The 57,671-nt window shown below is 72.5% G+C and carries 50 protein-coding genes, 1 tRNA gene and 1 other RNA gene (1 of these 52 running past the window's edge); 38 read left to right on the top strand and 14 right to left on the bottom strand.

Translation table 11 applies throughout. The annotated features are described in order from the left end of the window. Nucleotides 1-259, bottom strand: partial view of a hypothetical protein gene (locus AC067A_RS31325; RefSeq protein WP_479246167.1) — the 5' portion only. It extends 629 nt beyond the left edge of the window; only the first 259 of its 888 coding nucleotides appear in the window; its start codon is at nucleotides 257-259; its stop codon lies off the left edge, out of view. A gap of 31 nt (nucleotides 260-290) precedes the next feature. Between AC067A_RS31325 and AC067A_RS31320 the strand changes: the two genes are divergently transcribed. After that, nucleotides 291-491: an LPXTG cell wall anchor domain-containing protein gene (locus AC067A_RS31320; RefSeq protein ID WP_017237018.1), complete on the top strand. Its 201-nt coding sequence runs from the start codon at nucleotides 291-293 to the stop codon at nucleotides 489-491. A gap of 109 nt (nucleotides 492-600) precedes the next feature. On the opposite strand, the gene AC067A_RS31315 is transcribed toward AC067A_RS31320, so the two are convergent. Beyond that, nucleotides 601-783: a hypothetical protein gene (locus AC067A_RS31315; RefSeq protein WP_366304856.1), complete on the bottom strand. Its 183-nt coding sequence runs from the start codon at nucleotides 781-783 to the stop codon at nucleotides 601-603. A 234-nt stretch (nucleotides 784-1,017) separates the two neighbouring features. Here AC067A_RS31315 and ftsE point away from each other — a divergent pair, with 234 nt between their 5' ends. From ftsE to AC067A_RS31285, 6 genes are all read left to right on the top strand, one after another. Then, nucleotides 1,018-1,707: a cell division ATP-binding protein FtsE gene (gene ftsE, locus AC067A_RS31310; protein ID WP_030692056.1), complete on the top strand. Its 690-nt coding sequence runs from the start codon at nucleotides 1,018-1,020 to the stop codon at nucleotides 1,705-1,707. Nucleotides 1,708-1,736: 29 nt separating this feature from the next. After that, complete coding sequence (gene ftsX, locus AC067A_RS31305) at nucleotides 1,737-2,654, top strand: permease-like cell division protein FtsX (RefSeq protein ID WP_479246166.1); 918 nt, start codon at nucleotides 1,737-1,739, stop codon at nucleotides 2,652-2,654. A 78-nt stretch (nucleotides 2,655-2,732) separates the two neighbouring features. After that, nucleotides 2,733-3,917, top strand: a complete 1,185-nt coding sequence (locus AC067A_RS31300) for a S41 family peptidase (RefSeq protein ID WP_479246165.1) — start codon at nucleotides 2,733-2,735, stop codon at nucleotides 3,915-3,917. Nucleotides 3,918-3,935: 18 nt separating this feature from the next. Then, nucleotides 3,936-4,475, top strand: a complete 540-nt coding sequence (gene smpB, locus AC067A_RS31295) for an SsrA-binding protein SmpB (protein ID WP_479246164.1) — start codon at nucleotides 3,936-3,938, stop codon at nucleotides 4,473-4,475. Between the two features lie 88 nt (nucleotides 4,476-4,563). Further along, nucleotides 4,564-4,957: a transfer-messenger RNA gene (gene ssrA, locus AC067A_RS31290) on the top strand. A 191-nt stretch (nucleotides 4,958-5,148) separates the two neighbouring features. After that, a complete protein-coding gene (locus tag AC067A_RS31285; protein ID WP_479246162.1) occupies nucleotides 5,149-6,225 on the top strand; it encodes a glycoside hydrolase family 18 protein in 1,077 nt (358 codons plus the stop codon). Nucleotides 6,226-6,317: 92 nt separating this feature from the next. On the opposite strand, the gene AC067A_RS31280 is transcribed toward AC067A_RS31285, so the two are convergent. Next, complete coding sequence (locus AC067A_RS31280) at nucleotides 6,318-7,592, bottom strand: MFS transporter (RefSeq protein WP_479246160.1); 1,275 nt, start codon at nucleotides 7,590-7,592, stop codon at nucleotides 6,318-6,320. An 83-nt stretch (nucleotides 7,593-7,675) separates the two neighbouring features. On the opposite strand from AC067A_RS31280, the gene AC067A_RS31275 reads away from it, so the two are divergent. The 7 genes from AC067A_RS31275 to AC067A_RS31245 all read left to right on the top strand — a co-directional run bounded on the left by AC067A_RS31275 (nucleotide 7,676) and on the right by AC067A_RS31245 (nucleotide 16,943). Continuing rightward, complete coding sequence (locus AC067A_RS31275; RefSeq protein ID WP_479246158.1) at nucleotides 7,676-8,650, top strand: LysR family transcriptional regulator; 975 nt, start codon at nucleotides 7,676-7,678, stop codon at nucleotides 8,648-8,650. A 196-nt stretch (nucleotides 8,651-8,846) separates the two neighbouring features. Next, entirely contained in the window at nucleotides 8,847-10,202 is a 1,356-nt protein-coding gene (locus tag AC067A_RS31270; protein ID WP_479246156.1) for a nitrate/nitrite transporter, read from the top strand. An 84-nt stretch (nucleotides 10,203-10,286) separates the two neighbouring features. Continuing rightward, a complete protein-coding gene (locus tag AC067A_RS31265) occupies nucleotides 10,287-11,423 on the top strand; it encodes a uroporphyrinogen-III synthase (RefSeq protein ID WP_479246154.1) in 1,137 nt (378 codons plus the stop codon). A 96-nt stretch (nucleotides 11,424-11,519) separates the two neighbouring features. Then, nucleotides 11,520-12,074, top strand: a complete 555-nt coding sequence (locus AC067A_RS31260; RefSeq protein WP_479246152.1) for a GNAT family N-acetyltransferase — start codon at nucleotides 11,520-11,522, stop codon at nucleotides 12,072-12,074. A 63-nt stretch (nucleotides 12,075-12,137) separates the two neighbouring features. Continuing rightward, complete coding sequence (locus AC067A_RS31255) at nucleotides 12,138-14,468, top strand: HelD family protein (protein ID WP_479246150.1); 2,331 nt, start codon at nucleotides 12,138-12,140, stop codon at nucleotides 14,466-14,468. A 441-nt stretch (nucleotides 14,469-14,909) separates the two neighbouring features. Then, nucleotides 14,910-16,340: an NAD-dependent malic enzyme gene (locus AC067A_RS31250; RefSeq protein WP_479246148.1), complete on the top strand. Its 1,431-nt coding sequence runs from the start codon at nucleotides 14,910-14,912 to the stop codon at nucleotides 16,338-16,340. A 321-nt stretch (nucleotides 16,341-16,661) separates the two neighbouring features. Next, a complete protein-coding gene (locus AC067A_RS31245) occupies nucleotides 16,662-16,943 on the top strand; it encodes an HU family DNA-binding protein (protein ID WP_017237029.1) in 282 nt (93 codons plus the stop codon). A gap of 341 nt (nucleotides 16,944-17,284) precedes the next feature. Here AC067A_RS31245 and murA read toward each other — a convergent pair whose 3' ends face one another. After that, nucleotides 17,285-18,625 (bottom strand): UDP-N-acetylglucosamine 1-carboxyvinyltransferase, encoded by a 1,341-nt coding sequence (gene murA, locus AC067A_RS31240; protein ID WP_017237030.1) that lies wholly within the window; start codon nucleotides 18,623-18,625, stop codon nucleotides 17,285-17,287. A 290-nt stretch (nucleotides 18,626-18,915) separates the two neighbouring features. Between murA and AC067A_RS31235 the strand changes: the two genes are divergently transcribed. The 13 genes from AC067A_RS31235 (at nucleotide 18,916) to AC067A_RS31175 (ending at nucleotide 34,424) form a co-directional block, all read left to right on the top strand. Continuing rightward, nucleotides 18,916-19,476, top strand: coding sequence for a YqgE/AlgH family protein (locus tag AC067A_RS31235; RefSeq protein ID WP_479246146.1), 561 nt, complete (start codon nucleotides 18,916-18,918; stop codon nucleotides 19,474-19,476). A 29-nt stretch (nucleotides 19,477-19,505) separates the two neighbouring features. Next, nucleotides 19,506-19,790, top strand: a complete 285-nt coding sequence (locus tag AC067A_RS31230; protein ID WP_056558193.1) for a DUF3039 domain-containing protein — start codon at nucleotides 19,506-19,508, stop codon at nucleotides 19,788-19,790. A 392-nt stretch (nucleotides 19,791-20,182) separates the two neighbouring features. Then, nucleotides 20,183-21,487, top strand: a complete 1,305-nt coding sequence (locus AC067A_RS31225) for an extracellular solute-binding protein (protein WP_479246145.1) — start codon at nucleotides 20,183-20,185, stop codon at nucleotides 21,485-21,487. Nucleotides 21,488-21,492: 5 nt separating this feature from the next. Then, a complete protein-coding gene (locus AC067A_RS31220; RefSeq protein WP_479246143.1) occupies nucleotides 21,493-22,458 on the top strand; it encodes a carbohydrate ABC transporter permease in 966 nt (321 codons plus the stop codon). After that, nucleotides 22,455-23,294, top strand: a complete 840-nt coding sequence (locus AC067A_RS31215; RefSeq protein ID WP_479246141.1) for a carbohydrate ABC transporter permease — start codon at nucleotides 22,455-22,457, stop codon at nucleotides 23,292-23,294. Before AC067A_RS31220 ends, AC067A_RS31215 begins: the two co-directional genes overlap by 4 nt. 4 nt (nucleotides 23,295-23,298) lie before the next feature. Continuing rightward, on the top strand, nucleotides 23,299-24,945 hold the full coding sequence (locus AC067A_RS31210) for a beta-N-acetylhexosaminidase (protein ID WP_479246139.1): 1,647 nt from the start codon (nucleotides 23,299-23,301) through the stop codon (nucleotides 24,943-24,945). A gap of 340 nt (nucleotides 24,946-25,285) precedes the next feature. Then, a complete protein-coding gene (locus tag AC067A_RS31205) occupies nucleotides 25,286-26,161 on the top strand; it encodes an FAD binding domain-containing protein (RefSeq protein ID WP_479246137.1) in 876 nt (291 codons plus the stop codon). Continuing rightward, the gene (locus AC067A_RS31200) at nucleotides 26,158-27,987 is read left to right on the top strand and encodes a 2Fe-2S iron-sulfur cluster-binding protein (protein ID WP_479246135.1); all 1,830 of its coding nucleotides are present in this window, start codon (nucleotides 26,158-26,160) and stop codon (nucleotides 27,985-27,987) included. The genes AC067A_RS31205 and AC067A_RS31200 overlap by 4 nt, the downstream gene beginning before the upstream one ends. Then, complete coding sequence (locus AC067A_RS31195) at nucleotides 27,984-30,311, top strand: xanthine dehydrogenase family protein molybdopterin-binding subunit (RefSeq protein WP_479246134.1); 2,328 nt, start codon at nucleotides 27,984-27,986, stop codon at nucleotides 30,309-30,311. The genes AC067A_RS31200 and AC067A_RS31195 overlap by 4 nt, the downstream gene beginning before the upstream one ends. A 120-nt stretch (nucleotides 30,312-30,431) precedes the next feature. Continuing rightward, entirely contained in the window at nucleotides 30,432-30,911 is a 480-nt protein-coding gene (locus AC067A_RS31190) for a hypothetical protein (RefSeq protein WP_479246132.1), read from the top strand. Between the two features lie 109 nt (nucleotides 30,912-31,020). Continuing rightward, nucleotides 31,021-32,478: a hypothetical protein gene (locus AC067A_RS31185; protein ID WP_479246130.1), complete on the top strand. Its 1,458-nt coding sequence runs from the start codon at nucleotides 31,021-31,023 to the stop codon at nucleotides 32,476-32,478. A 17-nt stretch (nucleotides 32,479-32,495) separates the two neighbouring features. Next, nucleotides 32,496-33,746, top strand: coding sequence for a type VII secretion-associated serine protease mycosin (gene mycP, locus AC067A_RS31180; protein WP_479246128.1), 1,251 nt, complete (start codon nucleotides 32,496-32,498; stop codon nucleotides 33,744-33,746). 24 nt (nucleotides 33,747-33,770) lie between these two features. After that, entirely contained in the window at nucleotides 33,771-34,424 is a 654-nt protein-coding gene (locus tag AC067A_RS31175; RefSeq protein WP_479246127.1) for a hypothetical protein, read from the top strand. Between the two features lie 106 nt (nucleotides 34,425-34,530). Here AC067A_RS31175 and AC067A_RS31170 read toward each other — a convergent pair whose 3' ends face one another. The 3 genes from AC067A_RS31170 to AC067A_RS31160 form a co-directional block, all read right to left on the bottom strand. Beyond that, nucleotides 34,531-36,630 carry a protein kinase domain-containing protein gene (locus AC067A_RS31170; protein ID WP_479246125.1) on the bottom strand — a complete coding sequence of 700 codons (2,100 nt, stop codon included), beginning with the start codon at nucleotides 36,628-36,630 and terminating at the stop codon, nucleotides 34,531-34,533. A 50-nt stretch (nucleotides 36,631-36,680) separates the two neighbouring features. Beyond that, the gene (locus AC067A_RS31165; protein WP_479246123.1) at nucleotides 36,681-38,870 is read right to left on the bottom strand and encodes a protein kinase domain-containing protein; all 2,190 of its coding nucleotides are present in this window, start codon (nucleotides 38,868-38,870) and stop codon (nucleotides 36,681-36,683) included. A 106-nt stretch (nucleotides 38,871-38,976) separates the two neighbouring features. Further along, nucleotides 38,977-39,891, bottom strand: coding sequence for a protein kinase family protein (locus tag AC067A_RS31160; protein WP_479246121.1), 915 nt, complete (start codon nucleotides 39,889-39,891; stop codon nucleotides 38,977-38,979). Nucleotides 39,892-40,299: 408 nt separating this feature from the next. Between AC067A_RS31160 and AC067A_RS31155 the strand changes: the two genes are divergently transcribed. The 3 genes from AC067A_RS31155 to AC067A_RS31145 are packed head-to-tail and all read left to right on the top strand — an operon-like array spanning nucleotide 40,300 to nucleotide 43,800. Next, the gene (locus AC067A_RS31155; protein ID WP_479246119.1) at nucleotides 40,300-40,728 is read left to right on the top strand and encodes a hypothetical protein; all 429 of its coding nucleotides are present in this window, start codon (nucleotides 40,300-40,302) and stop codon (nucleotides 40,726-40,728) included. A 14-nt stretch (nucleotides 40,729-40,742) separates the two neighbouring features. Then, entirely contained in the window at nucleotides 40,743-43,079 is a 2,337-nt protein-coding gene (locus tag AC067A_RS31150; RefSeq protein WP_479246118.1) for a hypothetical protein, read from the top strand. Between the two features lie 40 nt (nucleotides 43,080-43,119). Next, nucleotides 43,120-43,800, top strand: coding sequence for a hypothetical protein (locus tag AC067A_RS31145; protein WP_479246117.1), 681 nt, complete (start codon nucleotides 43,120-43,122; stop codon nucleotides 43,798-43,800). A 165-nt stretch (nucleotides 43,801-43,965) separates the two neighbouring features. On the opposite strand, the gene AC067A_RS31140 is transcribed toward AC067A_RS31145, so the two are convergent. Continuing rightward, nucleotides 43,966-44,349, bottom strand: coding sequence for a phage holin family protein (locus AC067A_RS31140; RefSeq protein ID WP_479246115.1), 384 nt, complete (start codon nucleotides 44,347-44,349; stop codon nucleotides 43,966-43,968). Between the two features lie 61 nt (nucleotides 44,350-44,410). After that, nucleotides 44,411-44,482: transfer RNA gene (locus AC067A_RS31135), tRNA-Cys, on the bottom strand. A 180-nt stretch (nucleotides 44,483-44,662) separates the two neighbouring features. Here AC067A_RS31135 and AC067A_RS31130 point away from each other — a divergent pair. The 5 genes from AC067A_RS31130 (at nucleotide 44,663) to AC067A_RS31110 (ending at nucleotide 49,939) form a co-directional block, all read left to right on the top strand. Next, on the top strand, nucleotides 44,663-46,243 hold the full coding sequence (locus tag AC067A_RS31130; RefSeq protein WP_479246113.1) for an MFS transporter: 1,581 nt from the start codon (nucleotides 44,663-44,665) through the stop codon (nucleotides 46,241-46,243). A gap of 42 nt (nucleotides 46,244-46,285) precedes the next feature. Continuing rightward, entirely contained in the window at nucleotides 46,286-46,486 is a 201-nt protein-coding gene (locus tag AC067A_RS31125) for a ribbon-helix-helix protein, CopG family (protein WP_017237051.1), read from the top strand. Next, the gene (locus AC067A_RS31120; protein ID WP_479246111.1) at nucleotides 46,483-46,875 is read left to right on the top strand and encodes a type II toxin-antitoxin system death-on-curing family toxin; all 393 of its coding nucleotides are present in this window, start codon (nucleotides 46,483-46,485) and stop codon (nucleotides 46,873-46,875) included. The genes AC067A_RS31125 and AC067A_RS31120 overlap by 4 nt, the downstream gene beginning before the upstream one ends. 123 nt (nucleotides 46,876-46,998) lie before the next feature. Beyond that, entirely contained in the window at nucleotides 46,999-48,795 is a 1,797-nt protein-coding gene (locus tag AC067A_RS31115; protein WP_479246219.1) for a DEAD/DEAH box helicase, read from the top strand. 502 nt (nucleotides 48,796-49,297) lie between these two features. Beyond that, nucleotides 49,298-49,939, top strand: a complete 642-nt coding sequence (locus AC067A_RS31110; RefSeq protein ID WP_017237054.1) for an IclR family transcriptional regulator — start codon at nucleotides 49,298-49,300, stop codon at nucleotides 49,937-49,939. Between the two features lie 30 nt (nucleotides 49,940-49,969). On the opposite strand, the gene AC067A_RS31105 is transcribed toward AC067A_RS31110, so the two are convergent. After that, on the bottom strand, nucleotides 49,970-50,932 hold the full coding sequence (locus AC067A_RS31105; protein ID WP_479246109.1) for an ArsR/SmtB family transcription factor: 963 nt from the start codon (nucleotides 50,930-50,932) through the stop codon (nucleotides 49,970-49,972). 500 nt (nucleotides 50,933-51,432) lie between these two features. On the opposite strand from AC067A_RS31105, the gene AC067A_RS31100 reads away from it, so the two are divergent. Then, the gene (locus AC067A_RS31100) at nucleotides 51,433-52,146 is read left to right on the top strand and encodes an alpha/beta hydrolase (RefSeq protein ID WP_479246107.1); all 714 of its coding nucleotides are present in this window, start codon (nucleotides 51,433-51,435) and stop codon (nucleotides 52,144-52,146) included. 9 nt (nucleotides 52,147-52,155) lie between these two features. Next, nucleotides 52,156-52,950, top strand: a complete 795-nt coding sequence (locus AC067A_RS31095; RefSeq protein ID WP_479246106.1) for a S16 family serine protease — start codon at nucleotides 52,156-52,158, stop codon at nucleotides 52,948-52,950. Here AC067A_RS31095 and AC067A_RS31090 read toward each other — a convergent pair. The 4 genes from AC067A_RS31090 to AC067A_RS31075 form a co-directional block, all read right to left on the bottom strand. Beyond that, nucleotides 52,883-54,202 (bottom strand): MFS transporter, encoded by a 1,320-nt coding sequence (locus AC067A_RS31090; RefSeq protein WP_479246104.1) that lies wholly within the window; start codon nucleotides 54,200-54,202, stop codon nucleotides 52,883-52,885. The genes AC067A_RS31095 and AC067A_RS31090 overlap by 68 nt on opposite strands. 29 nt (nucleotides 54,203-54,231) lie before the next feature. Continuing rightward, nucleotides 54,232-54,429, bottom strand: coding sequence for a hypothetical protein (locus AC067A_RS31085; protein WP_479246102.1), 198 nt, complete (start codon nucleotides 54,427-54,429; stop codon nucleotides 54,232-54,234). A gap of 67 nt (nucleotides 54,430-54,496) precedes the next feature. Then, nucleotides 54,497-55,078, bottom strand: a complete 582-nt coding sequence (locus tag AC067A_RS31080; RefSeq protein WP_479246101.1) for an ArsR/SmtB family transcription factor — start codon at nucleotides 55,076-55,078, stop codon at nucleotides 54,497-54,499. Between the two features lie 94 nt (nucleotides 55,079-55,172). Beyond that, complete coding sequence (locus AC067A_RS31075; protein WP_479246100.1) at nucleotides 55,173-55,649, bottom strand: Lrp/AsnC family transcriptional regulator; 477 nt, start codon at nucleotides 55,647-55,649, stop codon at nucleotides 55,173-55,175. A 121-nt stretch (nucleotides 55,650-55,770) separates the two neighbouring features. On the opposite strand from AC067A_RS31075, the gene hppD reads away from it, so the two are divergent. Further along, the gene (gene hppD, locus AC067A_RS31070; protein ID WP_479246098.1) at nucleotides 55,771-56,916 is read left to right on the top strand and encodes a 4-hydroxyphenylpyruvate dioxygenase; all 1,146 of its coding nucleotides are present in this window, start codon (nucleotides 55,771-55,773) and stop codon (nucleotides 56,914-56,916) included. Nucleotides 56,917-57,671: the final 755 nt, after the last annotated feature.

Below are 57,671 nucleotides of genomic sequence, written 5' to 3'. Positions count from 1 at the left end.
CGACGTCCACGACCTCGGGCGACCCGTCCTCCTCGTCCTCGACGTCCACGACCTCGGGTGACCCGTCGTCCTCGTCCTCGACGTCGGGCGACCCGTCCTCGTCCTCCTCGTCCTCCTCGTCCTCCTCGTCGACGTCGTCGACGTCGGGCGACCCGTCCTCCTCGACGTCGACCTCGAGCAACTCCTCGTCGTCGTCGACCTCCACCAGCGGGTCCACCAGCACCACCGGTGGCGCGTCCACCGACGGTGGCGCCGGCACCTGCACCGTCGACCTCGACGGCGCCGAGTGCGTGGAGACGGACAACAACAACCCGAACACCAACAACGAGGGCTCGCAGCCCGTGCAGCAGGGCCAGGCGAAGGAGGAGCTCGCCGAGACCGGCGCGGCGGAGACCTCGTTCCTGGTCATCGGCGCGGCGACCATGATCGCCGGTGGCATCGGCTTCCGCATGCTGCCGCGCCTCGTCGGCGGCGGCCGTACCGCCGTCTGACGTACGGCGGCACCGCGCATCCGCGTGGGCGCATGACGAAGGGCCGGGGAGTTCGCTCCCCGGCCCTCTCGCGTGGTTCCGGCTCGTACGGGCTCCGAGCGCCCTCCGCTCAGACCGTCCGGACGGCCGCGAGCAGCGCGATCGCCGCCAGCAGGGCGATCGCCAGCGTCAGCAGCATCGCCGGTGACGGACCCTGAGGGGTCAGACGCTCCCGGTTCGCGCGGCAGACGGGGCAGCGGCCCTCGGCGACCGGGGCCGCGCAGTTGGCGCACACCAGTCGGTCGTAGGTCATGCGCTCTCCTCCTCCCGCACTGGGGTACACAACGGGACAACGTCCGGTGGGTCCCGGACGTTCCCCCTACCACTGTGCCAGCTCCGCGGCGTTTCGGCGCGCCCCGTCGGATCGTCCCCGTTCGACCAGGAGGGCGAAAAGGATAAAGCACGCAAGCCAGGAGCGCGACTGCGCGGGCCTTCCCCGTTCGCGTAAGGTCACGCACACCTACTCCCGGCCGACCGTGGTGCATCCGTGATCCGATTCGACAACGTCTCCAAGTCCTATCCGAAGCAGAGCCGCCCCGCGCTCCGGGATGTATCCCTGGAGATCGAGAAGGGGGAGTTCGTCTTCCTCGTCGGTTCCTCCGGCTCCGGAAAGTCGACTTTCCTGCGACTGCTCCTGCGTGAGGAGCGCGCCAGCCAGGGCCAGGTGCACGTCCTCGGCAAGGACCTGGCCCGGCTCTCCAACTGGAAGGTGCCGCAGATGCGGCGCCAGCTGGGCACCGTCTTCCAGGACTTCCGCCTGCTGCCCAACAAGACCGTCGCCGAGAACGTGGCCTTCGCGCAGGAGGTCATCGGCAAGCCGCGCGGCGAGATCCGCAAGGCCGTGCCCCAGGTGCTCGACCTCGTGGGTCTCGGTGGCAAGGAGGACCGCATGCCGGGCGAGCTCTCGGGTGGTGAGCAGCAGCGCGTGGCCATCGCACGCGCCTTCGTCAACCGCCCGATGCTGCTGATCGCCGACGAGCCCACCGGCAACCTCGACCCGCAGACCTCCGTCGGCATCATGAAGCTGCTCGACCGGATCAACAGGACAGGGACCACCGTCGTCATGGCGACCCACGACCAGAACATCGTCGACCAGATGCGCAAGCGCGTCATCGAGCTCGAGAAGGGCCGCCTCGTCCGCGACCAGGCGCGCGGCGTCTACGGATACCAGCACTGAGCCTGTAGCGAGTAGGAGAAAGCAGACCCATGCGCGCTCAGTTCGTGCTTTCCGAGATCGGCGTCGGCCTCCGGCGCAACCTCACGATGACCTTCGCGGTCATCATCTCCGTGGCCCTCTCGCTCGCCCTCTTCGGCGGCGCGCTGCTCATGCGCGAGCAGGTCAGCACGATGAAGGACTACTGGTACGACAAGGTCAACGTCTCCATCTACCTCTGCACCAAGGCGGACGCGGCCGGCGGGCTCAAGTGCCCCAAGGGTGCGGTCACGGCGCAGCAGAAGGATCAGATCAAGGCCGATCTGAAGAAGATGGACATCGTCGAGACCGTCTACTACGAGTCGGCCGACGAGGCGTACAAGCACTACAAGGAGGAGTACGGCGACACGGCCATCGCCTCCGTCATCACGCCGGACCAGATGCCGGAGTCGTTCCGGGTCAAGCTCAAGGACCCGGAGAAGTACAAGGTGGTCGCCACCGCCTTCGCGGGCCGCGAAGGCGTCGAGTCGGTACAGGACCAGCGGGACATCCTGCAGAACCTGTTCGACCTGATGAACGGCATGAACATCGCCGCTCTCGGCGTCATGGGTCTGATGCTCGTCATCGCGCTGATGCTGATCGTCAACACGGTCCGCGTCTCGGCGTTCAGCCGGCGCCGCGAGACCGGCATCATGCGGCTCGTCGGCGCGTCCAGCTTCTACATCCAGATGCCGTTCATCATGGAGGCCGCCTTCGCCGGACTCCTCGGCGGCGCCGTCGCCTGCGTGCTGCTGCTGGTCGGCCGCTACTTCCTCATCGACCACGGCATCGCCCTCGCCGACAAGATGCAACTGGTCAACTTCATCGGCTGGGACGCCGTCCTCGCCAAGCTCCCGCTCGTCATCGCCATCGGCCTCCTCATGCCCGCCGTGGCCGCCTTCATCGCGCTGCGCAAGTACCTGAAGGTGTGAGAAGGCACCCCTGACAGCGGACGGCGCCGCACGGGCAAAGCCCGTGCGGCGCCGTCGTCTTGTCCTAGAGTGGGCGGCATGCCTGCCGGCGGTGATCTGTTCTGTATCCGGCCCCGCGGAGTGGTCCGTGGGGCCGTTCTGACGTTGGTGTTCGCGGGTGTGCTGGCCACGGCGGCGGCCACGGGGGCGCTGCCGCGGCAGGAGACCGGCGCGAGGCCGGCGGGGCCGGTGCCGCGGGAGCGGGCCGCGGGGGAGCCGGCGGCGGTCGACAGTGCCGAACTGCGCCGGGCCGCGGCGGCCGCCATGGCCGACGGGAAGTCGGGGAAGCAGGCGGCGGAGGAGTTCGTCAGCCGCAGCGGGGACCGCTGGGGGGCGGTGTACGACAAGAGGGAGTACGCCGAGTTCGAGCAGGCCCTCGACGGCGCGTACACCGGCGTCGGGCTCTCCGCGGGCAGGGCCGGGGCCACCGGCGTACGCGTGACGCGGGTGCGGGCCGGAGGGCCGGCGGCCCGTGCGGGGCTGCGCGTCGGGGACCGGCTCGTGGCGGTCGACGGGCGTGCGGTCGAGGGCCTGTCGGTCTCCGAGGTCGTGTCCCTGCTCCGCGGCGACGGGGTGCCGGGCTCGGCCGTCGTCCTCCGGGTCGGGCGGGGGCGTGCCGCCTGGACGCTGACCCTGCGCCGGGCGCGGCTGGAGACCGACCCGGTGACCGTCCGCCGGCTCGACGACGGGACCCTGCTGATCCGGGTCGCCGCCTTCACGAAGGGCGCGGGCACGCGCGTGCGTGACGCGGTACGGGCCGCCCCGGCCGGCGCGGGCGTCCTGCTCGACCTGCGGGGCAACGCGGGCGGCCTGGTCGCGGAGGCGGCCGTCGCGGCCTCCGCCTTCCTCGACGGCGGCCTGGTCGCCACGTACGACGTGGAGGGCGAGCAGCGCGCGGTGTACGCGGAGGGCGGCGGGGACACCGGCCGGCCCCTGGTGGCGCTGATCGACGGCGGGACGATGAGCGCGGCGGAGCTGCTCACCGGCGCCCTGCAGGACCGGGGCCGCGCCGTGACGGTCGGCTCACGGACCTTCGGCAAGGGCTCGGTCCAGATGCCGAGCACGCTGCCGGACGGCTCGGTCGCCGAGCTCACCGTCGGCCACTACCGCACCCCGGCCGGTCACGCCGTGGACGGCAACGGCATCACGCCGGACCTGACGGCGGGGGACCGGGCCGAGGAGCGGGCCCGGACGGTATTGAGTGGCCTCGGAGGGGGCTCGTAGTGCGAAAATGACCGCACTATGGCAAAGGGACTCGTGAACGTGCAGGGCAAGCCTGCGAAGAAGACGACGGACAAGGCGCCCGAGCGCAAGCTGATCGCGCAGAACAAGAAGGCGCGCCACGACTACCACATCATCGACACCTACGAGTGCGGTGTCGTGCTCATGGGCACCGAGGTGAAGTCGCTGCGGATGGGCCGGGCCTCGCTGGTCGACGGCTTCGTCCAGATCGACGACCACGAGGCGTGGCTGCACAACATCCACGTCCCGGAGTACATGCAGGGCAGCTGGACGAACCACTCGGCGAAGCGGAAGCGCAAGCTGCTCCTGCACCGCGCCGAGATCGACAAGCTGGAGTCGAAGGCGCAGGAGACCGGTCACACGATCGTGCCCCTCGCGCTGTACTTCCTGGGCGGCCGGGTCAAGTGCGAGATCGCGCTCGCCAAGGGCAAGAAGGAGTACGACAAGCGCCAGACCCTGCGGGAGAAGCAGGACACGCGCGAGACCAACCGCGCCATCGCGGCGGCGAAGCGGAAGCAGCGGGCGGCCGCGGCCTCGTAGCGGGGGTAATGCGCTGGCGACAGCGCCCGTCGGTCACGTACGATGGGTCGTGCACCCCGCGAGGGTGCGACCTTTGAAAAAACAACATGGGGATGATCGGTTTCGACAGCGGATGTCGAAGCAGTGGGAAGCGTGTCGAGGAAGCGGCAATGATCTCGTAAACCATATGTCGCAACCAATAATCGCCAACTCCAAGAGCGATAACTCCCGCTTCGCCCTCGCTGCCTAATTTTAGGTAACGAACAGAAGCCTCTGTGAGGAGCGTCAGCCCGGGGAAGGTCCCGACCCGGATCCTGGCGTCATTTAGGGATCTAAACCTCCAGCCCCGGTCACGGGGGCCGGAGGGAAATCAAACAGTGGCTGAGCCCGTTCCGGACTTGTCTGGGTGATCCGGAGGGCTGAGAAACTCGTACCAGACTGCACACGGAGAAGCCCTGATTCCGCACCGTTGGACGCGGGTTCGATTCCCGCCATCTCCACTCATCCCATGTGGGCCAAGGCCCGGTGGCCGCGCAAGCGACCACCGGGCCTTCGTCATGTCCGTCCACCGGAGTCATGTCCGTCCACCAGAGTCGTGTCCGTCCCCCGGACGTGTCCGCCCTCTTGTCGACTTGGTCTGTACCTGCCACTCTGCCGGGGCCGCCCCCACGCCACGGCACTCCCGGAGGTACGTATGCGTCACAGACCCCTCGCGGTCCTGCTCATGCTCTTCGCCCTCCTGATCCCCACCGCCACCCCGGCCACCGCGGCCGCGCCCGTGCAGGTCTACGGGACATGGCACTGCGGCGACGACTACTGCACCTGGGGCACCGTCCGCGACCTCGCCGAGTTCGACGCCAAGAACCACTGGCTGGTCGACCGCGGCGACGGACGCCCCTCCGTCAACCTCGTCGTCCTCAGCTTCGTCGAACCGCTCAAGCTGCTGCGCCGCACCACCGACGCCACCACGGCGAACGGCGTCCCCGTCGGCATGAGCCGCGAGATCGTCCAGTACTTCACCTCGCGCGGAATCCGCGTGATGCTCTCGATCGGCGGGATCACGTACACCGACGAGTGGGACGCCGCCCTCGCCGAGGACGCCACCCGGCTCGGCCTGAACGCGGCCGCCGTCGCGGCGGACCTCGGGGTCGGCATCGAGATCGACTACGAGCAGAACACCGACCCGGACCTCACCGGGCTCCAGGCCTTCATCGACGCCTACCGGTCCGTCCACCCCTACGACGCCACCGGTACGCGCCCGGCCGCGCGGCTCACCATCGACACCGCCGCCGGCGACCGCTGGCTCATCGACATCAACCGCAAGGCCACCGCCGACTGGCTGCGCACCGACAACCCGGTGCTCGACTACGCCAACGCGATGGTGACCGCCCGACCCACCTCGGCGAGCTCGCACATCGCGAACTGGCAGGAGCACCTCGACGGCAAGTCCCAGTTCTCGCCGCCGGTCGCGCCCCTCGCACCCGCCAAGTTCACCGCCGGGCTCTACCTCGCCTACGGGCGCGGCCCGCTGCCCGAGTGCACCGACTTCGCGAACTCGCTGCAGAAGGCCACCGGCGACTGGGTGCGGAACGCCGCACCGAACGGGGCCGGGACCACCTCGGGCCTGCTCGGGTACATGTTCTGGGCCGCCGAGAAGCCGTCGACGCGCGGGCTCGGCACCCAGGAGCCCAACGGTTGCGCGGGCGGCGCCGGCGCGGGCGCCACCGCCTTCGGGGTCCAGGTGCCGATGCCGCCGCTGCGGCAGAGCTGATCCGACGAACGGGCCGTGGCCGCGCCACGGGCCACGGCGTCGGTGCGGGCCGGCGGCCGTGGCCCGCGGGGCGGGGCCACGGCGCCGATCCGTCAGGGCCGGGCGCGGCCGCCGACGCCGGTCGCCGCGCAGAGGACGAGGGCGAGGAGGGCGGCGGCCGTCGGGATGAGGAAGCCGAAGGCGGGGAAGGGGGAGTGGTCGGCCGCCCAGCCGCCGACGGCCGAACCGGCGGAGACCCCGGCGAGGATCGCGGTGACGGCGAGCGTCATGCCCTCGTTGAGCTGGGACTCCGGGATGATCCGCTGGACCAGGCCCATGCCCGTGAGCATCGTCGGGGCCGTGGCCATGCCCGCCACGAGGAGGCCGGCGGCGAGGGCGAGGAGGGAACCGGTCGTGGCCGCGAGCAGCGGCATCGACATGAGGACGGTCATCGCGGCCAGGCAGGTCCGGAGGCGGGCGGTGCGGCGGACCCGGCCGTACAGGAGCCCCGCGGCGCAGGAGCCGGCGGCCTGGAGGGCCAGGACGGGGCCGGCGGCGGGGCCGTCCACGAACGCGAGGGCCACCACTTCGAGGGACCCGAAGATCGACCCGGTGGCGAGGAAGACCGCGAGCAGCGGCGCCATGCCGGGGGCACGCAGCGGCGAGCCGTGCGAGGTGCGCGGGGCGACCGGCGGCTCGGTGGCGCGCTGGGCGGTGAAGAGCAGGATCCCGCCGAGATGGAGGGCGGCGGCGACGAGGGTGCCCGCCTCCGGGAAGAACGCCGAGCAGAGCAGCGCGGCGAGGACCGGGCCGAGCATGAAGCACAGCTCGTCACCGGCCTGTTCGAAGGCGTTGGCGGTGTGCAGGGAGTCCCGGTCGCCCCGCAGCAGGTGGGCCCAGCGCGCCCGGGACATCCCGCCGGTGTTCGGCAGGGTGGCGGTGAGCGCGGTGACGAGGAAGAGCGTCCAGGCCGGTGCCCGCTCGTGCACCAGGACGAGCAGGAGCAGACGGCCGAGGACCGCGTGGACGGAGGCCGGGACCGCGACCCGGGCCTGGCCGTACCGGTCGATGAGCCGGGCGATCCAGGGGCCGCTCAGGGCCCCGGCGCCCAGGGCGGTGGCGGTGACCGCGCCGGCCAGGGCGTACGAGTCGTAGCGCGCCGCGATCATGATCACGGCACTGATGCCGAACATCCCGACGGGCAGCCGGGCGACCATGTTCCCCACGGTGAAGGCGCGGGCGCCGGGGACCGCGAACAGGCGGAGGTAGGGGTTGCGGGGCGCGGGGGCCGGGTGCCCGCCGCGGTGCGGCGGCCCGGCCGGACGGGCGCGGTAGCGGGGGGCGAGGGCCGGGCCCGCCGGGGTGAGGGTGAGGTCCGGTCGAGACATGGACCAAGGTTCGCGGCGGCGGGCCCGAGCGGTCCAACACCTGATCAGTGGCCATTCACGCACCTGTGTTGTTGAATGCGGCGATGGCCCCCTCGCACGACATCGACCCCCGGCTGCTGCGCGCGTTCACCGCCGTCGCCGAGGAGCTCCACTTCACCCGCGCCGCCGCCCGCCTCTACGTCGCCCAGCAGGCGCTGAGCCGGGACATCAGGCGCCTGGAACGCGAGTTGGGCGCCGAACTGTTCGTACGCACCACCCGGCACGTCGCCCTCACCTCCGACGGCGAACGCCTCCTCCCCTACGCGCGGCGGGTGGCGGCCGCCCACGACGAGCTCCTCGACGCCTTCCGGAGCAGCCCCAGACCGCTGCTCGTCGACCTCAACACCCCCGGCCTCGTCCAGGACCGCATCCTGCGCCGGGCCCGCGAACTCGCCCCCGACCACGAGCTGATGGCCCGCTTCGAGAGCGGCCTCACCGGCGCCGTGCGGGAGATCCTCGCCGGACGGCTCGACACCTCCTTCGGCCGGTACGGAGGACTCGACGCCGGGCTCAGGACACGGCTCGACGCCCAGTTCGTACGGTACGAGCCGATGGCCGTCCTGCTCCACGACGACCACCCGCTCGCCGCCCTGCCCGAGGTGCCGCTCGCCGCCCTCGCCGGGGAACGGGTCTACGCGGGCGCGGGGAACGACCGCACGACCGAGTGGACCGACCTCGCCCACCGGCTCTTCGCCGGGCGCGGCATCGAGGTCGCCCCGCCCGCGCCGCTCGCCGTCGGCCACGAGGAGTTCCGCCGCGTCATGGCCAAGCACCGCCACCCGGTCCTCGTCGTCGTCGGCTTCCCCGACATGCCCGGCTGCGTCCTGCGCCCCCTCGTCGACCCCGTACCCCTGTCACCCGTGAGCCTGGTGTGGCGCAAGGGACTGCGTCACCCCGCCCTGGACGCCCTGCGGACCGCCGCCGCGGAGATCGGAGCCCGCGAGGGCGGCCGCACCCGCCCGTCCGGCTCCTGGCTCCCGGCGGACGAACCGGGGCTGCCCGGACCGAGCGGGGCGTGAGCGGAGGTCCAGCAGCACCCTAGGGGGGCGGGCGCAGAATGCGGGGGCGCTCACAGGGCCCCCGCGCACCGGGTGAGAGCAAGGTTCCGCACCCGTCACCTCGCGGCACCGGCCTGAAACGCGGCCTCCCTAGCGTCGTCAGACAAGAGGACCGGGGCTGTGGACGCCCCAGGACCCGACACCGCGGAGGTACGACATGGGCGGCCGTTGGATCGAACGGTGGGAGCCGGAGGACGAGACCTTCTGGCGAGAGAAGGGAGAGCGGATCGCACGGCGGAACCTGATCTTCTCCGTGCTCTCCGAGCACATCGGCTTCTCCATCTGGAGCCTCTGGTCGGTCATGGTGCTCTTCATGGGCCCGCAGTACGGGATCGACCCGGCCGGCAAGTTCTTCCTCATCGGCACCGCGACCTTCGTCGGCGCGCTGATCCGGATCCCGTACACCTTCGCCGTCGCCCGCTTCGGCGGCCGCAACTGGACGATCTTCAGCGCCCTGCTGCTCCTGCTGCCCACCGGCTTCGCGTTCGCGGTGATGGAGCCCGGCACCTCGTACACCACCTTCGTCCTGGTGGCGGCGCTCACCGGCGTCGGCGGCGGCAACTTCGCCTCCTCCATGACCAACATCAACGCCTTCTTCCCGCTGCGCAAGAAGGGCTGGGCTCTCGGCCTCAACGCGGGCGGCGGCAACATCGGCGTCCCCGTCGTCCAGCTCGTCGGCCTCCTCGTCATCGGCACCGCCGGCGCCCTGCACCCCAGGATCGTGCTCGGCGTCTACCTGCCGCTGATCGTGATCGCCGCCATCTGCTCGGCGCTCTTCATGGACAACCTCGCCCCCGTCAAGAACGACACCGGCGCCGTCAAGGAGGCCGTGACCGCCCGACACACCTGGATCATGGCCTTCCTGTACGTCGGCACCTTCGGCTCCTTCATCGGCTACAGCTTCGCCTTCGGCCTCGTGCTCCAGACCCAGTTCGGCCGCACCCCCCTCCAGGCCGCCTCCCTCACCTTCATCGGCCCCCTCCTCGGCTCCCTCATCCGGCCCGTCGGCGGCTCCCTCGCCGACCGGCACGGCGGCGCCCGCATCACCCTGGGGACCTTCGCCGCGATGGCCGTCGCGACCGGCGTGGTGATCTACGCCTCCGTCATCGAATCCCTCGCCGTCTTCCTCGTCGGCTTCATCGGACTCTTCGTCCTCAGCGGCCTCGGCAACGGCTCCACGTTCAAGATGGTCCCGGCGATCTTCCTCGCCCAGGGGCACCGCAAGGGACTCACGGGCGAGCCCGCGGAGGCCTACGGACGACGGCTCTCCGGTGCCTCCATGGGCCTCATCGGCGCCGTCGGCGCGCTCGGCGGACTCGGCATCAACCTCGCCTTCCGCCAGTCCTTCCAGACCGCCGGCACCGGCACCGGAGCCTTCGTCGCCTTCCTCGCCTTCTACGCGGCCTGCATGGTCGTCACCTGGGCGGTATACCTTCGCAACCCCTCGCCCGTCCCCGAGACCGCCGAGGCCGTCACGGACCCGGAGCCCCGGCCCGGCTACGCGAAGGTGTGATCCCCGGTGCCCGGCGCGGACCGTAACGACCAGGAAATACAGGCGAACCGCATCCGTCACGCGTCCCCGTCAGGCTCTGACCTCATGGACGAGCAAGAACACGGCCCCCTCGCCGGCTTCACGGTCGGCGTCACCGCGGCGCGGCGCGCGGACGAACTCATCGCGCTCCTGCGCCGGCGCGGCGCGGCCGTCGTCCACGGACCCGCGCTGCGGATCGTGCCCCTCGCGGACGACACGGAGCTCCTCGCCGCCACCAAGGAGATCATCGGCAACGCCCCGGACGTCGTCGTCGCCACCACGGCGATCGGCTTCCGGGGCTGGGTCGAGGCCGCCGAGGGCTGGGGGCACGGCCAAGAACTCCTCGCCGTCCTGCGGGACGTCGAACTCCTCGCCCGCGGCCCCAAGGTCAAGGGGGCCGTACGGGCCGCCGGACTCACCGAGTCCTGGTCGCCCTCCTCGGAATCCATGGCCGAGGTCCTCGACCGGCTCCTCGCCGAAGGCGTGGAGGGCCGCCGCATCGCCCTCCAGCTGCACGGGGAGCCGCTGCCCGGCTTCGTGGAGGCGCTCCACGCCGGCGGCGCGGAGGTCGTCGGCGTCCCCGTCTACCGCTGGATGGCCCCCGAGGACATCGGCCCCCTCGACCGGCTCCTCGACGCCACCCTCGCCCGCACCCTCGACGCCGTCACCTTCACCAGCGCCCCGGCCGCCGTCTCGCTGCTCTCCCGCGCCGAGGACAAGGGCGTACGGCAGGAACTCGTCGAGGCGCTCCGGCACGACGTGCTCGCCGTGTGCGTCGGGCCCGTCACCGCGCTTCCGCTCCAGGCCGAGGCCATCGACACCTACCAGCCCGAGCGGTTCCGGCTCGGACCCCTCGTCCAGCTCCTCTGCCGCGAACTACCCGGCCGCTCCCGCGTCCTGCCCGTCGCCGGCCACCGCGTCGAGGTCCGCGGACACGCCGTCCTCGTCGACGGCTCCCTGCGCCCCGTCCCGCCCGCCGGCATGGCCCTCCTCGGCCTCCTGACCCGCCGGCCCGGCTGGGTCGTCTCCCGCGCCGACCTCCTCCGCGCCCTGCCCGGCTCCGGCCGCGACGAGCACGCCGTCGAGACGGCGATGGCCCGGCTCCGCACGTCCCTCGGCACGCCCAAGCTCATCCAGACGGTCGTCAAGCGCGGCTACCGGCTCGCCCTCGACGCCTCGGCCGACGAGAAGTACGACGACTGACCCCGCGCCCGCCTCCGCAGGCCGCGCCCGCCTCCGCGCTGCCCACCCGGCTGTGGACGCGGGCTCACGCGGCGGGGGGCGCGTTAGCGTAGGGGGATGGGTGCGGAGGGCGTGCGGGTTCGGGCGGCGGTGGCGGCGGACGCGGGGGAGCTGGCGGCGGCGCTGGTGAGGAACCGGCGGTACATGCGGCCGAGGGAGCCGTACCGGACCGAGGAGTACTACACGGCGCAGGCGCAGGCGGAGCGCCTGGCGGACGGCGGGGCACGGTGGTTCGCCGTGGACGGGGAACGGATCGTGGGGGCGGCGATCCTGTCGGGCATCGTGCTCGGCCCGCTCTGCAGCGCGTCGCTGGGCTACTGGGTGGCCGGGGAGTACGCGGGCCGGGGCATCGCGTCCGCGCTCGTCGCCGAGGCGTGCCGGGCGGCGCGCGAGGAGCTGGGGCTGCACCGGATCGAGGCGGGGACGATGCTCGACAACCACGCCTCCCAACGGGTCCTGGAGAAAAGCGGGTTCACGCGGATCGGCACCGCCCCGAAGTTCCTGCACATCGACGGGGACTGGCGTGACCACCACCTCTTCCAGCTGCTGCTGCACGACGACCCGCCCCCCGGCGTTCCGCGCGATCTTCCGACGGAAGGTGACCGCGCCTGACACGGCACCCCCCGGTGGCGTACGCTCGACGGCTGCCCAGTGCACGTGAGAAGGGGGCCTTAGGTGGCCGCGCAGGAAGCCGTGGACACGGTCAGGGACCGTGAGATCGGTGTCGAGCAGGAACATCTGGATCAGGTCTACCGCCGTCTCGAGGAGAAGATCCACGAGGCGGAGTTCCTGATGAACGACGCCGCCCAGCGAGGCCAGGTCGGCACGCCCGGCGCCCTCGCCGAGCGCGACGCCCAGGTGTTCCGCGCCGGCATCCATCTCAACCGGCTCAACAACGAGTTCGAGGACTTCCTCTTCGGCCGGATCGACCTGCTGTACGGCAAGGACGGGAAGAGGGGGCCCGACGGCGCCTACACCTCCGTCGAGCCCGCGGAGGACGCCGTACGCCCCGACAACACCGCCGACATCGGGGAGACCCTCCGCATCGGCCGGATCGGCGTCCTCGACTCCGACTACGCCCCCCTGGTGATCGACTGGCGCGCGCCCGCCGCCGCGCCCTTCTACCGGTCCACCCCGGTCGACCCGGGCCGTGTCGTGCGCCGCCGGGTCATCCGCTCCAAGGGGCGTCAGGTCCTCGGCGTCGAGGACGACCTGATGCGCCCGGAGCTCCGGGCCACCCTCGACGGGAACGAACTGCCCGTCATCGGCGACGGCGCCCTGATGGCCGCCCTCGGCCAGGCCCGCAGCCACACCATGCGGGACATCGTCTCGTCCATCCAGGCGGAGCAGGACCTCGTGATCCGCGCCCCCGCCGCCTCCGTCACGTACGTCGAGGGCGGACCGGGGACGGGGAAGACCGCGGTCGCGCTGCACCGGGCCGCGTACCTGCTCTACCAGGACCGCCGGCGGTACGCGGGCGGCATCCTGATCGTCTCTCCGACCCCGCTCCTCGTCTCGTACACCGAGGGCGTCCTGCCCTCGCTCGGCGAGGAGGGCCAGGTCGCGATCCGCGCCGTCGGGTCGCTCGTCGACGGGGCCGAGGCCACCGCGTACGACGAGCCGGCCGTCGCCCGGATCAAGGGTTCCTCCCGCATGCTCCACGTGCTGCGCAAGGCGGCCCGCGGCGCCCTGGAGACCCCGGCGCCGAGGAACCAGCTCGCGCTGGGCGAGGACGAGGCCGCGGTGCCCGCCGGCACCCCCACGCGGCTGCGGGTCGTCGCCTTCGGCCGCCGCATCGAGCTGGAGGCCGAGGACCTGCGGCGCATCCGCCACAACGTCCTGGGCGGCACCGCCCCCGTCAACCTGCTGCGGCCCCGCGCCCGCCGCCTGCTCCTCGACGCGCTGTACGCGAGGTCCGGCGCGTCGGGCCGGCACAGCGACCCCGAGCTAGCCGCCGAGCTGCGCTCCTCCTTCGACGAGGACGTCTCCACCGAGGACTCCTTCCTCGGCTTCCTCGACGCCTGGTGGCCGGAGCTCACCCCGCGCCAGGTCCTCGACGCGATGGCCGACGAGCGGCGGCTCGGCCGCTGGGCCCGGCGCATCCTCAACCCCGGCGAGGTGCGGCGGCTCGCCCGCTCGCTGCGCCGCCGGGAGCTGTCCGTGCACGACGTGGCCCTCCTCGACGAGCTGCAGACCCTCGTCGGCGCCCCGGCCCGGCCCCGCAAGAAGCGCGAGTACGACCCGCTGGACCAGCTCACGGGCCTGGAGGAGCTCATGCCCGTGCGCGAGGAGACGCAGCGCGAGCGGGCCGAGCGGCTGGCGGCGGAGCGCACCGAGTACGCGCACGTGATCGTCGACGAGGCCCAGGACCTGACGCCCATGCAGTGGCGGATGGTCGGCCGGCGCGGCCGGCACGCCACCTGGACGGTCGTCGGCGACCCGGCGCAGTCGTCCTGGTCGGACCCCGACGAGGCCGCCGAGGCCCGGGACGAGGCGCTCGGCAGCCGGCCGCGGCGCCGGTTCGAGCTGACCGTGAACTACCGCAACCCGGCCGAGATCGCCGAGCTCGCCGCCAAGGTCCTCGCCCTGGCCATGCCGGGCAAGGAGTCGCCGCGCGCGGTCCGCTCGACGGGCGTCGAGCCCCGCTTCGTAGCGGTCCCGGACAAGGCGGATCTGGCCGAAACCGTTCGGTCCGAGGCGCGGCTGCTCCTGGAGCGGGTGGAGGGCACGGTCGGCGTCGTCGTCGCCATGGACCGGCGCAAGGAGGCGGCCGGCTGGCTGGCCGAGCTGGGCGACCGGGTGGTGGCCCTCGGCTCGCTCGAGGCGAAGGGCCTGGAGTACGACGCCACGGTGGTCGTCTCGCCCGCGGAGATCGCGGACGAGTCCCCGGCCGGCCTGCGGGTCCTCTACGTGGCCCTCACCCGGTCCACGCAGGCCCTCACGGTGCTCTCGGGCGGCCGTGACATGCCGGACGAGGCCGGGGTCCCGGACCTGCTGCGGGACTGACCGGGGCGGGCGGCGGCCTCGCCTCCGACGCCCGTCCGGCCGTGGGCCCGCTTGCCCGTCAAGACCGCGGGGCTGATTTCAGGTCAACCTGTGGCGCTGGAATCACCGAGCAGGGTGGTTTGTTAGCCTTGTCGTGGCACCGGCTCGATCCAAGCCCCCGGGCCCAACCTTCGTCCCTCAGAGGGACCACTTGCCGCGAGGCGAGCATGGCGGGTCGGTGCCACTTGGACATACGTACGAAGTCGAGGCCCCCGTCACCCCAGGTGACGGGGGCCTCTTCTGTTTCTCCGGGGCTTCTCGTATGGTGGAAACTACTTTCCGAAAACAAAATGACCGCATTACCTGCTACCGGCAGGTAGGTGCGACCATCGGAGGGCGCCGCCAGGCAACCAGCCGGGGCGGCGTAGCAACGAAGCTCAGGGAAAGCAGAGGAACTCGGCCATGGCAACGGCGCCCAGCGTCTCGTATTCGATGACGGTCCGGCTGGAGGTTCCCGCCAGCGGAACCGCGGTCTCCCAGCTCACCACGGCGGTGGAGTCCCACGGCGGATCCGTCACCGGCCTCGACGTGACCGCCTCCGGCCACGAGAAGCTCCGCATCGACGTCACCATCGCCGCGACCTCCACCGCGCACGCCGACGAGATCGTCGAGCAGCTGCGCACCATCGAGGGCGTCGTCCTCGGCAAGGTCTCCGACCGTACGTTCCTGATGCACCTCGGCGGCAAGATCGAGATGGCGTCCAAGCACCCCATCCGCAACCGTGACGACCTCTCCATGATCTACACCCCGGGCGTCGCCCGCGTGTGCATGGCGATCGCCGAGAACCCCGAGGACGCCCGCCGCCTCACCATCAAGCGCAACTCCGTCGCGGTCGTCACCGACGGCTCCGCCGTCCTCGGCCTCGGCAACATCGGCCCGATGGCCTCGCTGCCCGTCATGGAGGGCAAGGCCGCCCTCTTCAAGCGCTTCGCCGGCATCGACGCCTGGCCGATCTGCCTCGACACCCAGGACACCGACGAGATCGTCGCGATCGTCAAGGCGATCGCCCCCGGCTTCGCGGGCATCAACCTGGAGGACATCTCCGCGCCCCGCTGCTTCGAGATCGAGGCCCGGCTGCGCGAGGCCCTCGACATCCCCGTCTTCCACGACGACCAGCACGGCACCGCCATCGTCGTCCTCGCCGCCCTCACCAACGCGCTGCGCGTGGTCGGCAAGGGCATCGGCGACGTACGGGTCGTCATGTCCGGCGCCGGCGCGGCCGGTACGGCCATCCTGAAGCTGCTGATCGCGGCGGGCGTCAAGCACGCCGTCGTCGCCGACATCCACGGCGTCGTGCACGCGGACCGCGAGGACCTGGTGGAGGCGCCGGCCGACTCCCCGCTGCGCTGGATCGCCGACAACACCAACCCCGAGGGCGTCACCGGCACCCTCAAGGAGGCCGTCGTCGGCGCGGACGTCTTCATCGGCGTCTCGGCCCCCAACCTGCTCGGCGCGGAGGACGTCGCCGCCATGGCGGAGGGCGCCATCGTGTTCGCGCTCGCGAACCCGGACCCGGAGGTCGACCCGGCCGCCGCGCGCCAGACGGCCGCCGTCGTCGCCACCGGCCGCTCGGACTTCCCGAACCAGATCAACAACGTGCTGGTCTTCCCCGGCGTCTTCCGAGGCCTGCTGGACGCCCAGTCCCGCACGGTCAACACCGAGATGATGCTGGCGGCCGCCTCGGCCCTCGCCGACGTCGTCTCCGAGGACGAGCTCAACCCGAACTACATCATCCCGTCGGTCTTCAACGACAAGGTCGCCGGCGCGGTCGCCGGTGCGGTGCGCAACGCGGCGAAGGCGGCCACCTCGGGCGGTGCGCCGAGCGGGCGCTGACGGCGCGTCGCGATTCGCGGAGCCGTAAACCCCCCTTTAGGGTTGCTTTTCGGCTCCGCGTGCCTTCGCGGAGTCGGCGGGAGTCGACAGAACGTCACCACGACGGGGCGCTGGCGCTTTTCGTGTGACCCCAGGGGGTGCCGGATTGGCGTTCCCGCCGCTGGTGGGGGCAGGATGCGTGTTTGGGCGCGAGGGTCTGGCATTAGACCCGGGTCCGGGGACTGTCCGAAGGCCCTGGCAGCATCGGCTTCGCTGTACCCAATCACGCGGCTTCCGCCGCGTGGCACGCCTCACAGGCAAGAAGAACACGGGAGTAACAACATGAACCGCAGTGAGCTGGTGGCCGCCCTGGCCGACCGCGCCGAGGTGACCCGCAAGGACGCCGACGCCGTGCTGGCCGCTCTCGCCGAGACCGTCGGTGAGGTCGTCGCCAAGGGCGACGAGAAGGTCACCATCCCCGGCTTCCTGACCTTCGAGCGCACCCACCGTGCCGCTCGCACCGCTCGGAACCCGCAGACCGGCGACCCGATCAACATCCCGGCCGGCTACAGCGTGAAGGTCTCCGCGGGCTCGAAGCTCAAGGAAGCCGCCAAGGGCAAGTAAGGCGGCCTAGAGGCGCAGAAAGGGCGGCCACCCTGTCAGGGGGTGGCCGCCCTTTCGTTCGCCCTTGTACGGGCCCGTGAGGGCCCTTGACGCCTTACAGGGGCCCGTGTGGGGCCCGTGACGCCGTCGAGAGCGGCGGGCCCGGTACGCCGTCCACCGGCGCGGGGCCCGTACGCCGCAGAGCGGCGCAGGGCCCCTGGGGGTGTCCTGAGGCGTCCGGTCAGACCAGGGCGCTGCCCGGGAGCTCGACCTTGGCGCCGAGCTCGACGAGCTTCTCCATGCTGTGCCTGCCCGGGGGACGACCCCCGGACCCCCGGCGAAGGGGGCCCTGGGGTGTCCGGTCAGACCAGGGCGCTGCCCGGGAGCTCGACCTTGGCGCCGAGCTCGACGAGCTTCTCCATGAAGTTCTCGTAGCCGCGGTTGATGAGGTCGATGCCGTGGACACGGGAGGTGCCCTGGGCGGCGAGGGCCGCGATGAGGTACGAGAAGCCGCCGCGGAGGTCGGGGATGACCAGGTCGGAGCCCTGGAGCCGGGTCGGGCCCGACACGACGGCCGAGTGCAGGAAGTTCCGCTGGCCGAAGCGGCAGTCGGAGCCGCCGAGGCACTCGCGGTACAGCTGGATGTGGGCGCCCATCTGGTTCAGCGCGGAGGTGAAGCCGAGCCGGGACTCGTACACCGTCTCGTGGACGATGGACAGGCCCGAGGCCTGGGTGAGGGCCACGACCAGCGGCTGCTGCCAGTCCGTCTGGAAGCCGGGGTGCACGTCCGTCTCCAGGTGGATCGCGTTGAGCGAGCCGCCCGGGTGCCAGAAGCGGATGCCCTCGTCGTCGATCTCGAAGGCGCCGCCGACCTTCCGGTACGTGTTGAGGAAGGTCATCATCGAGCGCTGCTGGGCGCCGCGCACGTAGATGTTGCCCTCGGTCGCGAGGGCGGCGGACGCCCAGGAGGCCGCCTCGAGGCGGTCCGACAGCGCCCGGTGGGTGTAACCGTCGAGACGGTCGACACCGGTGATCCGGATGGTCCGGTCGGTGTCCATGGAGATGATCGCGCCCATCTTCTGCAGCACGCAGATGAGGTCCTCGATCTCGGGCTCCACGGCCGCGTTCGACAGCTCGGTGACGCCCTCGGCGAGCACCGCCGTCAGCAGCACCTGCTCGGTCGAGCCGACCGACGGGTACGGCAGCCGGATCTTGCAACCGCGAAGACGCTGCGGCGCCTCCAGGTACTGTCCGCCCTCGCGCTTCTCGATGGTGGCGCCGAACTGGCGCAGCACGTCGAAGTGGAAGTCGATGGGCCGGCCGCCGATGTCGCAGCCGCCCAGGCCCGGGATGAAGGCGTGGCCGAGGCGGTGCAGCAGCGGGCCGCAGAAGAGGATCGGGATGCGGGACGAACCGGCGTGGGCATCGATGTCGGCGACGTTCGCGGACTCGACGTGCGTCGGGTCGAGGACGAGCTCGCCGGGCTCCTCGCCCGGGCGGACCGTCACTCCGTGCAGCTGGAGCAGCCCGCGGACGACGCGGACGTCACGGATGTCGGGCACGTTGCGCAGGCGGCTGGGGCCGCTGCCGAGCAGTGCCGCGACCATCGCCTTGGGCACGAGGTTCTTCGCGCCGCGGACGCGGATCTCGCCCTCCAGCGGGGTTCCGCCGTGGACAAGCAGGACATCGTCTGTGCCGGTCATGAATCTCGCGTTCCGGAGTGGGGTCGGTCGGGTGGCCAGTGAAAAGGGTAAGGGGCCATGAGACCCCGTTCGGGTGCCTCGGGGGGTCTGTCAGATGTAATGAATTCGGCACAACACCCTCTGTTCCCGTGATCTTGCGGAGTGTCACCGTCCGCTTGGCTCGGCGGCGCGGCCCGGAGGCTCCGCCGCCTCCCGCCCGACCTGCGACTCAGGCCGCGACGGTCGCCGCCTTCCCGGCATCCCGTCCGACAACACCCCGCGAACGCCGAACATGCGGGATCATGTGTCGCATGACCGAGGTGTCCTCGCTCACAGGACGGCTGCTCGTGGCCACCCCCGCGCTGGCGGACCCGAACTTCGACCGCGCGGTCGTCCTGCTGCTCGACCACGACGACGAGGGCTCGCTCGGCGTGGTCCTCAACCGGCCGACGCCGGTGACCGTCTCCGACATCCTCGCGCCCTGGGCCGGACTCGCCGGCGAACCGGGCGTCGTCTTCCAGGGCGGGCCCGTCTCCCTCGACGCGGCGCTCGGCGTCGCCGTCATCCCCGGCGACGAGGGCCCCCTCGGCTGGCGGCGGGTCTACGGGGCGATCGGCCTGGTCGACCTGGAGACCCCGCCCGAACTGCTCGGACCCGCGCTCGGCTCGCTCCGGATCTTCGCGGGGTACGCGGGCTGGGGACCCGGTCAGCTGGAGTCCGAGCTCGACGACGGCGCCTGGTACGTGGTCGAGTCCGAGCCGGGCGACGTCTCCTCGCCGCGCCCCGAGACCCTCTGGCGCCAGGTGCTGCGCCGCCAGCGCGGCGAGCTCGCGATGATCGCGACGTACCCGGACGACCCGTCCCTCAACTGAGCCCCCGGCTTTCAGTACCCTTGGCCTTTATGAGCACTCTCGAGCCCGAGCGCGGGGCAGGTACGGGGACCCTCGTCGAGCCGACGCCGCAGGTGTCCCACGGTGACGGCGACCACGAGCGCTACGCCCATTACGTCCAGAAGGACAAGATCATGGCGAGCGCCCTCGACGGCACCCCCGTCGTGGCGCTGTGCGGCAAGGTCTGGGTACCGGGGCGCGACCCCAAGAAGTACCCGGTCTGTCCCATGTGCAAGGAGATCTACGACTCCATGGGCGCCGGCGGCGACAAGGACAAGGGCGGCAAGGACAAGTAAGCGGGTCCTGACGTCGGGGACGGCCCCCCTCGTACGCACTTCGGTGCGTGCGACGGGGGCCGTTCCGTTTTTCCGGGTGCCGGGTGCCGGGTGCCGGGTGCCGGGTGCCGGGTGCGGGCTGTCGGGTGCCGGGTGCGGGCTGTCGGGTGCCGACTGCGGGCTGCGGGCTGCGGGCTGCGGGGGGTCGGGTGCGGCGTGCCGGGTTCGGGGTTCGGCGGTCCTTCCGTGCGTACGGGGCCGTTGCGCAGGGTGCTTTCGCCGGTCACGGAGTGGTTGAGGTGGTCGAGACCTCTTGTCGGGTCGCCGGAGCCGCGCCTAACCTCACGCGTGTTGTGCAGCACGAAACGCCCATTGCACATGCTGCAACGCGCACTTCCGGAGGGGATTCCGACATGAAGCTGCTCGCCCGCCTCGCCACCCCGGCCGCCCTGCTCCTGCTGGCCGGACTCACCGCCACCGCCTGCGCCCCCCAGACGTCCGACGGCAGGTCCACGGCGGACGACAGGACCGGCACCCTGCGCGTCTGGCTCTTCCGGGAGGTGAGCAACAAGCCCAAGGAACAGGTCGTCGACCAGGCCGTCGCCGCCTTCGAGAAGCGGCACCAGGGCGCGAAGGTCGAGGTCGAGTACATCCCCGTCGAGACCCGTGCCCAGCGCGTCAAGGCGGCCTTCAACGACCCCGCGTCGGCCCCCGACCTCATCGAGTACGGCAACACCGACACCGCCGGCTACGTGAAGGACGGCGGACTCGCCGACATCAGCGCCGAGTTCGACGCCTGGGCCGAGGCGAAGGACACCGACCCCACCGCCCGGCAGTCCGTCACCGTCGCCGGCAAGGTCTACGGCGCCCCGCTCTTCGTCGGCGTCCGCGCCCTCTACTACCGCACCGACGTCTTCCGGGAGCTCGGCCTCACCGCACCCAAGAGCCAGGCCGAACTCGTCTCCACCGCCAGGAAGATCCGCAAGGCCAGGCCCGACCTGTACGGCATCGCCGTCGGCGGCGCCTACACCTACGGCGCCATGCCCTTCGTCTGGTCCGCCGGCGGCGAACTCGCCACCACGAACGGCGACTCGTACAAGGCCGCCGTCAACAGCGAGGCCGCCCTCAAGGGCATCGCCACGTACACCTCGCTCTTCGGCGACGACAACTGCCCCGCCGCCAAGTGCGCCCAGATGGGCGGCAACGCCACCGTCACCGCCTTCGCCTCCGGCAAGGCCGGCATGGCCATCGGCGGCGACTTCAGCCACGCCGCCGTCGAAGCCGGCGCCGTCAAGGGCAGGTACGCCGTCGTCCCGCTGCCCGGCACCACCCCCGGCTCCATCGCCCCCGCCTTCGCCGGCGGCAACAACATCGGCGTCCTCAAGAGCACCTCGCACCGCACCCTCGCCGTCGACCTCCTCAAGTCCCTCACCGGCAAGGACACCCAGGGCAGGCTCTTCGACGCGATGGGCTTCCTGCCCACCTACACCGACGTCCGCGCCTCCGCCGCCCGGCGGCAGCCCTTCGTGAAGCCCTTCATCGACACCCTCGGCGCGGGCACCAGGTTCGTCCCGGCGTCCCCCGGCTGGGGACAGATCGACGCGGGCCTCGTCCTCCCCACGATGTTCCAGGAGATCGTCAGCGGCCGGAAGGACGCCAGGACCGCCGCCGACGCCGCCGCCGAGAAGATGGACGCGGCCTTCGCGCCGGCGGGCTGACCCGCATGACGACCCCGCTCACCGAGCGGCGCACCGCCGCACCGGCACCGAAGCCCGCCCCGGCCACCCCGGCCGCCCGGCGCACCCGCACCCGGGGCCACCGCCCCTGGACCCCCTGGCTCTACCTCCTGCCCGCCCTCGCCGTCCTCGGCGGACTCCTCGTCTACCCCGTCTACCAACTCGGCCTGATCTCCTTCCTGGAGTACACCCAGGCCCAGGTCAGCGGCGGCGAACCCACCTCCTTCCAGGGGTTCGGCAACTACACGGCCCTCTTCTCCGACCCCCAGTTCCGCCAGGTCCTCCTCACCACCGTCCTCTTCGCCGCCGTCTGCGTCGTCACCACGCTCGCCGTCGGATGCGCCCTCGCCGTCCTCCTCACACGCGTGCGTGCCCTGCCCCGGCTGGTCCTGCTGCTGGCCGCGCTCGGCGCCTGGGCGACCCCCGCCATCACCGGCTCCACCGTCTGGGTCTTCCTCTTCGACCCCGACTTCGGCCCCGTCAACCGGATCCTCGGACTCGGCGACCACTCCTGGACCTACGGGCGGTACAGCGCCTTCGCCCTCGTCCTCCTCGAAGTGGTCTGGTGCTCGTTCCCGTTCGTGATGGTCACCGTCTACGCCGGCATCAGGTCCGTGCCGTCCGAGGTCCTGGAGGCCGCCGCCCTCGACGGCGCCTCCCAGTGGCGGACCTGGCGCTCGGTCACGGCGCCGATGCTCCGGCCGATCCTCGTCGTCGTCACGATCCAGTCGATCATCTGGGACTTCAAACTCTTCACCCAGATCTACGTGATGACCAACGGCGGCGGCATCGCCGGCCAGAACCTCGTCCTCAACGTCTACGCCTACCAGAAGGCCTTCGCCTCCTCCCAGTACAGCCTGGGCTCGGCGATCGGCGTCGTCATGCTCCTCGTCCTGCTGGCCGTGACCCTCGTCCACCTCCGGCTGCTCCGACGCCAGGGAGAAGAACTGTGAACGCCCTCCGGATACGGCGTCCCGGGCGGCTCGCCGCCGAGGCGGTCACGCTCCTCGTCGCGGCGGCCGTCGCCTTCCCGCTGTACTGGATGGTCCTGTCGGCGTTCAAGCCGGCGGGCGAGATCCAGTCGACGCGGCCGCGGCCGTGGACGCTCGCGCCGTCGCTCGACTCCTTCCGGCGGGTCTTCGAGCAGCAGGAGTTCGGCCGCTACTTCGTCAACTCACTGGTCGTGGCGGGCACGGTCGTCCTCGCCTCCGCGCTGATCGCGTTCCTCGCGGCGACGGCCGTCACCCGGTTCCGCTTCCGGTTCCGGACGACGCTCCTGGTCATGTTCCTGGTCGCCCAGACGGTGCCGGTCGAGGCGCTGACCATCCCGCTCTTCTTCCTCATGCGGGACCTGGGACAGCTCAACACCCTCGGCTCGCTGATCCTGCCGCACATCGCGTTCTCCCTGCCGTTCGCGATCTGGATGCTCCGAGGCTTCGTCAAGGCCGTCCCCGAGGCCCTGGAGGAACAGGCGCAGATCGACGGCGCGAGCCGCACCCGGTTCCTGTGGCAGATCCTCTTCCCGCTGGTCTTCCCGGGCCTCGTGGCGACCAGCGTCTTCTCCTTCATCTCGACCTGGAACGACTTCCTCTTCGCGAAGTCGTTCCTCATCAGCGACACCTCGCAGTCGACCCTTCCCATGGCGCTGCTCGTCTTCTTCAAGCCCGACGAGAACGACTGGGGAGGCATCATGGCCGGTTCGACCGTGATGACGGTCCCGGTGCTCGTCTTCTTCGTACTCGTACAGCGCCGCCTGGTCTCCGGACTGGGCGGGGCGGTGAAGGACTGACGCGATGACCCCCGAAACGGACCTGATCCCCGCACCCCTGGCGGTCGGGCGCCGGAGCGGCGCCCCCGGTTCCCTCCCGCTCGGGGAACGGACCACGATCGACGCCGGACCCGGCACCGGATCCACCGCCCGCTGGCTGCGGTCCGCGCTGGGCCCCGCCACCGGACTGGCCCTCGCCGACGGCACCGGCCCGCACGCGATCCGGCTGCGGATCGACGAGGAGGCGGCGCGGCGGTACGGCCCCGAGGGCTACCGCCTCTCCACCGAGACCCCCGGCGCGACCGCCGTCATCGAGGGCGGCGGCCCCGCGGGCGTCTTCTGGGGCGCCCAGACCCTCCGCCAGCTCCTCGGCCCCGACGCGTACCGCAAGGCGCCCGTGGGGAGGGACGGGGCCCTGGAGCTCCCGTACACGACCGTCGAGGACGCCCCCCGCTTCGGCTGGCGCGGCCTCCTCCTCGACGTCTCCCGGCACTTCGCGCCCAAGGACGACGTCCTGCGGTACCTCGACCTGCTCGCCGCCCACAAGCTGAACGTCTTCCACTTCCACCTCACCGACGACCAGGGCTGGCGCATCGAGATCAAGCGCCACCCCCGGCTCACCGAGGCCGGATCCTGGCGGTCCCGCACCAAGTGGGGCCACCGGGCCTCGCCGCTCTGGACCGAGACCCCCCACGGCGGCTTCTACACCCAGGACGACATCCGCGAGATCGTCGCGTACGCCGCCGAACGGCACATCACCGTCGTCCCCGAGATCGACCTCCCCGGCCACTCGCAGGCCGCGATCTGCGCGTACCCCGAACTCGGCAACAGCGACGTCGTCGACACCGCCGCCCTCACCGTCTGGGACACCTGGGGCGTCAACCCGAACACCCTCGCCCCCACCGAGACCGTCCTGCGCTTCTACGAGGGCGTCTTCGAGGAGGTCCTCGACCTCTTCCCGTCCACCTTCGTCCACGTCGGCGGCGACGAGTGCCCCAAGGACCAGTGGAAGGCCTCACCGGCCGCCCAGGCCCGCATGGAGGAACTCGGCCTCGCCGACGAGGACGCACTCCAGTCCTGGTTCATCCGCCACTTCGACCGCTGGCTCGCCGACCGCGGACGGCGCCTCATCGGCTGGGACGAGATCCTCGAAGGCGGCCTCGCCGAAGGCGCGGCCGTGTCCTCCTGGCGGGGCTACGGCGGCGGGATCGCCGCCGCCACGGCCGGCCACGACGTCGTCATGTGCCCCGAACAGCACGTGTACCTCGACCACCGCCAGGCGGCCGGCGAGGACGAGCCGGTGCCCATCGGCTTCGTCCGCACCCTGGAGGACGTCTACCGCTTCGAGCCCGTCCCGCCCGGCCTGCCGCCGGAGGCCGCCGCCCACATCCTGGGAACCCAGGCCAACGTGTGGACCGAGGTCATGGAGAACCGCGCCCGCGTCGACTACCAGGTCTTCCCCCGCCTCGCCGCCTTCGCCGAGGTCGCCTGGTCCGCGCTGCCCGCGCCGGACGCCCGCGACTACGCCGGATTCGAGCGCCGCATGAGCACCCACTACCGCCGCCTCGACGCCCTCGGCGTCGACTACCGGCCACCCGCCGGCCCCCACCCCTGGCAGCGGCGGCCCGGGCTCCTCGGCCGCCCGGTCGAGGGGGCGCCCCCGAACGTGTGAGACACCCGTCCACGCCCTCCCCGGAAGGCCCCGACGCCGAACGCGTGAGAGCCGCGCGGCCGACGTCGGGGCCCCTGACGGCGGCGGTGTGAGCGACCCGACGTCCCCGTGTCACCCAAGAACGGCGAAAGGGAAGTTACCGTCCCTCACGGGGCGTCCCGGGCGGAACAGTCCTTCGCGGACCCTCGCGCCGGACGGCTCGGAAGATGTGCCAGAGTTGCCACGTCCGGCGTGTGAGCACGTACGGTACGCCCACACGCAGGCGCGACAGCAGACGTGACAGCAGGCGCGCGGCCGGGCACAGTCGGGGACCACCGGGACACCGGGAAGGGGCAGCGGGTTGACCACGCACGCACCACAGACGGCGCAGTCCGTGACGCTGCCCGCCTCGCTCGACGAGGCCGTGGCAGCGCTCACGGCCATGCCGGCCGCCGTGCCCGTCGCCGGTGGCACCGACCTGATGGCCGCCGTCAACAGAGGTCAGCTCCGCCCCGCCGGCCTCGTCGGCCTGAGCCGCATCAACGAGATCCGAGGCTGGCAGTACCAGGACGGCCACGCCCTCCTCGGCGCCGGCCTCACCCACGCCCGCATGGGCCGCCCCGACTTCGCCGCCCTCATCCCGGCCCTCGCCGCCGCCGCCCGCGCCGCCGGGCCGCCCCAGATCCGCAACGCGGGCACCCTCGGCGGCAACGTCGTCACCGCCGCGCCCACCGGCGACTCGCTGCCCGTCCTCGCCGCCCTGGAGGCCGACCTCGTCGTCCTCGGGCCGCTCGGCAGCCGCGAGATCCCCGTCTCCCACCTCCTCGCGGGCCGCGACCTCCTCGCCCCCGGCGAGCTCGTCGGCTTCGTCCGCGTCCCCCTGCTCCACGCCCCCCAGGTCTTCCTCAAGGCCACCGGCCGCACCGGCCCGGCCCGCGCCACCGCCTCCGTCGCCGTCGTGCTCGACCCGGCCCGCCGCGGCGTGCGCTGCGCGGTCGGCGCCGTCGCGCCGATGCCGCTGCGCCCGCTGGAGGCCGAGCGGTGGATCGCCTCCCTCGTCGACTGGGACAACGACCGCGGCCTCGCCCCCGAGGCGCTGGCCGCCTTCGGCGAGTACGTCGCCGCCGCCTGCATTCCCGACCCGCCGGGCGACGAACAGTTGTCCCCCGGCGTACTGCACCTGCGGCGCACCGTCGCCGCACTCGCCCGACGCGCTCTGGGGAGGGCACTGTCGTGAGCACCGACGACCGGACCACCGGCCAGGGCGGCTACCCGGGCGGCTGGGAGCCGATCCCGCAGAGCGAGGGGTACGACGGCGACGCCACCGCGTTCGTCCAGCTGCCCCCCGACTTCATGCTCGACGGCGTCCCGCTGGAAGCGCCCGGCCACGGCTACGTACCGCCGATGATCACCCCGCTCCAGCCGCTCACCCCCGCCGCCACGGACCCGGCCGCCACCGGCACCTGGAACGTGCACCTTCCGACCGAGGCCGAGCAGACCCAGTACTTCGAGCAGCCGGAGTACCCGGGACAGCCCGCGTACGACGGCCACCCGGAGTACTCCGGGCAGGACCGGTACGCCGGGCCGGGCGACTACGACGGCGGCCCCGAGTACGCCGCCCAGGGCGGCCGTATCGGGCATGCCGAGTACGTCCCGCACGCCGAGTACGTCGACCGGGGCGACTACGCCGACCCGAACGCGTACGCGGACCAGGGCGAGCACGCGGCGCCGAACGCGTACGCCGACCAGGGCGAGTACGCCGAGCACTCCGCGTACGCCGGCCGGCCCCCGTACCCGGACCACGACACGCACGCCGGCCGGGACCCGAACGCGACGGCCGAATGGCGTTTCGGCGACGGGGCGGCGCCCGCCCCCGGCGACACCGGTCAGTGGGAGATCCCCGTCGTGCCGGAGACGGCCGACGCGCCGGGGGAGGACCCCACCGCGTTCGCCCCCCCGGCCGCGCCCTCCTACGCCCAGGCCCCGGCGACCCTGCCGGGCGGCGCTCCGGCGCCCTGGGCACTGCCGGAGGAGCCGGCGGCCGAGGCCACGGACGTCGTCGGCGCGACCGCCGACGGTGACGGGGGCACGGCCCCCGGGACCGCGGACGCACCCGCTCCGGGCGCCGCCCGGGACGAGGCCGCGGACGGCGAGCCCGCAGCGGACCCCGAGCACCACCCCGAGGAGCACCCCGAGGGCGGTGCCGCCGGCCAGGTGACCGCCGACGAGTCCCGCGAAGGCGACGGATCCGGCGAGCCCTCCGGCGCGTCCGGCGAGCACACGGCACCCGAAGACCACGGCGTACACGGCGACGACCACGGCGCCTCCGGCGACGACCACGGCGTGCACGGTGACGATCACCCCGTATCCGGTGACGACCACGGCGCCTCCGGCGAGCACGGCGCGGACCGGGCGGCCACCCCGGCGCCCGTCACCGCGGCCACCCCCGCCGCCGCTCCCGTCCCCGCTCCGAACCCGTACGCCTCCACGGACAGCGACGAGCACCCCCACACCTCGTACACCCTCCGGGTCAACGGGGCGGACCGCCCCGTCACCGACTCGTGGATCGGCGAGTCCCTGCTCTACGTGCTGCGCGAGCGGCTCGGTCTGGCCGGGGCGAAGGACGGCTGCTCGCAGGGCGAGTGCGGCGCGTGCAACGTGCAGGTCGACGGCCGTCTCGTCGCCTCGTGCCTGGTGCCGGCGGCGACCGCCGCCGGGAGCGAGGTGCGGACGGTCGAGGGGCTCGCGGTCGACGGCGAGCCGTCCGACGTGCAGCGGGCGATGTCCAGGTGCGGCACGGTCCAGTGCGGCTTCTGCATCCCCGGCATGTGCATGACCGTGCACGACCTCCTGGAGGGCAACCACGCCCCCACGGACCTGGAGACGCGCCAGGCGCTCGCCGGCAACCTGTGCCGCTGCTCCGGCTACCGGGGCGTCCTCGAAGCCGTACGGGACGTCGTCGCCGAGCGCGAGGCCGGCGCCGCGGCCACCGCGTCCGAGGCCTCCGACGAGGCCCGTGTCCCGCACCGGATCCCCCACCAGCACGACGGAGGCATGGCGTGAGCAGCGACGGGACCACCGCGATTCCCACGCTCCCGGTCCTGGACGCTCCCGGGACCCCGGCCCAGGAGCCGCCCGCCCACGGCCTCGGCACCTCGCTCCCGCAGGCCGAGGCACGGGCGAAGACCGAGGGCACCTTTCCGTACGCCTCCGACCTGTGGGCCGAGGGCCTGCTCTGGGCGGCGATCCTGCGGTCCCCGCACCCGCACGCGCGGATCGTCTCCGTCGACACCTCGGCCGCGACCGCCATGCCCGGCGTGCGGGCCGTGGTGACGGCCGCCGACGTGCCCGGCGCGGCGACCTACGGCCGACGGGTCGCCGACCGGCCCGTCTTCGCCTCCGACCTGGTCCGGCACCACGGCGAGGCGATCGCGGCCGTCGCCGCCGACCACCCCGACACGGCCCGGCTCGCGGCCGCCGCGATCAGCGTCGAGTACGAGATCCTCGACCCCGTGACCGACCCCGAGAAGGCCTTCGAGGCGGACGCGCTGCACCCCGACGGAAACCTCATCCGGCACATCCCGCTGCGCTTCGGCGACCCGGACGCGACGGGCGACGTCGTCGTCGAGGGCCTGTACCGGATCGGACGCCAGGACCCGGCGCCGATCGGCGCGGAGGCCGGCCTCGCCGTGCCGCGCCCCGACGGAGGCGTCGAGCTCTACACCGCCTCGACCGACCCGCACACCGACCGCGACCTGGCCGCCGCCTGCTTCGGCCTGCCGCCCCAGCAGGTCAAACTGGTCGTCACCGGCGTCCCCGGCGCCACCGGCGACCGCGAGGACCCCGGCTTCCAGATCCCGCTGGGCCTGCTCGCCCTGCGCACCGGCTGCCCGGTCAAACTCACCGCTACGCGCGAGGAGTCCTTCCTCGGCCACGCCCACCGCCACCCCACCCTGCTGCGCTACCGGCACCACGCGGACGCCGAGGGACGCCTGGTGAAGGTCGAGGCGCAGATCCTGCTCGACGCGGGCGCGTACGCCGACTCGTCGTCCGAGTCGCTCGCCGCGGCCGTCGCCTTCGCCTGCGGCCCGTACGTCGTGCCGCACGCCTTCGTCGAAGGCTGGGCCGTCCGCACCAACAACCCGCCGTCCGGCCACGTGCGGGGCGAGGGCGCGATGCAGGTGTGCGCCGCCTACGAGGCCCAGATGGACAAACTGGCCGCCAAACTGGGCGTGGACCCGGCCGAGCTGCGCATGCGGAACGTCATGGCCACCGGCGACATCCTGCCCACCGGCCAGACCGTCACCTGCCCCGCCCCGGTGGCCGAACTCCTGGCCGCCGTACGCGACTTCCCGCTCCCCGCGCTCCCCAAGGACACCCCCGAGGACGACTGGCTGCTGCCCGGCGGCCCCGAGGGTGCCGGCGAACCCGGCGCGGTGCGACGGGGCGTCGGCTACGCCCTCGGCATGGTGCACATGCTCGGCGCGGAGGGCACCGACGAGGTCTCCACCGCGACCGTACGGGTCATGGACGGGGTCGCCACCGTCATCTGCTCGGCCGTCGACACGGGTTCGGGCTTCTCCACCCTCGCCCGCCAGATCGTCCAGGAGACCCTCGGCATCGACGAGGTCCACGTCGCCCCCGTCGACACCGACCAGCCCCCCGCCGGCCCGGCCGCCCACGGCCGCCACACCTGGGTCTCCGGCGGCGCCGTCGAACGCGCCGCCAAGATGGTCCGCACCCAGCTCCTCCAGCCGCTGGCCCACAAGTTCGGCATGTCCACCGAGCTCCTCCAGATCACCGACGGCAAGATCACCTCGTACGACGGCGTCCTCTCGACGACGGTCACCGAGGCCATGGACGGCAAGGAACTCTGGGCCACCGCCCAGTGCCGCCCCCACCCCACCGAGCCCCTCGACGACGCCGGCCAGGGCGACGCCTTCGTCGGCCTCGCCTTCTGCGCCATCCGCGCCGTCGTCGACGTCGACATCGAACTCGGCTCCGTGCGCGTCGTGGAGATGGCCGTCGCCCAGGACGTCGGCCGCGTCCTCAACCCCGCCCAACTCGCCGTCCGCATCGAGGCCGGCGTCACCCAGGGCGTCGGCGCGGCCCTCACCGAGAACCTCCGCACCGCCCGCGGCGTCGTCCGCCACCCCGACTTCACCGGCTACGCACTCCCGACATCCCTGGACGCGCCGGACATTCGCATCGTGAAACTCGTCGAAGAGCGCGACGTCGTCGCTCCCTTCGGCGCCAAGGCCGCCAGCGCCATCCCCGTCGTCACCTCACCCGCCGCAGTAGCCTCAGCCGTACGCGCCGCCACCGGCCGCCCGGTCAACCGCCTCCCGATCCGCCCCCAGGCAGCCGTCGCCGTGCCCAATTCGTAACCATGTGATGTCCGTTGCTTGTGCAACCGAGAGGTGCGCACTGTCGTCGTTCCTGACTACAGTGAACTTCTAGACTTGTGCGGTACACAGCATGGTGGTTCACGGGGGAGGGACGCGGGCATGCAAGCTCCGATGGAAGGTCTGTCGGCCGGGATGCGGACGCAGGCCGTCAAATACAGCGCCGACTCCATCAGCGAGTTCAAGACCGAGGTCGACAAGCTCATCGACTCGCTCGACGGCACGATGAAGGTGACGGCCGATCCGAACGGCACCGTCACCGCGGTCGACCGCAGCAAGTTCGGTGGCGGCGGCGCCGCTTGGGCCGAGGCACAGAGCGCCTACGCCTCGTACTCCAAGGTGCGCCAGAGCCTGGTGGACCTGTCCAAGCTCCTCAAGGACTGCCTGGAGGGCCTCGGCATCGCCGTCGTCGCCTCCCAGGACGGCATCGAGACGATGGACGAGGACATCAAGCTGAAGATGCGCGGCATCTACCAACGCACGAAGGACGCTCAGGAGAAGTCCGAGCAGCAGAAGACGAACCAGGGCAACCCGCCGGCCGACGGCAGCGAGGGCACCTCGGGCGGCGGCACCTTCCAGTAGGCGCGGCTGACACATCGGGACACACGGGGACACGGGGAAGAGGCGAAGAATGATTCCGTCAGACGGTGGTGACGGCGGCGGAGGCGTCGGCGGAACCAATTTCCGCGACATGAGCCACCAGCAGATGCTCACGTGGCTGAACGAGGCCAGCAGCTTCTACGTCGGCGACGCGGCCGGCGTGCTGCGTACGACCGGCACGAAGCTCACCGAGATCGCCGATCGGCTCGTCGACCGCATGAAGGACATGGACTGGGAGGGCGAGGCGGAGAAGGCGTTCTCCGAGTGGACCCTCGCGGTGGCCAAGTCCACCTCGGACCTCGGCACGTACAGCACCGACGGCGCGTACTGGATGGAGGGCAACGCCTCGGCCATCGCCGCGGCCTCCAGCGCCATCCCCCGGTACGTCTCGTACGAGAGCGCCAAGGCCAACCTGGAAGCCGCGCTCAAGTACCACAACGACCCCGACTCGCAGACCATCGCCCGTGACGCGAAGAAGGCCAGCGACGAACTCGCGACCATCGAGGGCAAGGAGCGCGCCAACCAACAGGCCGCCGCCGCCGAGATGGAGCGCCTCTCCGCCACCTACCAGTGGTCCAGCACGCAGATGTCCGGCATGCAGCCGCCGACGTTCCCGCCGCCGCCGGGGACGTTCGTGCCGGATGTCAAGACCAGGTACGGGGACGATTCGGAGTACATCGGCTCCTACCCTCAGAGCGACAGTCGCTCCACCGGCTCGGACTCGGGCACGACGCAGAACACCCGGTCGCAGCCGGACACGCGGACCACGCCCGGGACGAACGTCGTCCCGCCGTCCGGCGACCCGACCGGGCCGACGCACGTCATCCGGCCGGAGGTGCGGCCCGAGGTCCCGGCGGACCTCGGCATCGACAGCGTGGAGACCCTCCCGCCGCCGACCACGACCGGCCCGCAGACGCCGAACCCCGGCGGCCCGCCGCCGGTCACCAGGCCGGACGGCGGTACACCCCCGGTCATGCCGCCCATGGGCGTCCCCCCGGTCACGGGCAAGGGCGGTCCGGGGCCGCTGGGTCCCACGGGTCCCGTCACCGGCGGCACGCGCAACCAGCTGCCCAACGGCCTGCGCGGTATGCCCGGCCCGCTGGGCGGCACCCGCGAGGGCATCAGCGGCGGCCGCCCCGTACCCCACACGCAGGGGCGCCCCCAGACGGGCATCCCGCGCAGCACCGTCATCGGCAACGAGCCCGGCGGGCGCAACGGAACCGGCATGGGCCGAGGCCCCATGGGCGGCGGCCACGGCATGGGCGGCCCCATGGGCGGCGCGGCCGGCCAGAACGGCATCAGCGGCGGCCGCCGCCTCGCCGGCGAGACCGGCGGTGTCGTCGGCGGCAAGGCGCAGCGCGCCGGTACGGCCGGTGGCACCGGTGGCGCGCGTCCCTTCACGCCCGGCGGCTCCGGCCTCGTGCGCGGAGGTACCCCGCAGTCCCGCGAGCGCGAGGAGCAGAACGGAGAGCGTCCCGACTACCTGGTCGAGGACGAGGAGACCTGGCAGCAGGGCAACCGCCGCGTGGCCCCGCCCGTCATCGACTGATCAGCGCGAGGAAGCAGATGCGTACCAGCAGTATTCGTCGGAGCCGTGCCCGAGCCACCGCCTCGGCCGCCTTGGGGATGCTGCTGGTGGGCATCGCTACCGTTCCCGCCCACGCGGAGGGCATCCGGGACCGGCAGTGGCACCTGGACGCCTTCGGCGCCGAGGAGATCTGGCAGCACAGCACGGGCAAAGGCGTCACCGTCGCGGTGATCGACACCGGGGTGGAAAAGAGCAACCCGGACCTCCGCGGTCAGGTGCTCGAAGGCAGGGACTTCGCGCCGGAGTTGTCGGGTGACCAGTTCACGGACTACGACGGTCACGGCACGGGCATGGCCGGCCTGATCGCCGGTACCGGGGCGAGGGACGGTGGGAACGGGGCCTACGGTCTGGCGCCGGGCGTCAAGATCCTGCCGGTGCGTGTTCCCGGCCTCCGCGATGACGACAACGACAACATGGCGGAGAGCGACGAGCAGTTCAACCGCATCGTTCCGCAGGCGATCCGGTACGCGGCCGACTCCGGTGCTCAGGTCATCAACCTCTCCCTGGGAGCCACCACGGGCTCGCAGGCACTCACCGACGCGGTGAAGTACGCCCTGGGGAAGGGTGCGCTCGTCTTCGCCGCCGTCGGGAACAACGGCGAGAAAAGCAATCTGCCCGCATACCCGGCGGCGTCCCCTGGGGCGGTCGGCGTCGGCGCCGTCGACAACAAGGGCAAGCGCATCCCGATGTCGCAGTACGGCGACCAGGTCGACGTCGTCGCGCCCGGCAAGGACACGGTGCACGCCTGCGGCGGAGGCACCGGCCTCTGCAAGTCCAGCGGTACCAGTGACGCCACCGCCCTCGCCTCCGCCTCCGCCGCGCTCCTGTGGTCGAAGCACCCCGAGTGGACCAACAACCAGGTCCTGAAGGTCATGCTCAACACCATCGCGGCGCCCTCCGGCGGCGAGAAGCGCAGCGACTACGTCGGCTACGGGGCGCTTCGGCCGCTTCGTACGCTGAAGACGCCCGGCGACCCGGGCCCGGCCGACGTCCGGCCCATCGACGACCTGACCGAGGCGGCGCCGACGGCGTCGGCCACGCCGTCCGACAGCGGCGACCTGCCCTCGGCGGACCCGGCTCCGGCGGAGTCCTCCGTGGCTCCCGCGCCCGGTCCCGTCGCGAGCGAGGAGAGTGGCGACACGGGCCTCTGGATCGGTCTCGGGATCGGCGCGGCCGTGCTGGTCGGTGCGGCCGTCGCCGTGCCGGTACTCCGTTCACGGCGGGGCTGAGCGGACCCGTCTGCCGTGACGCACATGCGCTCAGCGCGGGTACGCACCGGTGCGGCCGTCGCCGTGGCCGCGGTTCTCGCGGGCTGCGGTGGCGGTGGAGGCGGAGGCGGCCCGGAGGAGCCGGAGGGGTCGGCCGCGGCGGAGGTCTGCGGGGGCTTCGCCGAGGACGCCGACGCCGCGGCGGCGCTCAAGGCCGTTCTGGGCGGCGGGCGTCTCGAGGACGACCTGTCGCAGCACGACAGGGCCGTCGCCAGGCTGCGTGACGACGCCGCGGCGCCTTGGGCCGACTCGTATCGGCCGCAGCCGTTGAGGTACTGCGTCCTGCGGCCCGTCGAGGGCGGTCCGAAGGACCTCGAGGTGGAGGTGGGCGCGGTGGGCAAGGGGCCTTACCTGGGCGCGGAGCTCGCCGAGTCGGTGACGTCCTACGTTTCGGGCGTCGAGGCCTTCTCCTCCGCCGGTACCGGCCGTGTCTACTTCGCCTGCCGTCCCGAGGGGACCGCACACGCCATCGTCGTCGGGACGGCCGTCCGGGGCCCGGCGGGTGTTCCGGACACGGACCTGGACCAGCGGACCCGGCTGGTCACCCTCGCCAACGCGGCGGCCCGGGGCGTCGCCGCCGAGCTGGGGTGCACCGACACGGGGCTCGTCGAAGGCGTGCCCACGAAGGCGCGGCCGTGAGCTCGCCGCGCCGCTGACCCACCGGACTCGTTCCTGCACCCGGAACTCCCCCTGCACCCGGAACTCCCCCTGCATCCGGAACTCTCCCTGCACCCCGGACCCGCTCCTACACCCCGAACACCGGCATCGCCGCGATCTGGCCGCCCCGGGCGATGAAGACGCGGTTGCCGCCGCTCGCCAGCTGGTAGGTGCCCGCGCGCCTCATGGTCGCGGTGAAGAGGTGTTCCTGGGTGTCCTTGTGGACCACGAGGACGGAGCTGTTGTCGGGGGAGTGGAGCCAGACCGTCGCGCCCGCGACGGCCGGGGGGTTGACGGTACTGGGGCCGATTCCGTCCATGACCTCGTACCAGTCGGAGACGGGGAAGCGGGTGTCGCGCATGGTCTTGTATCGGTAGGCGTTGTAGCCGTTGATCGCGAAGACGAGGTCGCCGGAGGCGACGGGCGTGCCCCAGGGTGCCGCGTCGCTGCCGGCCTCCTCCTCCCACAGGAAGTCGCCGCGGTCGAGGCGGCGGGCCGTCAGGTTGCGGCCGCCGAAGTAGGCGGCGTTGTTGTCGCCGAGGGCCGGGGACTGGCCGTCCGTGCCCTGTTTGTCGATCTCCCAGTCCGTCTCGCCGGTCTCGGTGTAGAGGGCGGCGACGTGGCCGTCCCTGCCGTGGATCACGAGGCGCTTCCGGCCCACGGCCGCCTTCGCGGCCCCGTTGTGGGAGCGCGGCGACGTCATCGGGCGGGCCCAGGCGGTGGCGAGCGTCCAGGCGTCGACGGCGCGGAGCTCGTTGTCCTTCGTCACCAGGTAGACGTGGGTGTCGTCGGCGGCGAGGACGTCGTCGACGTCGGACTGGGTCTGCCAGACGGGCCGGCCGGTGGAGGCGACGAAGGCGTTCAGGACGCCGTTCCTGTCGACGCCGACGACGAGCCGGTCGGCGACGGAGACGTAACCGGCGTCGGCGTCGATGTCCTTGGCCCGCCACCGCTCCCTGCCACTGGTGACGGACAGCGCGAGCAGGCCGCCCGTCTTCGCCTGAGTGATCACCACATCCCGTACGGGCAGCGGCAGTTCGCCCTCCGGCGCCACGACGTCCAGGGGGCCCCACAGGGGCTTGGGGGTCTCGCCAGGCTTCTGGTCGACGGCCGAGACGAACGCGGCCTCCGGGGCCGCCACGGCGGGAGGGACGTCGGCCGTCGGCGACTTCGCGCCGCCGCGGCTCATCCACCAGGCGCCCGCCCCGCCGGCGGCGCCGAGGACGGCCACGCCCGCGGCGGCGCCGGTGAGGAAGCGGCGGCGGGTCGGCGACGAGGAGGGGACCGCGGTGTCCTCGGGCGCCGCCAGGCGCTTCACGGCCGTCTCGCGCCGCTTGATGTCGTCGGCGAGCGGCCCCTTGCGCCAGGCGCGGTCGGCGCCCTTCGGCGGGGCGAAGGCCTCCGCGATCCGCGGCGGATCCGGGCGGAACGCCGGGTCCTTCGCCAGACACGGGCCGATCAGCTCCTGGAGCTCCGGCTGCACCAGGCTCAGGTCCGGCGTGCCGTGCACCACCTCGTACTGCACCGCAGCCACGTGCCCGCCGTCGAAGGTGCGGCGGCCGCTCGCCGCGTACGCCAGGACCGCGCCGAGCGAGAAGACGTCCGAGGCCGGCCCGACGCGCTGCCCGAGGACCTGCTCGGGGGCGCCGTAGCCCGGAGTGACCGGGATCTGGCCCGTGGTGGTGAGGGTCAGGCCGTGCTCGGGGCGCGCGATGCCGAAGTCGATGATCCGCGGGCCGGTCGAGGTGAGCACGATGTTCGCGGGCTTCAGGTCGCGGTGGACCAGACCCGCGGCGTGGATGTCGTGCAGGGTGCGGGCCAGCCGGCCGGCGAGCGCGCGGACCGCCGGCACGTCCAGCGGCCCGTACGCGCGGACGGCCTCGTCGAGCGTCGGACCCGCCAGGAACTCCGCCGCGATCCACGGCCGCCCGCCCTCGGTCTGCGCGCCCAGGACCCGCGCCACGCCCTTGCTCGTGACGGCCCGCGCCATGTCGGCCTCGCGCACGAACCGCTGCGCGAGGTGCTGGTCGTGGGCGAGTTCGGGGCGCAGGACCTTGACGGCGGCGGGCACCCCGGCGCCGTCCCGGCCGACGTACACCTTGCCCATGCCGCCTTCGCCGAGGACGCCGAGCAGGCGGTACGGGCCGAGCCGGAGCGGGTCGCCGGTGGCGAGGGGCTGAGTGGTCACGAGACTGCTTTCCGGTGGGTGAGGGGGCGGAGGGCCGGGGACGAAGGTGCTCAGGCGAAGGGGATCGCGACGACGGACGTCTTGCCGGCGCCGATGATGCGGCTCCGTTCCTTGTCGACGACGAACCTGCTCGCCTCCGTCGGGAACACCCAGGCCGAGCGGTTGGTGACCAGGTCGATCGCGCTCAGCCCGCCCTTCACGGGGGCGTACACGTACTTCTCGCCGACCACGGGAGCGGTGAAGAACTCGGGCGTCAGCGAGCGGCCGGAGGGCAACTCCGTCCAGCGCCTGACGCCGAAGTCGGCCGCCACGGCCACGAACCCGGGCGTGCTCCTGTTCTCCTGGGCGTAGACGAACCCGCCCGACACGGCCGGCACGCCGTAGGAGGTGGTGGCGGAGCCGGAGCCGTGCTCCCAGGCGATCGCGCCGTCGGTGAGGCGGAGCGCCCGGAGGCGGTCACCGCCGAAGTACGCGTGTCGCTCGTCGATCGCGAGCTGGCCGGGGATGAACGCGTCCGAGTCCTTCAGCGGGAGGCGTCGCTGCCACAGCTGGCGTCCGGTCTGCACCTCGCGCGCCTGGACGAGGAAGGTCTCCATGTCACCGCTGTTCTTGCCGAGGATCAGCCGGCCGTCGGCCACCTGGGCGAGCCACGGGCGGACGCCGTCCCACGCGTACGCGTGGCGCCATGCTTCCTTGCCCGTGCGGAGGTTGACGGCGATCAGGTGCCAGCCCCGCTCGTTGGCATCCGAGTCGATCTCCTTCTTGCCCCGGCGCGAGGCGGCGAAGAGCATGTCGCCGGAGGCGGTGAGGAGTTCGGTGCCGGAGTTCGTGCCGTCGAAGCCCTTGAGGACGATCTTCGGGGCGGCTTCCTTGCCGGTACGGGGGTCGAGCGTACGGATGTTCAGCGCGCCTGGGCCGTCGTAGGCGCCGTCCGACGCGTAGAAGTACGTACCGTCGCTGGTGACCTGGAACGGGTCCAGCGACTCGGACCACAGTGTCCGGCCGTCCTTCGGGTCCAGGACCCGGAAGTCGACGGTCTCCGCGAAGCCGACGACACCGCCGGCGAGCAGCTGCGTGGTCCGCTGCTCGCGGTCGAGGGACTCTCCCTGCCACAGCGCCACCGGCGATCCGTCGGAGGCCGTCTTGGCGGGTATGGCCGTCGGGCCCGTGGCGGCCGGGGCGCCCCCGGTGGCCTGAGGGGTGTCCCGCGAGCTCAGCCACGCCCACAGCCCGCCGCCCGCCGCCGCGAGGCCGAGCAGGGATCCGCCGCCCAGGCCGAGGGCGCGGCGGCGGGAGAACGGAGGGCCGGGGACGGTGTCGGCCACGGCCGAGGCGGCCGGCGTCGGCAGGCGGTGCGGGGCGTGCAGCCAGACGTCGGTGGCGCGGCGGGCGATGTCGGCGAGGACGAGCGGGGGGAGGTGGTCGGCGAAGTCGCCGCGGCCGTCGTGGAGACGGGCGGCGAGGTCGGCGGTGGTGGGTCGGGCGGCGGGGTCCTTGGAGAGGCAGGCGGTGAGGAGGGGGACCAGGGACTCCGGGACGCCGGTGAGGTCGGGGTCGGCGTAGCGGACGCGGTAGAGGAGGTCGGCGGGGGAGCCGGTGCCGAAGGGGCCGTGGCCGGTGGCGGCGAAGACGAGGACGCCCGCGAGCGCGAACACGTCGCCGGCCGGGGGGTGTTCCTCGCCGCTCGCCTGCTCGGGGGACATGAAGGCCGGGGTGCCGGCCGCCGCTCCCGTACGGGTCAGGTGGTCGTCGCCGGCCGCGCGGGCGATGCCGAAGTCGATGATCTTCGGGCCGTAGGCGGTGACCAGGACGTTCGAGGGCTTCAGGTCGCGGTGGACGACGTCCGACGAGTGCAACTGCGCGAGCGCGCCGGCGAGCGCGGCGCCCAGGGCGCGGACGGTCGGCTCGGGAAGGGCGCCGCCCAGGGCGACGGCGTCGTCCAGCGGCGGCCCGAGGACGTACTCGGTGGCCAGCCACGGCGTCTCCGCGAGCGGATCGGCGTCGACGACCGCCGCGCCGTGGCGAGCCCCGATGATCCGCGCCGCGTCCGTCTCCAACCGGAACCTGGCCCGGAAGGCGGGGTCGGTGGCGAGCCGCGCGTGCACGGTCTTGAGCGCGACCGTACGGCCGCCGGGGGTGCGCGCCAGATAGACCGTCCCCATGCCGCCGGAGCCGAGGCGGGCGAGGAGACGGTACGTGGCGACGGTGGCCGGGTCGTCGTGGGTCAGGGGCGACAGCATGAGGTGAGGTCCGTGGGATCCAGAGCGAGGGCGGGCGAGGGGCGGGCCGGGGTGGCGCGCCCCTCGGTTTCGGGGTGGAGGTCAGGGGCGTCGGGCACCCCGGCCGTCAGGTTCGTGCGGTGGCGGGTTCGGGCGGGGCGGGCAGCGGGGGGAGGTCCACGGCGAGGAGCTCGGCGGACTGACGGGCGAGGGCGGCGACGACGCGGCCGGGCAGCCAGCCGGGGGTGAGGAGGGCGCCGGCCGAGTCGAGGACGGTGCGGTGGGTGGTCGGCGGGGCCAGGGCGGCCGTGAGGGCGGCGGCGGTGGGCCGGTCGGCGGGGTCGCGGGCGAGGCAGGAGGAGACCACCGGGCGGAGGCCGGGCGGGAGTTCGTCGCGTTCGGGCACGGTGTGGCCGGTGGCGGCGTACGCGAGGACGGCGCCGAGCGCGAAGACGTCGCCCGGCGGGCGCGGGCGGCCGCCGGAGGCCTGTTCGGGGGCGAGCGCGCCCGGGTCGAGGCCGGGCAGGCCGGTGCGGGGCTCGCCGTCGGGACCCGCGGCCCGTACCGCGCCGAAGCAGCTCAGGCGGGGCCCGTCGGAGGTGAGCAGCACGGCGGCGGGGGAGACTCCGGCGTGCGTGAGGCCCTGGGCGTGCGCGCCGGCCAGCGCCTCGGCGAGGGCGGCGCCCACGGCCCGTACGGTCGCCTCCGGCAGCGGACCCCCGTGGACGGCGAGGGCGACCGGGAGCGGAAGTGCGGGGACGTACGGGATCGCGTACCAGGGGGCCTCGCCGGGTCCGGCCAGGTCCGTCACCGGCGCCGTCCAGGGGCCGAGGAGACGGCGGGCCGCGTCGGCCTCCGTGGCGAAGCGGGCGGGGTCCGCGCCGGGCAGCGGGGCGTTCAGCAGGACCGTACGCTCGCCGTCCCGCGTACGGGCGACGAACCGGCGGCAGGGGACGGCCGTACCGGGCGGGTCGAGGCGGGTGATCAGCCGGTAGGGACCGATCCGGCGCGTGGATTCCTCCCGTGCGCGTGCCTGTTCCACGTGTGCGTCCCCCCGTCGTCGCTGCGCCCCGTGGCGACGGGGGCGGGTCGAGCCTATCGAGGCGGGGGCGCGGGGCCGTGGCCGGGAGCCGCGGGCGACCGGCGGGCGGTGGCCGGTTCGAGGCGGGCCCCGGTGCGCTCCCGTCGCGGGCGGGGCGGTTTCGGGGCGGGGGCGTGGGCCGGTCGCGGGGGCGTCGGGTGGGGGGAAAGCCCGGGCTGTCCGAGTTGCGAAGGTGAAGCGGGTCCGTGACCGCGGTGCGGATGCCGGACTTGAGGACATTTCCCGGCGGGGAATGCTCGAACGGGCCTTCGGGGACTACGATCGCGATGTTTCCCTGGGCGCGGAACTTGCTGGGGCGAAGCAGGAACGAACACGATCAGACGGGTCACGGGAGCAGCGGGGGCGAGCATGTCGTTCGAAGAGGAGTGGGCGTCCGTACGTTCCACGTCGACGGCCAGCGTGAGCATGAGGCTGAATCAGGTCGCTCCCGAGCCTGGTGGCGGCGGTGGAGGCAACGCCGACCTGAGCGTCGACCAGGACAAGCTCGGCGTCATCGGCAGCGCCGCGTACGCGCTGCACGGCCGGCTGGTCAAGGACGGCAACCACGCGCGGACGAGCACCACGGAGGCGGCGACGGGCCTGTCCAGTCACGGCTTCCTCACCGGCTCCGCCATGACCACCGTCCAGGAGACGTGGGGCTCGCAGCTGAACACGCTGCTCGACGCCTGCGCCAACATCTCCAACCACCTCGACTACAGCGCGGCCTCGCACGCCAAGGAAGAGGCGGACATCGCGGCGGCCCTCTCGGCTTCCAAGATCAACGAGTACCTCAAGTAGGCGGGGGACCTGCTGTGCTGACCTTTGACAACGTGTACCACGCTCCGCTGGACCGGATGAAGGCCTCGGCCGACGACTGGGCCGCGATGAAGGGCAAGCTCGACACCCTCTCCCAGGACGCGCAGTCGACCATGGCCGCGAAGGCCAGGGACGACTACTGGCGCGGGGTGAACGCCGAGGTCACCAAGCCCTTCGTGGACAAGACGGCGAAGGAGTTCGCCGACGCCGCCAAGGCCGCCGACGGCATCCACAAGGTCCTGGAGGACGGCTACAACGCCTTCAAGAAGGCCAAGGACGACCTGAAGAAGATCGTCGAGACGGAGGCCCCCGCGAAGGGCTTCGTGGTGAAGGCCGGGAAGGTCGAGGCCGTCGAGCCGCTGTCCCAGACGAAGGACCAGGGGATGCGCCACGACCCCGACTTCCAGGACATGGTCCGCAAGGAGCGCGCCGACATCGAGGCGATGCAGCGGCGCATCGACGCCATCGTCGAGACCTGCGACGACGCCGACGTCTCCTGCTCCAACGCCCTCAAGGCCAACATCACCGGCGACCGGCACAACTTCAGCGCCCCCAAGTACGCGAGCCTCGACGCCGAGGAGGCGCAGCGCGCCGTCGACCTCGCCAAGAAGGGCCGCGACATCTCGCACGAGGAGCTGATGCGCCTCAACGAGCTCCTCAAGGACAACAGCGGTTCCAAGGAGTTCTCCCGCGGCTTCTACGACGGCATGGGCCCCAAGGGCGCCCTGGAGTTCTTCGGCCAGCTGTCCACCGACACGTACGACTACACGAAGGTCGACAAGCAGCGCCTCGCCGACGTCCAGGACCTCCAGAAGAACCTCGGCCTCAACCTCGCGACCGCCACGCAGGGCGGCGACGCCTGGACCGAGAAGTGGTCCGCCGACATGCGCAAGCTCGGCACGGAGCGCATCCCCCTCGTCAAGTACGACAACAACCCCGCCTACGGCTACCAGTTGCTCGGCGGCATCATGCGCTACGGCGACTACGACAAGAAGTTCCTCGTCCCCATCGCCGAGCACGTCACCCAGCTCCACGCCAAGGACCCGTACCTCTTCGCCAACAGCAAGCCGATGATCAGCGGCGGGCTCCAGAACCAGTACAACCCCTCCGGCGTCAACGGCGCCGGCTTCGACCCGATGATCTCGATGCTGGAGGCGCTGGGGCACAGCCCGGAGGCGTCCAAGGACTTCTTCTCGAAGGATCCGCTGACCTCGTACAAGGAGGACGGCAGCGTCGGCGGCGAGCTCAACCTCGGGAAGGACAAGGACGGAAACAAGATCGAGAACTATCTCGATTTCTTCGGCAACGAGAAGTACGACCTCTTCCCCGACATCGACGGGCACGATCCGGACGCCGCCAAGAAGTCCGCCGACTACATGCCCGACGCGCTCGGCCACGCCCTGGAGGCCGCGACGCTCGGTCACGCCTGGGACGACCAGACGCCGGAGCTGAAGCGCGACGAGACGACTGCCAAGATCATGACGCAGGTCGTCGAGAAGTACGGCGGCGACGCCGAACTGCTCAAGAAGTGGCAGTCCCCGCTGGCGGACAGCCTCGGCAACATGGGCGCCGGCTACATCGACGACCTCAACTGGGGTCTGGACAAGAACAGTCCGGACAGCCCCTTCGCCCCGACGAAGGACGGGGCGGCCCACATCGAGCTCGACCGCGAGTCGACGGTCAAGTTCCTGAGCTCCCTCGGCCAGCACCCGGACGCCTATGCCACGGTCTCCACGGCCGAGCGCCTGTACACCACGAGCGTGCTCGAAGCGCAGGTCGGCCCCGACGGCAAGATCGACGAGGGGAACGCGCGGGCCACCGTGTACACGGGTGCCACCCTCCAGGGCGTCCTCGACGAGTCCCGCGGCGCCCAGGTCGAGGCCGAGGGCATGAAGAAGCACGAGGAGTACGAGAAGGCGCAGGCCGCCAAGGCCGGCTGGGTGGAGCTCGGCGCCACGGTGGGCATCGCCGCCGGTGTCGCCTTCCTCCCCGCCACCGCCGCGGTCGGCGCGGCCGCCGTCCTCGTGCCGCTCGCCGTCGACACCGGTTCCGGGGTCATGGAGCAGCTCGCCGGACAGGTCATCGGGGACTGGTCGGACAAATCGGTCGACGATCACAAGGACGCGACCGAGGACAAGATCCACGAGGACAACGCGGCCATGTACACGGCGGGCCGGTACAGCGCCGAGTCCCCGATGGAGCGGTTCCTGGCCGAGCACCGCTCCCAGGTGAGCAGCGACTTCCGACAGGACATGATCGAGTCCGTCGGCAATGGCTACGGCAAGGGGAACGATCACTCGAAGCAGACCGGCAACGCCCCCGAGACCGGCTGAGACTTCGCCCCGACCGTCTGAGGAATCCCGAGGTAATCCGATGAGAAGTGCGTCCGCCTCCGTATCGACCGCGCTCGCCCTCGGTCTGCTCTTGACCGCGTGCGGGAGCGACGAGGAGGAGCCGCCGAGGGTCACCGCTGCCCGGCAGTGCGACGGCACGCTCTCGCCCGCGGCCGCCGGAGCGCTCGAGTCGGTGCTCGGCACGAAGGAGTTCTCGGAAGCCGGGAGCGGTGGGCTGGACCGGACCGTGAACGTGCTGATCGAGGACCAGGCGCGGGAGGGGCGGCCTCCGGGCCACACCCCCATGTGCAAGGCGACCGTGGACGGCACGCCGAAGAACGGCGTCACCGTCGAGTTCATGCTGTACGAACGCGCCGACCTGTACGACGACGGCACCAAGTGGTCGGCCCGGGGCCGGTATCTCTACGGGATGGGCCGGGAGACGAGCACGGACAACAAGACGGCACGCATTTTCGTCGGGTGTGTCAGTCCGCGGCTCGAAGGGTCGGACAAGGAGCCGGCTCCCGTCGAGGGTCTGCTCAGTTTCAAGAAGTCGACCAACGGCGCCTACCCCGCCAACACCCCCGCCACCCGCGAGGCCTACCTCACCGTCCTCCACTCCGCCGCCCTCGCGGTCGTGAGGAAGCTCGGTTGCGAGGACGACGCGGGACTTCCCGCGAAGCCCGTCTTCGAGGTCAGGAAGTGGCGGGGGGAGCAGTAGCGGCGAGGGCGGTCGCGCTGCCCCTCGCCCGGAGCGCGCGGGAGCCGCTCGGGTGCCGGGAGGAGGCCGCTCGGGTGCCGGGAGGAGGCCGCCGTTCCCGGTGTCCTGCCGGGGCGACCCTCCGTGCCGTCGGGCCCTGGGCGTCGTGGGGGTGCTCCCGGGGGTTCAGTCCTCGGCCGTCTCGGTGGCGGGGGAGAGCCGGGTGAGGAGGAGGGCGGTCGAGCGGGTGAGGAGGGCGGCGAGGAGGACGGTGGCGAGGCCGTCGACGTGGAGGTCGGAGATCTTGGGGCCGAGCCAGGAGAGCAGCCACCAGATGAGGGCGTCCTGGACGAAGCCGGCGAGGCCGAGGACGAGGAGGGTGCCGGGCGGCACGCGGCCCGAGGGGCCGATGTGGACGACCTGGGTGAGGACCACGATCACCAGGGTGGCGATCAGGACCGAGAGGACCGCGTCGACGGTCTCCGTGCCCAGGGTGATGCCGGGCAGCAGACCCCCGGCGAGCGCCACCCCGAGGATGACGCCCAGCTTGCGTACGCCTTGATCGCTCATGGGGGGACTCTGGCACAGCCGAACCGCGGATGTGAAGGTTCCGTAAAGGAAGATCATCCAGAGACCGTGATCGGAATCGAACCGACGTAACTCGCTTTGCAGGCGAGTCCCTGAACCACTCGGGCACACGGTCGTGTTGTGCAGTGGTACGACCGTATGGGGCGGTCCGGAAGGGGCTCAAGGGTTCCGGGGGTCGCGCCATGTGACTGTCACACGGCCGCAACACCGCGTTCGTGGTCGTACGTCGAAGGGCCGAGGACGGTCGGGACTCCTGACAGGGGTCATCGGGGGCTTCACCTCTTACTCTGGGGGGATGAGCGCCCTTGAACCCCGCGATGCGGAGGCCGACGTCGACGTCGCGAGAAGAGCCGGTGGCGCGGTCGACGGGGACGTCGCCGCAGGTACCGGGGCCGGTGTGCCGCAGGGCGGCCCGCGGGGATCCGTGCTCGACGCGGACGGTCCGCAGGGGTCCGTGCTCGACGCGCACGGACCCCCGCGGGGGTCCCTGCTCGACGCGGCCCATCGGGCGCTCAGCGTCGGCATCGTCTCCGTGGTCCTGCTCATCGCCTTCGAGGCGACGGCCGTGGGTACCGCCATGCCCGTCGCGGCCCGCGAGCTGAACGGTGTCTCCGTCTACGCCTTCGCCTTCTCCGCGTACTTCACGACCAGCCTCTTCGCGATGGTCCTGGCCGGCCAGTGGTCCGACCGCAGCGGGCCGCTGGGCTCGCTCACGGCCGGGATCGCCGCGTTCTCCGCAGGGCTGCTCCTGTCGGGGACGGCCGGCGCGATGTGGCTGTTCGTCCTCGGCCGGGCCGTACAGGGCCTGGGCGGCGGCCTCGTGATCGTCGCGCTGTACGTGGTCATCGGCCGCGCCTACGACGAGCACCTCAGGCCCGCGATCATGGCCGCCTTCGCCGCGTGCTGGGTCGTCCCCTCCGTCGTCGGGCCGCTCGCCGCCGGGACGGTCACCGAGCACCTGGGCTGGCGCTGGGTCTTCGTCGGCATCCCCGTCCTCGTGGTCTTCCCGCTGGCCCTCGCGCTCCCCGCGATACGCCGCACCGCCTCGGGGCCCGCCGACCCGCAGGCGCCCGTGACCCCCTGGGACCGGCGGCGGATCCTGCTGGCCCTCGGCGTCTCGGCCGGGGCGGGGCTCCTGCAGTACGCGGGCCAGGAACTGCGCTGGCTCTCCGTCCTGCCGGCCGCCGCCGGCGTCGCGCTCCTGGTGCCCGCCGTCCGCGGGCTCCTGCCGCACGGCACCTGGCGCGCGGCGCGCGGCCTGCCCTCCGTCGTCCTGCTGCGGGGCATCGCCGCCGGGTCCTTCATCGCCGCCGAGTCCTTCGTCCCGCTGATGCTCGTCACCCAGCGCGGCCTCAGCCCCACCCTGGCGGGCTTCTCGCTCGCGGCGGGGGGCCTGACCTGGGCGCTCGGCTCCTGGATCCAGTCGCGGCCGTGGACGGAGCCGTACCGGGAGCGGCTCGTCACCCTCGGCATGGTCCTCGTCGCGGTCTCGATCGCCGCCGCGCCGAGCGTCCTGATCGCCTCGGTTCCGGTCTGGACGGTCGCGGCCGTCTGGGCCTTCGGCTGCCTCGGCATGGGCGCCGTCATCGCCTCCACGAGCGTGCTCCTCATGAAGCTCTCCGCCCCCGAGGAGGTCGGCGCCAACTCCGCCGCCCTCCAGATCTCCGACGGCCTCTCCAACGTCCTGCTGCTCGCGGCGGGCGGCGCCGCGTTCGCCGCCCTCGGCGGCGGCGCCGTCGGCCACGCCGTGGACGCCGCCTCGTCCTCCGGCTCCCACCCGGCCGCCTTCGCGGCGGTCTTCCTGCCGATGGCGGGGGTGGCGGCGGTGGGTGCGTGGGTCGCTACGCGGTTGGGGCCCGGATCGGCGCGCAACTGAGCATCCGGTACCAGAATGACCCCATGGTGGTACCGTTCTGGTATGGCTATGAACCTCCGTCTCCGTGACGACCAGACCGAGGCCCTGAAGCAGCGCGCCGAGCAGGAGGGCACGAGCATGCACGCCATCCTGCTGCGTGCCGTCGACGACTACCTCGCGCGCACCGCCCAGGAGGCGATCGTGCGCAAGACCGCCATGGAGCAGGCGACCAAGTGGCACGAGCTCATGGAGCGGCTCAAGTGACCTGCGTGTACCTCTCCGGCGAAGACGTTCTGATCATCGCCGAGCACGCGGTCGACGATCAGAAGGTCGTCGTCCGTGACGCGGGCCTGCTCGACTCGGCGGTCCACCGCCCCTCGGCCGCGATGTTCGGGGAAGAGGCGTATCCCGACCTCATGGGGAAGGCGGCCGCGCTGCTGCAGTCCCTCGCGGTGAACCACCCTTTCGTCGACGGGAACAAGCGCACCGCCTGGCTGTCCTGCGTCACCTTCCTCGCCATGAACGGAGTCCAGCTGCGGCCGGACATCGACGCGGCGGAACGCCTGGTCATCGCCGTGGCGACCGGTGAGACCGACGAAGTCGAGGCGATCGCGGAGGGGCTGCGCGCGTTGACCGGCCCCGCGGCGGGGTGAGTTCCGCCGCGACGTGAGGTGGGTCGCAACCGCATCCACCCCGTCCCGTTTCATACGAAGTTCCGGCCGGGCCACCGGTAAGGTGGCCCGGTTGTCATATCTGGACGAGCGTCGAACCCGGAGATCGTGACTACTACCACCACCTCCTCCCATCACCTTTCTCCCGCCTTCCCCGGACGGGCCCCGTGGGGTACCGCCGGCAAGCTGCGCGCCTGGCAGCAGGGGGCGATGGAGAAGTACATCCAGGAGCAGCCCCGTGACTTCCTCGCGGTCGCCACGCCCGGCGCCGGCAAGACGACCTTCGCGCTGACGCTGGCGTCGTGGCTGCTGCACCACCACGTGGTGCAGCAGATCACCGTCGTCGCGCCCACCGAGCATCTGAAGAAGCAGTGGGCGGCGGCCGCGGCGCGGATAGGGATCAAGCTCGATCCCGACTACAGCGCCGGTCCGCTCAGCAAGGAGTACGACGGGGTCGCCATCACCTACGCCGGCGTCGGGGTCCGCCCGATGCTGCACCGCAACCGTTCCGAGCAGCGCAAGACCCTCGTCATCCTCGACGAGATCCACCACGCCGGTGACTCCAAGTCCTGGGGCGAGGCCTGCCTGGAGGCCTTCGAGCCGGCCACCAGGCGCCTGGCGCTGACCGGTACGCCGTTCCGGTCGGACACGAACCCGATCCCGTTCGTGACGTACGAGGAGGGGAACGACGGCATCCGGCGCTCCTCCGCGGACTACACGTACGGCTACGGCAACGCCCTCGGCGACGGCGTCGTCCGGCCGGTCATCTTCCTCTCCTACAGCGGCAACATGCGCTGGCGCACCAAGGCCGGCGACGAGATCGCCGCCCGCCTCGGCGAGCCGATGACCAAGGACGCGATCTCGCAGGCCTGGCGGACCGCGCTGGACGCCAAGGGCGACTGGATGCCGAACGTCCTGCGCGCCGCCGACCAGCGGCTCACCGAGGTCCGCAAGTCCATCCCCGACGCCGGCGGCCTCGTCATCGCCTCCGACCAGGACTCGGCCCGCTCGTACGCCAAGCTGATCCGCGAGATCACCGGCACCAAGGCCACCGTCGTCCTCTCCGACGACACCGGCGCGTCGAACCGCATCGACGAGTTCAGCGAGAACACCGACCGGTGGATGGTCGCCGTCCGCATGGTGTCCGAGGGCGTCGACGTACCCCGCCTCGCGGTCGGCGTGTACGCGACGACCATCTCGACGCCGCTGTTCTTCGCGCAGGCCGTCGGCCGTTTCGTGCGTTCCCGCAGGCGCGGCGAGACCGCGTCCGTGTTCCTTCCCACGATCCCCAGCCTCCTCGGCTTCGCCAACGAGATGGAGGTCGAGCGCGACCACGTCCTCGACAGGCCCAAGAAGGCGGGCGAGGACGAGGACCCCTACGCCGAGTCCGAGAAGGAACTCGCCGAGGCCGAGCGCCAGCAGGACGAGGACACCGGCGAACAGGACATGCTGCCCTTCGAGGCCCTGGAGTCCGACGCCGTCTTCGACCGCGTGCTCTACAACAGCGCCGAGTTCGGCATGCAGGCCCACCCCGGCAGCGCCGAGGAGCAGGACTACCTGGGCATCCCCGGCCTCCTCGAACCCGACCAGGTGCAACTGCTCCTCCAGAAGCGGCAGGCCCGGCAGATCGCGCACAGCCGCAAGAAGCCGGACACGGAGGCCGATCTGCTCGAGCTCCCGGCGGAACGGCGGCCCGTCGTTTCCCACAAGGAGCTGCTCGAGCTGCGGAAACAGCTCAATACGATGGTGGGCGCGTACGTCCACCAGACCGGCAAGCCGCACGGCGTGATCCACACCGAGCTCCGCCGGGTGTGCGGCGGCCCGCCGAGCGCCGAGGCCACCGCCGGGCAGATCCGGGAACGGATCAAGAAGGTGCAGGAGTGGGCCACCCGGATGCGGTGACGCCCGGCCGCCCCGGCAGGCCCCCGGAGACGCGGGGTGAGCCGGGCGGGCCCCGGATCGCCCGGTGACCCCCGGCCGCGCCCCCGGCGCGAGCCCCCGGAAACGCGGCTGAGGCCCGTACGACGTCGTTCGTACGGGCCTCACTCGTCCCGCGGCGGCGGGACGGACACCGGGGGCCGGCCCCCACGGTCGGCCTCCGGGCGGCTTCCACGCTACGGGCACGACAAAGCCGATCTTGTCCGCCAAAGTCCCCAGTCCGACCGACGAAGGTCCCGAACCGTCTCTATCCGGTCGGTGGCGCCCGGATTCTGGACGAGGTCTTCCGCTGAGCGGAGCGGGTCGCTACTGTCCCGGCTCAAAAGCAATCGCCCCGTGGCAGCGCCGCCGCGGAGCGCAGCCGGTGTACCCCTTCCTGCCGGCGGCCTCTGACGTGCGTCGCCGACGGGACCGGCGTCGTAATCCCGTGAGAGCCGTCGCCACTCACTCCGAAGGAGAGGGCGTCGTGACCGCGGAGACCTCCCAGACGCTCGACCGGGGACTCAGAGTCCTCAAGCTGCTCGCCGACACCGACCACGGCCTGACCGTCACCGAGTTGTCCAACAAACTCGGCGTCAACAGGACCGTGGTCTACCGTCTGCTGGCCACCCTCGAACAGCACGCCCTCGTCCGCCGCGACCTCGGCGGGCGCGCCCGCGTCGGCCTCGGCGTGCTGCGGCTGGGCCGCCAGGTCCACCCCCTGGTGCGCGAGGCCGCCCTGCCCGCGCTGCGCTCCCTCGCCGAGGACATAGGGGCCACGGCCCACCTGACCCTGGTCGACGGGGCAGAGGCGCTCGCCGTCGCGGTCGTCGAGCCGACCTGGACCGACTACCACGTCGCCTACCGGGCCGGCTTCCGTCACCCGTTGGACCGGGGCGCCGCCGGGAGGGCGATCCTCGCCGCCCGCCAGGGCTCCCTGATCGAACCGGGCTTCACCCTCACCCACGGCGAACTCGAGGCCGGTGCCAGCGGCGCCGCGGCCCCGCTCGTCGGCGTCACCGGCGTCGAGGGCAGCGTCGGCGTCGTCATGCTCGCCGACGCGGTGCCGGAGCGCGTCGGACCCCGCGTCGTCGACGCGGCCCGAGAGGTCGCCGACGCGCTGCGTTAGACCCTGCCCGGCGGGGGACCCGGGCGCCGCCTAGGCGAGGCCCGCCACCAGAGTGCCCAAGGGGGTCCTCTCGTGGCGGACCGACCTGCCCGTCCTGGTGGTCGTGAGGAGGCCCGCCGCGCGGAGGGCCTGGGCGTGGGCCGAGGCCGTCGCGTTGCTGACGCCGAGGCGGCGGGCCAGGCCCGTCGTCGTCAGCGCCCCGTCCAGGGCGTGCAGCAGTTCGGCCCTGGTCCTGCCGAGGACCGCCGTCAGGGCCTCCTCCCGGGTGCCGCCGCCGTCCGGGGCGAGCGGCAGGCCCGGGCCCGCCGGGTAGGCCAGGACCACGGGGCGCCCCGGCAGGTCCTGGACGAGCGGGCCGCCGCGCCAGTGGAAGGTCGGCAGCAGCACGAGCCCCCGGCCGTCGAGCCGCAGGTCCGGGCGGGCCGGGACGCCGGGCCACTCCCAGACGCCGTCCCGCAGCCGTGAGCCCGGGGCCGAAGCCGTCAGGGCGGCGGCGAGGCCCCGTTCCGCGAGGGTCAGCGCGTGCCGGGTGAACTCCGCCCGGTGCAGGTCCTGGACCAGCGGCCAGACCGGCGCCAGGACGGTCTCGTGCGCCGCCCGCTGCGCGCGGTCGAGCGTGCGCCAGGCTCCTGCCTCCCCGCCGTGCAGGGCGCGGATCCACGGAGGCACCGGGCCCCCGCCCGCGTACACCCGCTCCAGCTCGGACCGGACGAACTCCGGCCGGCTCGCCCGGATCAGCGCGAAGCCCTCCTCCCGCGTCCCGCCGAGGACGTCGAGGAAGTACGGGGCCGCCCCGCCCGGCACCAGGTCCGCCAGCGGCCCGGCCGCCGCCGGCAGGGCGCGCGACAGCCTGCCCCGCCAGCGCCCGAAGAGCAGCTTCTCGTGCGGCGCGCCGAGCATCATGAGGGCGGCGTGGATTTCGGGGACGGGAGAGGGCCGGGGCGCGAACCGGACGCGGGTGAGGTCGTCCGGGGTGAAGTGGATACGCAGCACTCGTCGTCTCCCGCCAGCCTTTCGGGCCGGGCCTGAACCTTCGCGTGCGGGCCCGCCGCGTCCAAGGATGCCGTGCATGACACGACACCCCGCACCCCGCCGCCGTACCGTCGCCAAGGGCGCCCTGTACGCGGTCGCCGCCACCCTCCTCGCCTCGGCCCCCGCCCGGGCGGCCGCGGAACCGGCCGCGCTCCGGCTGCCCGCGCCGACCGGACCCCACCCGGTGGGCGTGCGGACCTTCGCCCTGACGGACACCTCGCGCGACGACCCCTGGGAGCCCGGCACCGGGGTACGGGAGGTGATGATCAGCGTCCTGTACCCGGCCCGCACCGTCCGCGGCCGCCCGCGCGCCCCGCAGCTGACGGCGGCCGAGGCGCGGGAGTTCGCGGGCCTGGCCCCCCTGGTGCACCCGGGGCTGCCGGCGGCGGGCGTCGACTGGGGCGCGGTCCTCACGCACGGACACGTGGACGCGCCCGCGCTGCCGGGACGGCGCCCGGTGCTTGCTGTACGGCCCGGGAGGCGGCGACTGCCGCACGCTCGGCTCGACCCTGGCCGAGGACCTCGCGAGCCACGGCCGGGTCGTCGTCCTCGTCGACCACCCCGGGGACGCGAGCCAGGTGGAGCTGCCCAGCGGGATGCGGTGGACGGTGCTGCGCGGGGAGCCGGACCCGCGGACCTTCCGCACCATGATCGACACGCGGGTCGCGGACCTCCGCTTCGTCCTGGACCGGCTCGGTGACCTGCCCCTCGCCCCGGTCATGGACCTGGGCCGGATCGGCGTCTACGGGCACTCGGCGGGCGGCACCGCCGCCGTGCACGCGCTGGCCTGCGACGACCGGATCGCCGCGGGCGTGAACCTGGAGGGCTACCTCGACCTGGACCCGGCGCTGGTGAAGGGGCTCGACCGGCCGCTGCTCCTGTTCCGGACGGGCGGCTTCGAGGGCGCCGCCCGGCTCGAACGTTCGTGGGAGGGACTCCCGGCCCGCCGCGTCCTGCTGGCCGGCAGCGGACACTGGGCCCTCTGCGACCACGCCTTCCTCGTCCCGCAGCTCCAGGCCGCCGGCCTCGTCACCGCCGGGGCCAGGACCGCGCTCGTGGGGCCGGGCGACACCGCGGCGGCGATGGCGGCCGTACGGCGCGGGGTGGGGGCCTTCTTCGCCCGGCGGCTGCCGCCGGCCGTGCCCCCGGCCCGGTGGCGCGGCACGCCCCAGTAGATTGGGGGCGTGCTCTCCAGCCTGTCTCGTCCCCGTGTCCTCGCGCTGTGCGCGCTGCCCGTCGCCGCGCTGTTCGCCGTCGTCGGGCTGGCGCCGCTGCCGTACGCGATCGCGCAGCCCGGGACGACCGTCGACGTGCTCGGGAAGGACGAGGGCCGGGAGATCATCACGATCACCGGCGCGCCCGTGCTGCCGACGAGCGGGCAGCTGCGGATGACGACGATCGTGGCGACGGGGCCCTCGACGGACGTCGACCTCGGGGACGTCGCCGACGCGTGGTTCCGGACCGACCGGGCCGTCCTGCCGCACGACTCCGTCTACCCGTCGGGGAAGTCCGACGCCGAGATCGAGAAGCACAACCTCGGGCAGATGAAGGAGTCGCAGGACGCCGCCGCCCTCGCCGCCCTCGGCTATCTGAAGCTGGACCCCGCTGAGGTGAAGGTGACCCTGCACCTCTCGGACATCGGCGGGCCCAGCGCCGGTCTGCTGTTCTCGCTCGGCATCGTCGACAAGCTCGACGGCGACGGGGACGGCGGCGACCTCACCGGCGGGCGTTCCGTCGCCGGCACGGGCACGATCGAGGCGGACGGCACCGTCGGCGCGGTCGGCGGCGTCTCCCTCAAGACGCAGGCCGCCGCGCGGGACGGGGCCACCGTCTTCCTCGTACCGAAGGCGGAGTGCTCGGACGCCCAGGCCGAGCTGCCCGAGGGCATGCGGCTGGTCCCCGTCACCGCGCTCAGCGACGCGGTGGCGTCCCTGCGGGCCCTGGAGCAGGGGCAGGAGAAGAAGGTTCCGGCCTGCTGAGTCCGGGCCCGCCGGACCCCTTCGCGGTGCGCGGCGCGTCCATGCCGCGCCAGGAGGGGAAGACCACCGGGCAGAGCGCGGCGAGGAAGTACAGCCCGCCGACGGTGAGCAGCGCCGTGGTGATGCCCGTCCGCTCGACCAGGAAGCCGGCGGCGAGCCCGCCGAGCGGGGTGGTCAGCAGCACGCTCGCGGTACTGGCGCTGCCGACGCGGCTGCGCAGCTCCTCCGGGACCGTCTCGTAGAAGACCGCGCCGAGGATCGGGTTGAGCACCCCGGCGCCGAGCCCGCCGAGCGCCATCGCCACGAGCAGGGGGGCGGTGGTGTCGGTGAGGGCCGCCGTCACGTACACGGGCGCTCCGGCGAGCAGGAAGCCGACCGCGACGACCGGGCGGCGCGGGAAGCGGTGGCCTATCGCCGCGTAGAGCAGGGCGCCGGTCAGGGCGCAGCCGCCGAAGACGGCGACGAGCAGGCCGAGCGCCGCCGGTCCGCCGAGCTCCTCGCGGGCGTGCACCGGCAGGAGGACCGTGCTCCAGCTCTGGGCCAGGCCGTTGGTGACCATCACCATGAGGTTGACGCCGAGGATCAGCGGGGTGCGCAGCAGGAACGCGTAGCCCTCGCGCAGGTCGGCCCGGTAGACGGCGACGGACAACGGCGGTGCTCCGCGCGCCGGTTCGGCGGACGGGATGCCGCGCAGTCCCACGAGGGCGAGGGCCGCGGAGACGGTGAAGGTGGCGGCGTCGACGTACAGCACGGTGTCGGCGCCGATGAGGGCGACCAGGAGGCCGGCGAGGGCGGCTCCGGTCATCCGGGCGCCGCGCGAGACGGCGTCGTAGAAGCTGGTGGCGCGGGAGAGCGGCATGCCGGCCCGCTCGGCCAGGTCGGGCGTGAGGACGTTGCGCGCGGTCTCGCCGGGTGCGTGGAAGAAGCCGGTGACGGCCATCAGCGCGCACAGCATCCAGAACCGGAGCATTCCGGCGTGGTTGAGCAGGGGGATGGCGGCGAGTGCGAGGGCGCAGACGAGGTCGGAGGCGACGGCGACCCGGCGGCGGCCGATCCTGTCGATGACGGGGCCTCCGACGATGGCGGAGGCGATGACGGGCAGGGCGGCGCAGAAGGCGACGAGGCCCGCCTTGCCGGGACTGCCGGTGGTCTCCAGGGCGAACCATGGGACCGCGATGAGGGTGAGCGAATTGCCGCTGATGGAGATGGCGTTGGCGGCCAGCACGGCTGCCAGCGGTGCGCGCGGGTGCACGGTGGTTCCCCCCGGTCTGATCGGCTCCGTCAGGCGGCCGTCGTGAAGTGGTCGGTGGCGGCGGGGCGGCTCGCGGCGAGTCTGAGCCCGGCCTCCACCAGCTTCCAGCCGAGGCGAACGCGCAGGGCGGGTGCGGGAGCGGGGGCGTGCGCCCGGCCGGTGGCGGCGTCGTGGTGGAGCTCGGTCGCGTGGAGGCGGTGCAGCTGGAGGTGGACGTCGGCGTGCATGGCTCCGGGTTTCCTTCCGTCGGTGGTCGTGCTGCGGGGACTCGCGGGGAGGGCGGTGCGGGTCGGGTCAGTTCTCGCGCTGCGGGAACGCGTGGAGATGGATGCGTACGCGCTCCGCGCCCGGGGCGGCCGGATCGGCCGTTTCGCGGTACGAGTCGATGAGGGCGTGCAGCTTCTCGTCGAGCTCGCGGAGCTTGTCGGCGGGCAGGCGCAGGGTGAAGTCGCTCATGTCGGCGGCGCCGAGCCAGCTCTCGTCCCAGTCGTGCCGGGTGCCGATGTACGTCCCGAGTTCCTGCGTGTGGATGGTCGCGATCTCGTGGGCGTAGATGTCGAGGGCGCCCTGGACCTCGGGGTCCGGGTTCTTGTAGAGCGATGCGTCGACGCTCGTGCCCTGCTGGCCGGCCTTCCACCACCGCTCGCGTCCCTTGCCCCGCGTCGGGTCGTCCTCCACGAAGCCGTGGGCCGCCAGCTGGCGCAGGTGGTAGCTGGTGGCGCCACTGGACTCGCCCAGCATCTCGGCCAGTTGGGAGGCCGTGGCGGGGCCGTGGCGGCGCAGGGCCCGCAGCAGCTGGATGCGGAGCGGGTGGGCGAGCCCGCGCAGGGAACGCGGGTCCAGTTGGCGGCTCAGGAATTCCTCGGGCTCGGACATGATCCGAGCGTAGACATGCAAAGGACCAGTTGCAAGAGGTTCTTTGCAACTGGTCCTTTGTAACTCCGGTCCGCCGCCGGGAGGGCGGGTCCGGCTACAGCGGCGGGTCGTCCGCCGCCTGCTCCACCAGCGGGATGATCCGCAGGGGCACCGGGTTCTCCATCACGATCGCCGTGGAGGCCCGGACGATCCCCTCGAAGCCGACGACGCGGTCGATCACCCGCTGGAGGTCGGCGTTGGAGCGGGCGACGAGGCGGCAGAGCATGTCGCCGTGACCCGTCGTGGTGTGCAGCTCCAGGACCTCCGGGACCGTCGCCAGGTGGTTCCGCACGTCCGCGCCCTGGCCCTGCTTGATCTCCAGGGTCGCGAAGGCCGTCACCGGGTAGCCCAGCGCCGCCGGGTCCACCTGCGGCCCGAAGCCGCGGATCACGCCGCTGTCCTGGAGGCGGTCGAGGCGCGCCTGCACCGTGCCGCGCGCCACGCCGAGGCGCCGGGACGCCTCCAGGACCCCGATGCGCGGCTCGCGCGCGAGGAGCGCGATCAGCCGGCCGTCCAAATGATCGATCGCCACAGCGGTCTCCTCATGGTCAGGATGTACAAGTCGCACGGCCATGCTCGCCGATCGCTGTACAAGTTGACCAGCAGATCAGCGAACTCTTGCGCACCTTGCCGAACGGCGGGACATTGCTGCCATGACTGAGACCATCGATCACACCCCTTCCACCGCGCGCAAGGCCGATCCCTTCCCGGTCAAGGGAATGGACGCGGTCGTCTTCGCCGTCGGCAACGCCAAGCAGGCCGCGCACTACTACTCCACGGCCTTCGGCATGAAGCTGGTCGCCTACTCCGGACCGGAGAACGGCAGCCGCGAGACCGCCAGCTACGTCCTCACCAACGGCGCCGCGCGCTTCGTGTTCACCTCCGTCATCAAGGTCTCCACCGACTGGGGCCGCTTCCTCGCCGACCACGTCGCCGAGCACGGCGACGGCGTCGTCGACCTGGCGATCGAGGTGCCGGACGCGCGAGCCGCGTACGCCTACGCCGTCGAGCACGGCGCCACCGGCATCACCGAGCCGTACGAGGTGAAGGACGAGAACGGCACCGTCGTCCTCGCCGCCATCGCCACCTACGGCAAGACCCGCCACACCCTCGTCGAGCGCTCCGGCTACGACGGCCCCTACCTGCCGGGCTTCGTCCCCGCGAACCCCATCGTCGAGCCGCCGGCCAAGCGCACCTTCCAGGCCATCGACCACTGCGTCGGCAACGTCGAGCTCGGCAAGATGAACGACTGGGTCGGCTTCTACAACAAGGTCATGGGCTTCACGAACATGAAGGAGTTCGTGGGCGACGACATCGCGACCGAGTACTCGGCCCTGATGTCGAAGGTCGTCGCGGACGGCACCCTCAAGGTGAAGTTCCCGATCAACGAGCCGGCGATCGCCAAGAAGAAGTCGCAGATCGACGAGTACCTGGAGTTCTACGGCGGCGCCGGCGTCCAGCACATCGCCCTCGCCACCAACGACATCGTCGCCACCGTCCGCTCCATGCGGGCGGCGGGCGTGTCCTTCCTCGACACCCCCGACTCCTACTACGACACCCTCGGCGAATGGGCCGGCGAGACCCGCGTCCCCGTCGAGACCCTGCGCGAGCTGAAGATCCTCGTCGACCGCGACGAGGACGGCTACCTCCTGCAGATCTTCACCAAGCCCGTCCAGGACCGTCCGACCGTCTTCTTCGAGATGATCGAGCGCCACGGGTCGATGGGCTTCGGCAAGGGCAACTTCAAGGCCCTCTTCGAGGCGATCGAGCGCGAGCAGGAAAAGCGCGGCAACCTCTGACGCCCACCCCCCAAGGGGCCCGGACCCCCGGGCCCCTTCGCCCCGCGCCCACCCCCGCGCCGCGGGCTGCGCCCCGCCCGTGGTGGGCAGGCGTTCCGCCGGGGCGGTGCCCACCCCCGCGCCCACCTGCGTTGTGGGTCATCGTTCCGCTGGGCGGTGCCCACCCCGGCGCCTTCGCCCACCCCCGTTGTGGGCAATCGTTCCGCTGGGGCGGAACGGGTGGGCACAACGGACGGCGCCCCGTGCCGGGCCTAGGCTTCCGCGCCCGAACCCGCACCCTTTGCTCGGCGCACCACCGGTGCGGGCTCAGGCGCGAGGGGCGGAGGCGCCGCCAAGGGCGCCGTCCCGTGTGCCCACCCGTCCCGCCCAGCGGGACGATTGCCCACACGGCAGCGGGCGAAGGCCCACACGGCGGTGGGGCGACGGCCCACACGGCAGTGGGCGAAGGCCCACACGGGGCCGGGCGCGGGTCCACACGGCGGCGGGGGTGTGGCAGGCGCAAGGCCCACACGACGGTGGGGCGCGGCGGGCGACGGCCCACACGGCAGCGGGCGACGGCCCGCCACACGGGGGCGCGGCCGGCGGCAGCCCGGGCGGGTGTAGGCCCACACGGGTGGGTGGTGTGGTGTCCCGGCCCCTACGGGGGTGGGCCGGGGCGCCGCTAGGGCCTGTCTGACGATTCCCGTCGGGTCCGGACCGCCCGGCACGCACGCTCGCCGCACGGCCGAAACGCCCAAGTAGCTCCGCTACGAGGG

Source organism: Streptomyces sp. NPDC043176 (genome assembly GCF_056436715.1).
The sequence above is the reverse complement of the archived record's forward strand: the minus strand, read 5'-3'. Positions and strand labels throughout refer to the sequence as shown.

Coding starts and splice junctions, on each gene's coding strand:
- AC067A_RS31270 (WP_479246156.1), top strand. CDS start 8,847: ATGGGCGGCCGTTGGATCGAACGGTGGGAGCCGGAGGACGAGACCTTC.
- AC067A_RS31225 (WP_479246145.1), top strand. CDS start 20,183: ATGAAGCTGCTCGCCCGCCTCGCCACCCCGGCCGCCCTGCTCCTGCTG.
- AC067A_RS31145 (WP_479246117.1), top strand. CDS start 43,120: ATGAGAAGTGCGTCCGCCTCCGTATCGACCGCGCTCGCCCTCGGTCTG.
- AC067A_RS31235 (WP_479246146.1), top strand. CDS start 18,916: ATGACCGAGGTGTCCTCGCTCACAGGACGGCTGCTCGTGGCCACCCCC.
- AC067A_RS31280 (WP_479246160.1), bottom strand. CDS start 7,592: ATGTCTCGACCGGACCTCACCCTCACCCCGGCGGGCCCGGCCCTCGCC.
- AC067A_RS31175 (WP_479246127.1), top strand. CDS start 33,771: ATGCGCTCAGCGCGGGTACGCACCGGTGCGGCCGTCGCCGTGGCCGCG.
- AC067A_RS31140 (WP_479246115.1), bottom strand. CDS start 44,349: ATGAGCGATCAAGGCGTACGCAAGCTGGGCGTCATCCTCGGGGTGGCG.
- AC067A_RS31080 (WP_479246101.1), bottom strand. CDS start 55,078: ATGTCCGAGCCCGAGGAATTCCTGAGCCGCCAACTGGACCCGCGTTCC.
- AC067A_RS31260 (WP_479246152.1), top strand. CDS start 11,520: ATGGGTGCGGAGGGCGTGCGGGTTCGGGCGGCGGTGGCGGCGGACGCG.
- AC067A_RS31190 (WP_479246132.1), top strand. CDS start 30,432: ATGCAAGCTCCGATGGAAGGTCTGTCGGCCGGGATGCGGACGCAGGCC.
- AC067A_RS31285 (WP_479246162.1), top strand. CDS start 5,149: ATGCGTCACAGACCCCTCGCGGTCCTGCTCATGCTCTTCGCCCTCCTG.
- AC067A_RS31315 (WP_366304856.1), bottom strand. CDS start 783: ATGACCTACGACCGACTGGTGTGCGCCAACTGCGCGGCCCCGGTCGCC.
- AC067A_RS31165 (WP_479246123.1), bottom strand. CDS start 38,870: ATGCTGTCGCCCCTGACCCACGACGACCCGGCCACCGTCGCCACGTAC.
- murA (WP_017237030.1), bottom strand. CDS start 18,625: ATGACCGGCACAGACGATGTCCTGCTTGTCCACGGCGGAACCCCGCTG.
- AC067A_RS31125 (WP_017237051.1), top strand. CDS start 46,286: ATGGCTATGAACCTCCGTCTCCGTGACGACCAGACCGAGGCCCTGAAG.
- AC067A_RS31275 (WP_479246158.1), top strand. CDS start 7,676: ATGGCCCCCTCGCACGACATCGACCCCCGGCTGCTGCGCGCGTTCACC.
- AC067A_RS31250 (WP_479246148.1), top strand. CDS start 14,910: ATGGCAACGGCGCCCAGCGTCTCGTATTCGATGACGGTCCGGCTGGAG.
- AC067A_RS31220 (WP_479246143.1), top strand. CDS start 21,493: ATGACGACCCCGCTCACCGAGCGGCGCACCGCCGCACCGGCACCGAAG.
- AC067A_RS31155 (WP_479246119.1), top strand. CDS start 40,300: ATGTCGTTCGAAGAGGAGTGGGCGTCCGTACGTTCCACGTCGACGGCC.
- AC067A_RS31185 (WP_479246130.1), top strand. CDS start 31,021: ATGAGCCACCAGCAGATGCTCACGTGGCTGAACGAGGCCAGCAGCTTC.
- AC067A_RS31265 (WP_479246154.1), top strand. CDS start 10,287: ATGGACGAGCAAGAACACGGCCCCCTCGCCGGCTTCACGGTCGGCGTC.
- AC067A_RS31245 (WP_017237029.1), top strand. CDS start 16,662: ATGAACCGCAGTGAGCTGGTGGCCGCCCTGGCCGACCGCGCCGAGGTG.
- AC067A_RS31300 (WP_479246165.1), top strand. CDS start 2,733: ATGCCTGCCGGCGGTGATCTGTTCTGTATCCGGCCCCGCGGAGTGGTC.
- hppD (WP_479246098.1), top strand. CDS start 55,771: ATGACTGAGACCATCGATCACACCCCTTCCACCGCGCGCAAGGCCGAT.
- AC067A_RS31210 (WP_479246139.1), top strand. CDS start 23,299: ATGACCCCCGAAACGGACCTGATCCCCGCACCCCTGGCGGTCGGGCGC.
- mycP (WP_479246128.1), top strand. CDS start 32,496: ATGCGTACCAGCAGTATTCGTCGGAGCCGTGCCCGAGCCACCGCCTCG.
- AC067A_RS31230 (WP_056558193.1), top strand. CDS start 19,506: ATGAGCACTCTCGAGCCCGAGCGCGGGGCAGGTACGGGGACCCTCGTC.
- AC067A_RS31085 (WP_479246102.1), bottom strand. CDS start 54,429: ATGCACGCCGACGTCCACCTCCAGCTGCACCGCCTCCACGCGACCGAG.
- AC067A_RS31130 (WP_479246113.1), top strand. CDS start 44,663: ATGAGCGCCCTTGAACCCCGCGATGCGGAGGCCGACGTCGACGTCGCG.
- smpB (WP_479246164.1), top strand. CDS start 3,936: ATGGCAAAGGGACTCGTGAACGTGCAGGGCAAGCCTGCGAAGAAGACG.
- ftsX (WP_479246166.1), top strand. CDS start 1,737: ATGCGCGCTCAGTTCGTGCTTTCCGAGATCGGCGTCGGCCTCCGGCGC.